The following is a 41,352-nucleotide window of genomic DNA, read 5'->3' on the forward strand; positions in this document are numbered from 1 at the left end:
ACGTCCATTCGCGGTGGATGATTTAGTTGGCACCCCAATATTTGACAAAGAGCCCTTTTTCCGGGTCGAGGCCGCTCTTTTTGGCGTAAGCCATGGCTTCGCAGACGCCCATCATGTTGGACGCAATAGCGATTTGGTTGCTCATTTTGGCGTATTGGCCGCTGCCGGCCGGACCGAAGTAGGTCAGGGTCTTGCCCATGGCCGAAAAGACGGAATTCATAGCGTCAAAGACAGCTTCTTCGCCGCCGACCATGATGGCCAGGGTTCCGTTTTTAGCGCCGACGTCGCCGCCGGAGACGGGAGCATCGAGGGCATCCACGCCCAAAACCTTGGCTTTGTGGTAAATTTCTTTGGCAAGGGACGGGCTCGACGTCGTCATGTCGATGACCGTGCCGCCTTTTTTCCCCTTTAAGATACCGTTATCGCCAAAATAGACTTCTTCCACGTCTTTCGGATAGCCGACGATGGAAATGACGACGTCCGACGCCGCAGCGACGGCAGCCGGCGAGTCAAACCACTGGCAGCCTTCGGCGATGAGGGCGTCAGCCTTGCTTTTCGTACGCGTATAAATGTTAACTGGGAAGCCGGCTTTTTTCAGGTTGCGGATCATGCCCGTTCCCATGACACCCGTTCCGATAAAGCCGATAGTCGTTGTATTCATAGATAACACCTCCAATATGTATGCATGTTCTTATTATAGCATAAATAGTTTTAATATAAATATGGGAGATGGCAATCGATAGCCGATGGGAATCTTGACAAAAAGAGTATCCTTCTGCTATACTAATTCCGTAATAAAATAGCGAAGGGGAGTAACCCTCAGTTGTCCATCAACATCGTGCCGTTATGACCGGCTGGTGGCAGCATTGCTCTTGCAATAGGTGAGACTTTCGCATGATACCAGCCTGACTGATACCATGCGGAAGTCTCTTTTGTTTTATTCAAAGAAAGTAGGAGAGAAATCATATGGAACTGTTATCAATGCAATTTTTCACGGCTTTAGGGACGATTATCCTGCTGGATATCCTCCTCGGCGGCGACAATGCCGTCGTCATCGCCATGGCAGCCAATAAGTTGTCGCCGGCCCTGCGCAAAAAGGCTATCCTCATCGGAACGGCTGGGGCCGTCATCATTCGGCTGATCATGACCTTCATCGCCGTATGGCTGCTGACCATTCCGTATCTGCAGGTCATCGGCGGCCTGATTCTCCTGCCCATTGCGGTAAAGCTCCTCGTTCCGGAAGAACATCACGACAATGTCAAAGCGTCGGATAACCTCATGGGGGCCATCAAGACCATCATCATCGCCGACGCCGCTATGGGTGTCGACAACGTCCTGGCTATTGCCGGTGCCTCTCACGGCAGCTTCCTCTTGGTAGCCATCGGCTTCTTGGTCAGCATTCCCATCATCGTCGGCGGCAGTACCATTATCGGCCGCCTCATGGACCGCTTCCCGGTCATCCTCTACGCCGGTGCCGGCCTCCTCGGTTGGACGGCAGGCTCTATGATCGGTCACGACAAAATCTTAGGCCCCATGATCGAGTCTTCCGTCGGCACGTGGGCTCCCTTGGCCATCCAGATTTTCCTGGCTGTCGGCGTCATCGCCGTCGGTTTGGTTCTGAGCCGCAGTGTGACGGCGAAAGCCCAAGGCTAAGGCGGGTTCTAAGGACTTCGCTCCGCCGGCGAAAGCCCCGTCCGTTTGATTTATGATATGAACTGTGTTAAAATGACATAAAACTATTCAATAATTGCAATCCATTGATAAAGTGAGGTAATCGCGATGAAAACGTGGAAAATCTTTGGCCTGACCTTGGCCTTGACGACCGTAGCTGCCGCTGCTTTTGCGTCGGTTCCGCATTCGGCCCTGCGTATCGGCGGCATCCCTTTCGATGCCGAAAGCTCGGTCATTCGTTCGATGTACGGCATGCCGACCAAAGTAGACGTTCACATGGAAAAAGAACGGGCTACGGAAGACACGGAATATGAATACGGCAACTCCGTGTCCATCGACTTAAAGTACGACCGTGTCCATCAAATCGAAGTCTCGGCCAATAACGGCTGGGCTACGGCGGACGGCGTCCATGTCGGCATGGATGTTGCTGAGGTAGAAACCATTTACGGCGAACCCGATGCCGTTCGGGACGATCATTACATCTATTACGTCACCGGCCGCTCAGACCTCGGTATCGACATCGAAATCGAAAATAACCGCGTCGAAGAAATTACCGTCGGAAAATTAGACAAATAAGAAAGCGATAAGACACCGGTCCAAATCCATGGGCTGGTGTTTTTTGTTTCCGGAAGAGGATTTCCTCCTTTTTCATATCCAAAAAAAGCCGGTCGATAGGGAAGTCGGCCGGCTTTTTGGCGAGGGATGGATTTATAAATCGGTGAATACCGTAAGGTCGTCAGGAATGTAAAGGTTGCCGTCGTAATACTTTTTGCCTTCTTCGGCATAGCGGGCCTTACGGTGGGCTAAGTCGCTGTCTTCCGTATGATAGAGGATGACGTTTTGGACGTCCAGTCGCTGAGCGAGTTCACAGGCGTCCTTTACGGTAGAATGATTCTTTTCATAAGGGTGGAAAATGGCTTCATCGGCGTCGAGGCAGAAGGCTTCGTGAAGGAGCCACTTGCTGCCTTTGACGTAGTCTTCTTCCCAGGGCTGGCACGGTTCGTCGCCGCAGCAGGTCAGGCGGCCGTCAGAAAGTTCCATCGCGAAGCCAAACTGCTTGGCCTTCGTCGAGCGGATGTCGAAGAAGGTGACGTCATGGCTGATGAGGGTGTGCTTGTCGCCGTCTTCGACGGTGATCAGATGGAGCTTGTCGTCGAGGTAGCGGCTGTCCTTCGCAGCGAGGAGAGACGTCGCCATAGAGCGCAGGAGGCCGATGACTTCGTCGTGCCCATAGATCGTGGCCTCGCCGTCATACGTCCCGCGCCGCCAGGACTGGCACATCATGCGCATGAGCCAGATGATGCCCAGGAGATGGTCGATGTGCTTGTGCGTGACGAAGACCGTCCGCATATCCTGCCAGCGAAGATTTGCCCTTTCCAGCTGCTGTAAGAGCCCATTTCCACCGCCGCCGTCGACGAGGAGGTACTGCCCCTTTTCTTCTAAAACGAAACAGGTGTTATAACAATGGGTGACGGTAGCATTGCCCGTGCCTAAGATGGTAAGATTCATAACAAGCTCCCTTCTAATCAAAAAGTACCGTATTAATATAACAAATTTTAGGGACGGTGTAAATGCCTGCGGGACGGCTAACGTTCTTGAAGCAGAAAGCGGCGTCGTCGATCCGGAAAAGGTCGCAGCCATCGAAAAAGAAGTACAAATTACAACCTTATAAGACAGCATAGGGGAACACTCCTGCAAAACAGGGCTTTCGATAAAATCACAAGTTATCGGAAGCCTTATTTATATAGAAACCAAGGCCCCATATCTTCTGATACCCATCCCATCTTGCAGTCAACTCCAAAAATCCGTATACTAAAGACACGCACAATAAAAAACAGCCAAGGGAATAGCCCTCTTTCGGCAGTCCCCTGCTGCATTAGGATCTTATTTAGCGTATATCAGGTGCCAGACGGGCACCGGGAGGTATAACATGAAATATTTCATCGCTTCAGATATTCACGGCTCGGCCTATTACTGCCGCCGTCTCCTCGAAGCTTATCAGCGGGAAGGTGCCGACCGTTTCCTTCTCCTCGGCGACATCCTCTACCACGGGCCGCGAAATGATTTGCCGAAAGACTATAATCCGAAAGAAGTCTTTGCCATGCTGAACGGCATGAAGGACTCCATCCTCTGCGTCCGCGGCAACTGCGACAGCGAAGTCGATCAGATGGTCTTGGAATTTCCCATCATGGCCCCTTACGCCATCTTGACCCAGGGGTCCCTCGTCGTTTATGCGACCCACGGTGACCACTACAATACCCATTCGCTGCCGCCCCTTCAGAAAGGGGACATCCTCCTCCACGGCCACACTCATCTGCCGGTATGGGAACCCTTCGGCCAGGATAATTACTATCTCAATCCGGGCTCGGCGTCCCTTCCGAAAGACGGCAATCCCCACAGTTATCTCATCTGGGAAAATCAAACCTTTACTTGGAAGGATATGGACGGCAAGGATTTTCATGAACTGACCTTATAGGGATGCCGGAAAGGGGCGGAGCCGATCCTGTAAATAGCTTTGGAAGAGGGCAGCTGTCTGCGTTTCTTCCGATACGGGAAAGACGTACTCGCCGAATTGGCGGACGGCCATGATGCCCATGAGGGAATTGGTAATAAAACACTCGTCGAAGGACCCTATTTCATCGGGAACGATGGATCTTTCGATGACATCATAGCGAGAACAGAGGTAGGCGCGGACGATGCCCGGCAAGAGTCCGGCCTCGATGGGCGGCGTATAGAGCTGCCCATTTTTTATGAAGAACAAGTTGCTCACGGCTCCTTCGGAAAGTTCGCCCTTCGTATTGCAGAAAATCGGTTCGTCAATGCCTTGTCGGGCCGCTTTCCGTTTGGCTAAGATGGAATCGCCGTAATTAAAGGTCTTATGGCCGACGAAGGGGGAACTTTCATTGCGCCGTATATCCGACAGGGCCAGGACGAATCCCGGACGAGACATCATGGCTTCGTAGGGATTGGGACGGGATGTGAAGCATAAATTATGATCGGAAGCGAGGATTTTTAGAACGCCTTTATTGCTTCCGTCCTTCGTTAAATACGATTCTAACCGCTCTTTCCAATCGGCAGGCAGGGAAATGCCCAACCAGTCCAGGGTACGCTGCAGCCGGGCTTCATGGGCTTCGAGCCAAAGGGGACGTCCATGGACCAGAGACAGGGTTTCAAAGGCACCGAGGCCGAACTGATAGCCGTCATCAAAGGTAAGGTTCATAATAAAAGGGTTCTCCTTTCAAGGCCGTCAGCAAGGCTTTGGCTTTCTGCCAGATTTCTTCGTACTCAAAGTTCCGATCCGATTCGGCCGTAATGCCGCCGCCGACGCCGATATAATAGGTGTCCTTTTGATGGACGGCCGTGCGGATGACGATGTTGAGGTCGCAGTTTCCGTCGAGGGAGAGATAACCGATGGTGCCCGTATAAAGCTGACGCCGGCTCGCTTCCAGCTCGTCGATGATTTCCATGGCCCGCTTCTTGGGCGCCCCCGTGACGGAACCTCCGGGAAAGAGGGCCGTAAGGGCGTCGACGGCAGTCTGGTCCGGCAGCAAAATGCCGGTCACACTGGCGACTAAGTGGAAGACCGACGCATAGTCTTCGACAGTAAATAAGGCAGGCACGGTGACGCTGCCAGGCTGGCAGATTTTATGGAGGTCATTTCGTTCAAGGTCGACGATCATCAACAGCTCGCTGCGATCTTTTTGCGAATCCTTTAATTCTTGGCGCAGGGCCGTATCTTCAGCCGCCGTCTTTCCCCGGCGTCGTGTCCCTTTGATGGGCCGAGTCTCAATTCTCCGGCCGTCGATGTGAAGCAGTCGTTCCATCGAGGAGCTGACGATCTGGTAATTTCCGTACTGCAAATAGGCTCCGAAGGGCGACGGATTGTCCCGGCGCAGGCGGGAAAAGAGAGTGTACGGCGGGCAGGGGCTGTCGACGGTCAACGTACTGGTGAAGTTGGTGACATAGACGTCGCCGGAAACGAGGTAGCTCATCAATTTTCGCAGGGATAAGGCGTATTCATCGGGCGTACAATCAGGCCGTATGGCGGCGGGATATATCTCGGTCAGGGACGGCTGGGTGAAGGCTGCCATGCGCTGCCCGATGAGGCTTTCCATCTTGTCCCACAAGGCCGGAGCCTCCTCGGTATGGCCGTTGGCGATGAACCAAAGGCTGTGATCTTTTAAGTCTTCGATGATGAAAAAGTCGTAAAAGACCCACTTCATCTCGGCGATATCGGTTTTCGGTGCATGCTGTGACAAAAGGCCCTGTCCCTTCATGCCGTAGTCGTAGGTGACGTAGCCGATGGCTCCCGATGTCAACGGCAGGTCGGTATAATTCTTCCGGCCATGGCGTCGGAGGTAATCCTTGAGATAGGCTTCGGCCGATCCCGGATGGTACTTGCCGTCGACGCGGAGGCGCCCTTTTTCGACGGTCACCGTGTGATAGGGAACGAGGCCGATGATGGCGTAGCGGCCCAGCTTATTTTCCAGAGAAGAATCGAGAAAGGCCGCATCTTTTTCGTCGGCAAAGAGGGAGAAAATCTGACTGGCCGTATAGGGAAGGTCCGAACGGCGGACATAGGGTTCAGGCATCGTATCGACCTCCTTTTTCGGCGCAGCGGCAAAAGGCTTGGATCAAGTCGTCGCCGTACTCCGACAAGAGGGCTTCCGGATGAAACTGGAGGCCGAAGAGGGGCAGCTCTTTGTGCGACACGGCCATGACGGCGCCGTCGTCACTCATAGCGTCGACGCGGTAGTCTCGGGGAAGGGAGTTTTTTTGAACGACCAGCGAGTGGTAGCGGGTCACGGAAAAGGTTTCGGGAAGACCTTTAAAGAGGCCTCTCCCTTTATGATGAATGGCCGTCACCTTGCCGTGCATCGGCCTTTTCCCGCGGGTGACAGAAGCACCGGCTGCATAGACCAGGACCTCCATGCCGAGGCAAATACCAAGGATGGGGACGGTCTCTTTGAAGTCCTGCACAATGGCCAGGGACTGCCAGGCATCGGCCGGCCCCTTAGGTCCGGGGGAAATGATGATGCCGTCAGGCTTCATGGCGGCGATTTCGCCGAGACCGATGGCATCGCAGGAACGAACTTCGACGTCGCGCCCCGTTTTAGCGACGAGGTCGGCCAGGTTATACGTAAAGGAATCATAGTTATCGACGATGAGATACATTAATACCTCCTTATAAAAAAAGGATAGCGGCGGCAGCTCAAAACTGCACAGTCGTTATCCGTAAAGGTCCGTAATCTGTGTTGAAAAAATATTCTTCTTAATTAGTATACCATAATTCACCTTGTTTTGCCTAAGTTTTTTTATATCTTAAAACAGGCTGTACGAAGTCCGCCTTTTCCAGTATACTAAAAATAAAAAGGGAAATGAGGGATATATATGCGAATTTTACAGAATACACTGCGGGCGGCCATTGCCCAGGCCTCACCGGTGATGTTCGACAAAAAGGCGACGCTGGCCAAAGTCGTTTCACAAATCGAAGAAGCCGGGCGAAATAAGGCTTCGCTCATCGTTTTTCCCGAATCACTGGTGCCGTGTTACCCTTACGGCCTGACCTTCGGCTTTACCGTCGGCAGCCGCTCCGAAGCCGAACGGGCCGACTGGCTGCGTTACTATGAAGAGTCCGTCGTCGTCGGCCGCGATTTGGACGACGTCGCAGCCGCCGCCAAGGCCTTTGGCATCTACGTCAGCTTAGGGATTACCGAACGGGATGAAACGACGTATTCGCTCTATTGCAGCAACGTCATCTTCGGGCCCGACGGCACTTTGCAAGCCCTCCATCGGAAGATAAAGCCGACCGGTGCCGAACGCTATATCTGGGCCGATTCTCACGTGCCGTCGACCTATTTTCCTATCGTCCAGACGCCGTGGGGGCCCATGGGATCGCTCATTTGCTGGGAAAATTACATGCCTTTAGCTCGAACGGCGCTCTATCAAAAAGGAGTCAGCCTCTATTTGGCCCCCAACACTAACGACAATCCCGAATGGCAGGACACGATCAAGCACATTGCCATCGAAGGCCGCTGCTACGTCTTTAACGTCGACCAATACTTTACCAAGGCCATGTATCCCGCCGATTTAGTGGAAAAAGAGGCTGTGGACAAACTGAATGATCAGACCTGCCGCGGCGGCAGCTGCATCATCGATCCCTGCGGCCATTACGTCACCGAGCCCGTTTGGGATAAGGAAGCCATCATCTACGCCGACCTGGACATGAATCAAGTCGCCCTGCGCCACATGGAATTCGACGCTGCCGGTCATTACAGCCGCCCGGATATTCTCGAACTCAAGGTTCATGAATAGGGAAGGAGAATGGCTTTTTAGACCATAGGGAAGACGAAAAAAAGAGCGTTAAACGAAGATAAACTCCGTTTAACGCTCTTTTCGATGGGCCCTTTACCGACAACAGGGAGGCGGTCGTGCCGGTAGGGGCTATGGAAATTCAGGCAATTTTATTGCCGTTGGCAACCATTTTGAACTGAAGGCCTAATACTTTGGCGGCCCGCTTGCACATGAGCATGCGCTGCATGAAGATTTCAAAGTAATCCATGAGGGAGCAGATCGATTCATCCAACTCGATTTCCAGGCGGATGACGTCCTTGTGGCGGTCGATGTGGAGTTTGGACGACAAGGCAGCGTAATTGACCCGGTCGTGTTTATCGAAGGTTTCGGGAACCTTATTGCGTACGCGGTTGCGGCGGACGTCGCTCTTGTCCGCCAGGATGACGGCTGCCGAAATGGGGTCAAAGGCGACGCCGCTTCGTTCGTCATGCTGACCGATGGCAGAGATGATGGCCGCAATGTCTTCCGGCGGAGCGCCCCAGTCGCGAAGGAACTGGAAGGCCATGAGAGCCCCTGTATGGGCATGGTCGACGCGGTTGATGCTGTTGCCGATGTCGTGCATATAGCCGGCAATTCGGGCCAACTCGACGGTATGCTCATCGTAGCCCAGCTTCTTTAAGATGCGACCGGCCGTGACGGCAACCTTGGCCGTGTGTTTCTGTGAATGGTCAGAATAGCCCAGGGCATCGAGTACTTTATTGCCCTGTTCCAAATAGATACTCAATTCTTTGGCATGAGTGATATTTTCATAGGTCAGCTTTTTCATCGAATCATTCCTTTGCTCATTCTTGTCTTATCGTTTTAGCATACCAAGGCAATGTATATATTGAGTAAAAATCCGATAAAAACTCAGCCTTATTTTGAAAAAGTTTATTTTTATCGATTTCCTTTGTGAAGTCCCGTCGATGGAGTATAATAGAGGTACGAAAGGGGGATTTTATATGAACGAAGTTATGAAAGCACTCTTAGAACGGCGCAGCATCCGTCAGTATGAGGATAAGGCCGTTCCGTCCGAACTCATTGAACAAATCGTCGAAGCCGGCCTCTATGCGCCGTCCAGCATGGGCAAGCAGAATTCAAAGATCGTGGTCATTACCAATAAGGAACTGATCCACGAATTATCTGTCGTGAACAACGAAATCGGCGGCTGGCCCGAAGGAAACGATCCCTTCTATGGCGCTCCTGTCGTTCTCCTGGTCCTGGGCTACAACGGCATGGGCAAGGAAAAATACGACGGCAGCGTCGTCATGGAAAACCTCATGCTGGCCGCTCACGCCTTAGGACTCGGCAGCTGCTGGATCCACCGGGCCAAAGAAGAAATGGAAACGCCCTTAGGAAAGAAAATCTTCGATAAAATCGGCCTCTCGGCAGACGAATGGGAAGGCATCGGCAACTGCATCATCGGCTATCCTAAAGGAGAAGCCCCGAAAGCGGCTGCCCGGAAAGAAGATCGGGTCTACCATATCGACTGATGCTGCAAGAACTATTTTAGACAAAAAAGGAAAGCGATACATGACTCGCTTTCCTTTTTTGTCTGTTTATAAGTGACATCGAACTTGATAGCCGGCACGTGGCGGCCGGGCATTTCCGTGCAAAACTTGAAGTTATAGGCTATCTTTGTTACACTAGGATACATGAGATAGTTCGATGTATTCGGTTTTCCTCACGGAAGTGAGGTGATCAGCATGAGTGTCTATGAGGCATTGTCGTTAATGATTGCTTTTGCAACGTTAATCGTGCTGGTTATTTCAGCTCATTAATCTGATTTATAACTGAAAAAAACCGCATACCAAGCGGTACACGGCCTTCTTCAGACTCAAAATCAAAGAGGAGAGCCGATGTGCAGCCATCGGACTATCTCTGTTCTCATTTTATCACAGGCAACAGAAAAAGGGAAGGCGGCATTTATCAACAAATTATTATACTTTACTGGTATTTAATGCTTAATCTTAGCTGCTTTTTTATGCCAATCTTCAGGGAACCCGAGTTTTGCAAGAATTTCATTATAATGAATAGTCTTCATACGGGTTTCTAATTTATTACATTCTTTGCGTATGGTACAACACCATATTCATTTTTACTCAAAAAACATTGAAGCGAAAGAAAAACAGAATATACAGTATTTCGCTGCATACTAGGAGTAATATTATACTGAGCATGCAAAGGTTCCCAATACTTGCTGTCCCGTCGACAAGTAAACCCTAAAAGTCTATTATTATGCGCACAGATATTTCTTACATCGTTTATATTTTCAATAAAGCTATACATCACTTCTGGTGAAAATGGAATGATCAGAACGGAAGCTGGGAGGTGCTCTCGGATAAAGTTCAGCATATCTTTTGCAACAGCATTTTGAACGGATAGCGTAGACTTCGAAAACATATATTTCAATTCTCCAAAATCCAGATAATTAGCTAATACCCATATGGGGACGTCGTGATGTTGGTTGACGTAATGCGCGATACTGCTGCCTTTGTGCTTTTTATAATGCTCAATTTTTTTAGCTAGTCGAGAAATCGTCGAAATGGCTTCTACGGCCTTATCTTTATCATAACAGTTAATATTTAAATAGGCATAGGGAATATTGGCATTAGCTTCTGCAAAACGATGCGCAAAAATAGCTGTAAAATGAGTCTCCACGGTAAGTATGGCCCGAAGTAAGGCTTGCTTTACTTCACGCTCAAATACATACAAGTGTGAAATCTCATCAAAGCTGGTTCCACCCGTATACTGATCACCTTTTCGAGGAAAATAGTTTGCATAGCCATTGATAATATTATAGTAATTTTGAGTTAGTAAATATCGTTTTACCTTGTCTCTATTATCTATTTTTAATTTGCGTTCCTCGAGTATCTGGACTTGTTGTTCGATAGATCTAAATTCTTTCAAAAAAAAAGGCCTCCCTCCATATAATGGAGAAAGCCTTTCCTTCGCACTGGTCCCCGTAGAGATTACAGCACTCTCTGTGTATCCCTATTATAAGTTATAACATAGTAAAAGTCAATATTCCAAATGCTCCATATCATGAACAGATGCGATACTTTCACATGCACGGTATTGTTTTTCCATTTCCTGTACATTTTTATCGATTAATCCAGGAACACCCTTCCAACTGCCACAATTATCACATACGGCTGCGGTGATGCTAAAGGTGTATTCCTTCTCCTTAATGATTTTAACAAAAGGTTGTTTCTTCAGCGTATAGGCCGTATCTTTCCGGCAGGTCGTACAAAAATCGACTTTCTTTTTTCTGTCATCGTATGCCATCCTTTTCTGGATCATGAAGGGCCGTAAGGCCATCTCTTTTATGCTCACTTTCCGATAAGTATTAATTATCGGAAAAGTAAGAAAAATTCACGATTCATCGATTTCTTGCCGCCGTCTTTTCCGCCATCATTTTATAAAATGGCATCGAGCTTTTTCATAGCTTCTTTATTGCGTTTATCCGTGATCGTGTCGTAAATGTTGGCCGTCGTGGCAATGGAGGAATGGCCCAAGCGTTTCGACACGTAGTCGAGTGCGATGTTATTTTCCAGCATCATCGTGGCGTGAGTATGACGGAAGGAATGGAAGCTGCCGTTGTGAAACTCTTTTTTGCACCACATGTTAAAGTAGCGCATGTCGTTGCTGGTCATGGATCGGCCGTCCTGACGAGTACAGACGAAGTCATTTTCCCTGTAATCGCTGCCGTAGAGACGGCGATTTCTTGCCTGCTGTTCTTTATGACGGATGAGGGCCTTGTATAAAGTCTCATTAAAGGGAATAGTCCGCAGAGAGGACTTGGTCTTCGGCGTCGCCTTGCAGACCGGCGTTCCCGTCTTGTCATATAAGGTGCTGTCCACAGATATGGTACGGTTTTCCATGTCGATATGGGACCACTGAAGGGCTAAACATTCGCCGACGCGAAGGCCCGTACAGTAAGCAATCATACAGGGCGCGTAATATTTATGCCCCAAAGGGAAAGTCTGAAAGATATGGTCGATTTGGTGGCGCGAGAAGATGAAGGGCTTCTTCCGGGGAATGTCGAACTTCGGCATCTTGACGTTGGCCATGGGATTACTGTCGATATACTGGCGGTTCGATACGGCCCAGCGCATGCCGTCGTTAAAGACCGTGAAAATCGTCTTAACCGTCGACCGTGAATAGCCTTTTTGTTTCAGCAGATTGAGCCAATCCTGGATTTCCGCCGTCGTCAATTCGCTCAGTTCATATCCACCAAAACGGGCGCCAATATGCCATTTGATGACGCCTTTATAGGCATCGTACGTGTTGGGACCGAGGTTGATGGACACGTCCTTTTCCAGCCACTCTAAAAAGAAAGGCATGACTTCCACTGCCGGTTCCGCATCTTGTTCCGGGTCATCGAGGGCGGCCATGGCCTGGCGATAGGCTTTAGCGGCCTGGGCGTACGTCGTGCCTCCGACCCGTTCAACTCGTTTGCGGCCCGCACCGTCTGCTGCCGGATATTCGATTGTATAATACCATTTCTTGCCGCGCTTTCGGAGATACACGCCGCACCGCCTCCTTTATTTGTATTGTACAATAATAATTGGGGAGACGCAACAAATGTTCCCATCTTATTTGCCGATATAAGGAAAGATAATTTTCCGACACATGTAATCTGTCGTCAAAGAAGAGAAAACAGCTTAAAAGGGGAAATAGACCCTGTTTATGGCAAAACAGACTTCAATAAAAACAAATGTTCTTTCATAAGCTTGAGAGCCTCGCTAAACATATGTTCTAAATACAAAAAGTGCGATCTGTAGTACAATACATAATGAATCTATCGTTCCTTGGGGAACAGAAAGGGAGAGATATGCCGCATTTGATTACCACCTATACGGGAAGACACTTTGACATCACCAAGATGGATCCCGATGCCATTTGCATCGAAGACATCGCCCATGCCTTGTCCTTGATTTGCCGCGGCAACGGTCACGTCCGGACCTTTTATTCCGTCGGCCAGCACTGCCTGCAGTGCGCTTACGAAGCCGAGGCCAGCGGACTGTCACGACGCCTGATCTTGGCAGCCCTCCTGCACGACAGCACCGAGTGCTACATGTATGACGTCCCGCGGCCCTTAAAGGATGTTATGAACGGTTACCGGGACACGAAAGAACGGCTGCTGCAGCTTATTTATAAGAAATATCTTCACACGCCTTTAGATGAAGAAGAAACAAGAATCCTCAAAGGCATCGACAACGACTTCCTGTGGTATGACTTGACCTACTTGCTGGACGATAAACCGGAGAGGCAAGCCCCGGCCGTTCACGTCCTGCCGGACTACGCCTTCCGGCCCTTTGCCGACGTCGAGAAAGACTACCTGACCTTGTTCCGCCGCTATGCGCCATACGTCTCGAAAGGAGACTGAAACCTTATGAACATACAAATCTTTGGCACGACGAAGTGCTTCGATACCAAAAAAGCCCTGCGCTATTTTAAAGAACGGAAGATTCCCGTCCAATTCGTCAACCTGAAAGAAAAGGGCCTGAGCAAGGGCGAATATAATAAAGTCAAACAAGCCGTCGGCGGCATCGACGCCATGCTCGACCCCAACTGCAAGGATAAGGATACCTTGGCCCTGATCCAATACGCCGTCGACAGCGAAAAAGACGCTAAGATACTGGAAAATCAGCAAGTCTTAAAAACACCCATCGTCCGAAATGGAGCTAAAGCCACTGTCGGCTACGCGCCGGATGTTTGGAAGACCTGGGACTGATGATCCTGCCGGTTTGATGATAGGAATACAATCCCCAAAATACAGATAAAGCCTCAACAGCGAAGTTACGCTATTGGGGCTTTATTGTCGTCAAAATTTAGTTTTATACTTGGACACCTGTTTGTTTTGTATCGGCCGTTACCGGATCACTCCAAGAAGAATTCCATGACGTCCCGTTGGTATAATGGATTTCGGCTAATTCAACATGAAATTTTCTCCCGTTTTCGAGACCGTGGAGCGTCCAGTGATAACTATCAGATGACAGGCCTCGGGGTTCGATAGTGCGTTGACTCATAAGTACAGTAAACGGATCGCCATATCCGAATTCAGTAACTTCCTGACCAAAGTTATCTCTTGCCGACAAACGGACCTTAAAGCCGTCGATGGTCTTATCACTGTCGTTTTTTATCTGGATATAAGCGACTGGTTCTCCAATCACGTTTTCATCGACTTCAAAGCTGGTAATAGAGGCCGGAGCCGGTAATTTTACCGGTTTTTGTTCTTTCACCGGCGCTTGTTTTTCTTCCTGTTTCGTAGGATCTGACAGCGCTTGTTCTTCTTTGCTGACGTCGGAGCCGTCGTCATGGACAGAGTATAGAAATGCACCCATCATACAGACCAGGACGGCGACAACAAAACGATTCCACATCCGCACCCGTTGTTTCCTATCCTTCGGCCACAGATTCCGTACCCGTGAGGTGAGGTTGTGTACCTGCTGCCGGGGTTCTTCGGTCGGTTCTACGGGGTCTTCAGGTTCTGCGGGTTCAACAGGTTCTTTTGAATCTTCAGCTGAGCGAACGGTCGCCCCGCAATAGGGACAAAACTTAGCATCATCCTGAATCTTTTTACCACATTGAGTACAAAACATCATATCGCTTCCTTTTTTCTAAATGGCCGTGAAAGATTTCATTCCCTTGGCAAATACAGCAACGTATATAAATTCTATCCTTCGATTTGTTATAAATACAGATAAAACAGTATTTGCCTATTTCAAGACGAGGGGAACACTAGTTATAATTTAACATACTATTCATGAAACATCAATAAATCTTGGATAATAATGATACATGTAAAGAAATTTATGAAGAAAACGCAACCAAAGGGAGGCCTATGATATGGATAAGCAGCCCATGAACATCGGCCGTACGGATAGAAAAAAGAGCTACAACAGCAGTGCAGATACTTCCGAAGCACTATTTATATAAGCGACGATTTTATATTCTCAATATAATTATCAATAAACGAGAAAAAGAACTACACGATGGTAATTGACAATTCAATACCTATTTTTCACCATATGAACTGATTCATATGGCAGCAGCTATCCGTTGAGCCATAAAACGCCGTATACAGCCATACAGATTATGACAGCCCGGATTCAGTACATAGATTCATGAGCCTTATATACGGATATCTGAATTAGCCTGACATCTCTGTATGTATAGACCTATATAAGCCCGTACAGACTCATAAGGATGACGCAGGCATCCGGTACAAGTCATAAGGAGACAAAACCATGAGGGAGACTCCGGGAAGGCGTCGAGAAAAAAGAATTGCTGTATGGTATATATGGTATATAATGTATAATTGATATAAAACCAAGTTTCAGAGCCAGCCGGATACCGGGGTAGGAAAAAACGTCCAATTACTTCCGATAACGTTTAATTATCGTAAGTAATTTAAAAATGAAAAATCAGGCCAATTTATCCGTATCTCATACACCGCATACCTAAGCCATTTATACCACAATCAACCTATCTTTTGTACTTCTTCATTACTTCTATAACTTCCTGATAACTTCCCATTTTTCATATCAATGTCGGCAAAATATCGGCAAAAAAACCATGAACTTACACGACTTGTACGCATAAGTTCATGGTTTTTTATTTCAATATTTCAAAACTCCAAATGAATCATGGATGATACAAACATTTATTCTTCTTTTCTGACCTTGGGTTTCATACCCCAAACGACGGCGTTCATTATGATGACAATCAGCAGAACGACTGCCATGGCGACCCAGAATCCCATATTGATTCCCAGTAATTCGCCTCTTCCAAAAAGATCTATCCAGAGGCCTTCCCAATCCAGCATCATGATTCACACCTCCTACAGCAGCTCGCCATAATGGCGGACGTATGCTTTTTTCACGCTCGTTGCCAACATCATGTACAGCAGAATACATGGAATAAGGTAGGCAAAATAAATGGCCGGCAAATCCGTAAAGCCAAGGGCCGGTCCCAGCGGTGAAAATGGAATCGCCGTCAAGACGGAATCGCCGTCAAGACGGCAATACCGGCTATGGTAAGGAACATGACCGGAGCTGATGCATGGCTTTGGATGAATGGCAGCTTTGGCGTCCGAATCATATGAATGACCAGTGTTTGGCTCCACATCGATTCGACGAACCATCCTGCCTGAAACATGCCGATATATTTGATTTGCATGGCCGTAAGCTCGGCTCCGCTGTAATGCGCGGCGAGATTGTTAAACAATACGCCGTGTGAAACAAAGATCGGGCAAAATATAAAATACATGAAGGCATAGGTCGTAAAGTCAAAGATAGAACTTGTCGGCCCAAGCCACATCATAAAGCTGCCAACACTGGAAGCATCCCATTTTCGCGGAATGGCGACGAATTCTTCATCGACGTTATCCCAAGGAATGGCCGTGCAGGACAAATCATAAATCAGGTTCAGCAGTATCAGCTGAAGACTCATCATCGGCAGGAACGGCAACAGCGCCGACGCTGCCAGTACGGAAAACATATTGCCGAAGTTAGACGACGCAGTCATCTTGATATACTTAATCATGTTGGCATAGGTCTTTCGGCCTTCGATGATGCCGTCATCGAGTACCATCAAATCTTTTTCAAGCAAAATAATGTCTGCCGATTCCTTGGCCACGTCGACGGCCGTGTCGACGGATATGCCGATATCGGCGGCTTTCATGGCAGCAGCATCATTGATGCCGTCACCCATGTAGCCGACCGTGTGGCCGTTTTCCCGCAGGACCGAAACGACACGGGATTTCTGATCCGGCGTCAGCTTGGCAAAGACATCGGTCGTTTCTGCCGCTTTGGCCAAATCGGCATCACTCATACGATCGAGATCAGAACCAAGCAGCATATTGCGAACTTCCAGTCCTACCTGTTTGCAGATCGTACGCGTTACTTTATCATTGTCGCCGGTCAGTATTTTGGCAATGACGCCATGGGCTTTCAAGGCACGGATGGCATCGGCCGTCGATTCTTTCGGCGGATCCAGGAAGGCCAGATAGCCAATCAGCACCATATCGCACTCGTCCTTTACGCCAAAGGCGCCAACCGGCGAAGGATTGCTTTTCTGGGCCACGGCAAGAACCCGGAAGCCCTTATCATTCAGATTGCTTACGGTATCTAAAATGCGCTGGCGCAGTGCATCTGTAAGCGGTTGTACGCTGCCGTCATAATCGGCATGGGAGCAGATGGAGAGCATTTCTTCGACAGCCCCTTTGGTTACCATCTGTGTCTTCCCATCCTTATTCCTTACCACCGTCGTCAGGCGGCGGCGTGCAAAGTCAAAGGGGATTTCATCTACTTTGACATAGTTTTCAGAGAGATCAACCAGCTTGGGATCCTGGGCTTCTTCCTCTTCCGTCTTGTGAATGACGGCCAAGTCCATGAGGTTTTTATAGCCGGTCTGAAAATAACTATTTAAATAGGCATGACGTAAAACCCTCGTATCTTCCTCGCCATTTACGTTGAGGTGATACTCCAGTACGACCTTGTCCTGAGTCAGTGTCCCCGTTTTGTCCGTGCAGAGAATATCGATGGCACCGAAATTCTGGATAGAATTCAGATTTTTGACGATGGTCTGCTTCTGACTCATGGATACGGCACCTTTGGCAAGGCACGTCGTCACAATCATGGGCAGCATTTCCGGAGTCAAGCCGACGGCAATGGAAATACCGAATAAGAAGGCATCGAGCCAGTCATCCTTTGTAATCCCGTTAATGAAGAATACCAGGGGAACCATGACGGCCATAAACCGGATCAAGACCCAGGAAACGGCATTGACCCCACGGGTAAAACTGGTTTCTACGGCTTCTCCGGCAAGAGCCGAGGCCATAGAACCGAACAGCGTCTGATCGCCCGTACTGATGACAACAGCCGTCGCACTGCCGGAAATGACATTGCTGCCCATAAAGGCAATATTCGTATACTCCGTGACCGATTCCTTCTGGTCGCTGACATGGGTCGTCTTTTCGACAGGTTCGCTTTCCCCGGTCAGACTGGACTGACTGACAAACAAATCCTTCGCCGTCAACATGCGGATGTCGGCAGGAATCATATCCCCGGCCGATAAATGGACGATGTCGCCGACAACGAGTTCATCCAAAGGGATTTCTGTCGTTCCCGTTTCTTCACGGGTGACCGTACAAGTCGTCGTAATCATGGAAAGCAGTTTTTCCGCAGCATTCCCGCTCCGGGATTCCTGGACAAAACGAAGGGTGCCGGAAATCAGGACCATGACGACGATGACAATGACCGTTACCGGATTGAAATCATCGGGCGTGCTGCCCCACAGCGAAAAATAAGGGAAGACGATATCCGTCATCGTAGACACGATGGCCAGGAAAAAGAGAATGGCGGTGAAAGGATTAATGAACGCTTCTGCCAGACGCTTCGCCAGCGACTTTTGTTTTTCCCGCGTTACTTTATTGGAACCGTATGTATCCCTGTTTTCCGATACGGTGTCTTCATTCAGTCCGCTCAGTGACGTATGCAGACTGTTCAAAAGATCCTCGACAGGCCGGGTCGCTGCCTGTTCAATGCGCTGATTCAGTTTTTCACGAAATGCAGTCTGCTGCGCGGTCAGACGAATGGCTTTTTTATTTTCGTTCTGGTTCATGGCTCTCGCCTCCTCTTCCTCAACTATTTTTGATACCGCCGGCTTTTTTCAATATATAAAAGATCCGCTCCCGCCACCATAAACCAGGCGACCATCGTGAGTGTAAACCAATGTCCGGTAAAACCGCTCCACAGTCCCTTTATCAGAAAAATAACTCCGCTGAGCATGATGATGGCGCCGACATTGCGGCACAGAGGTACGATATCGATTTTCTCTTTCTCCTCGGAAGGCATGTTTTTCCAATTCGACAGATGAATATGGACTTTTCCACAGGCAAAGAGGACTCCTGCCAAGAGGAAAAAGACCCCTAAAAAGATACTTGCGACATGCATGGCTATTCTCCCTTCATTGATAAAATACCTCCAGTTAATGGCAACAACGGTCAATCGGATAATGAATTCAGCTACCTAAAAAGCAATAAAACGGAGACCTCACTTATGATAAATTCAATACAAAAATACCAAAGGAGCTCTCCGCAGGTTCATTTTACCACATCCAAACAGCCATTTAAACACCTTATGTTATTTTTACACAGACAAAATTCAAGCCGAATCGGATCCAAATCCAAGTTCTGCCCGATGCTTGAAATTCTTGCGATTCCTCCCAGTTTACAACGACAGCCTGCAAAAAAAAGCCTCCTAAAGTTAGATGTTAGGTCCAACTCTAAGAGGCATTTCATAACAATGCATTTTCGATTAGGCTGTATTGATTGTCAGCGAATTTGCCGACATCTCATCAACCGCTCCTATCCCAGCTTTTCAACCTTCTACATCGGGAATATTCTCTAAGGAAGAAAACGGCATCCCTTTTTCCTGTTCGGCACGGTGTAATTATTCTGCCATTCCGGGAACGCCGTACAGATGCAGCGTCTCCATCAAAGCGTCATAATCGGCCTTAGCCAAAATAACGACATCATCGGCAGCATCCTTGCCGGCAGCCATAACCGGAATATTCCTTTCATTGACGATCACGTAATCAAGGGCAAAATCCCACAACCAGTTCAAACAAAACACGCCAACAATAATAGCCGCATTTATTAGTAATCCTTAGTCTCTCTCCACATCAACAGCAACACTCCTCATGTTACTTTTACATCTGCTATTTTCTTGGTCGTCCAATAACATCCAACTGTAACGACACCACATTGTCAGACGGTTGTTTAACAGCGCCTTCAAAGCGGCCTAGCATGGTAATTGAATTGCCGACTTGAATAGTTTCCAACCAGTATCGGGCTTCGAGGTCCCCAATGACTTCATAAGCCATATTGTTGTGCTTCCAAAAATATACGCGGATATATTTGTGATCAGAATTAAAAAACGTTCCCATATGTACGACGGTTCCAGTCAGTTGAAGAAATTTTCCTTTATAGCGTCTTTCCGTTGCTCGAGGATTTCTGTTATATTCCTCCATCAGCTTTTCAGCCGTCATAGAGTAAGGATTATTTATTGTGCCGATCGTATATTGGGGAAAACTAGGGAGCGATTGCTGAACCGTGCTAACAGACCGGACTGGATCCGTTGTAGACGTCGGTATCTCAAAAAATTTAATCACCAGGCCCATACCAATGAAAATAAAAAGGAGAATTGAAAAGAGTGCAACTATGTCCTTCAGACTGGGGATGATATCTCCTACCCCAGGTTTTTTATATGCGGGTGTTTCGTTCGGAGCGACGCCGTCGACAGGCAAGGTTGTCAGTACAACCGTGGGGCCCGAATTGCTTTCCTCAAAAGACTTACTCTGTGGTGGCTCAAATAACTTCTGAAAATCATCTTTTGCCTCTGGATGATTTTCATCAAACGAACGGCGCAGCCAATCGAAGGCATCCTGGTTCGATGGCTCAAATCCTTCTCCTTTCACATACATCATCCCTAATTGATGCATGGCATAAGACGGGTCTTGTGAAACTGCCTGATGATAGTACTGAAAGGCTTTTTTATAATCTTTCCGGGGAATTCCGATTCCATCATAATACATATCTGCCAGCCTGCATACTGCCTCAATCTTCCCCGCTTTAGCTGCCTGTTCAAAATATTGATAGGCTTCGGCCCACTGTTCTTTCTCATAAGCTGCCTGGCCCAAAAGCCACGGATCCGCAATGAAGGCATGTTCTTCTTTCTGTTCTTTCTTCCCTTTTGACGTCGAAGGAATGGGTAACTCCGAAATGAAATCCGTAAAGAGGCCCGTTTCTTCTTTCGTATCTTCAGGCAGCGAAGTGAGCGGCGGCCAATCTGGTATATCGATATAAGGAGACAGTTTTTGTCTTAGTTTTTCAGCTCGTTTTTTAGCTCCTGGTTCATTAACGGCCTCTCCTTTTTTATACCATAGCAAAGCTTCTCTCAAATCCTGTTTCGTTCCCAGTCCGTCTTCATATAACCGTCCTACAGCAACAGCTCCATACTGTTTCTCCAAACGAAAAGAATCTTTATACCATTTCATAGCCTGAACATAGTCTTTTTCAACTCCCCTTCCATGCTCGTAATATTGGGCAACTTGGAACATGGAACTCACATTATGACACTGGGCGTTTTTTAAAGTACGGTTAAACAAATCCCGGTCAGCCTCATAAACCGTAGCTCTTTCAATCAAATCATTACCGGGATAATATTTTTCCACATTCTCGGGACTTTTATCCTCCGTATAATCCGGACACTGAGACGTGCTGATACATTCCCCGTTTCCAAATCCACATTTGTTTTGATTGCCACGACCATAATGCAAACACTTACGCTTATCTCTGCGCTCTTCACCATCTTTTAAGCGAACTAAATCCACTGTAGAATCTGTTCCCTGTTTCCACCCAGATGACCGTTTTTTACCCAAGGATTATCCCACCATTTCAAAACGCACAAAAAAGTGTATTATATATTACATATTCGACACAAAAAAGGGAATTCCTGCTCGTCTTATTCATCACGGGGGAAACTCTAATTAGTCTAATTTATCCCATTCGACGAGCCTATTGTCTCACAAACAACCTGGAGATGAAATCCATCGATTTTTTTCCGCTTACCTTGATCTTGACAAGAACATATGTTATCATTTAATATATACCATAGTCGTACTCGTCAAAAGGTCTTGATGCTATGAAGTACAAATTCAAAACAACCAAGGAACGCTCTGCTATCATGAGCAAAATCCGAGGCAAGGATACGAAAATCGAAGTCAAGTTGCGCAAAGCCTTATGGCACCTGGGCATCCGCTACCGGAAGAACTACAAGAAGCTTCCCGGAAGCCCGGATATCGCGCTGACGAAGTATCATATCGCCATCTTCTGCGACAGCGATTTCTGGCACGGCTATCAATGGGATGCCAAAAAATGCAAAATCAAAGCCAATCGTGACTATTGGATAAAGAAAATAGAAGACAATATCCAGCGCGATAGAGACTATGATGAACAGCTGATCGAACTCGGTTGGCTGCCGCTCCATTTCTGGGAGCATCAAATCAACAAAGACCTTGAAGGCTGCATCGATGAAATCTTATCGAACCTGCCTGACTATGTACGCTGAAAGCGGTCATCGATCTGCCCTCGGGCAGTGCTAACGACGAGAGTCTTATGACCGTGGAACAAGTGTGATGGCCGTATAGGCCAAGGAGGACTTATCATGAAGAAAACGATTTGCGAACTTTTCGCCGGAGTCGGCGGCTTCCGTCTCGGCTTCGATGCGTTAAAATCAGGCTGGGAGACAGTATGGTTCTCACAGTGGGAACCGGGCAAGAAGATGCAGTGGGCCCATGACTGCTATGTTGCACACTTCGGCGACAGCCTGGATAAGAACGGTGAATTCCATACCGGCGACGACATCGCCACCGTCGATAAAGATACCATCCCGGACCATACGTTATTGGTCGGCGGTTTCCCTTGCCAGGACTATTCAGTCGCGCATACTCTTGCATCGTCGCAGGGAATCGAAGGCAAGAAAGGCGTCCTCTGGTGGCAAATCCGTGATACCATCATCGTTAAGAAGCCGACCTTCTGTCTCTTCGAGAACGTCGACCGGCTCCTGAAATCCCCAGCAAAACAGCGCGGCCGCGACTTTGGCGTCATCCTTGCCTGCCTTGCACAGCTCGGCTATTCCGTCGAATGGCGCGTCGTCAATGCTGCCGAATACGGGGCTGCCCAGCGTCGGCGCCGGACGTTCATCTTTGCCTATCGTGACGATACAGGATATGTGGAAAATATCCGCACCGCTACTTCCGAATCCATCCTAAAAGAGACCGGTTTCATGGCACAGGCCTTCCCTGTCAGTGAAATCAAGGACATCAAGGAAGCCACTTTGCCGAATGATATCGTAGAAGTCTCTGATACTTTCGCTTTCGCCTTTCAGCCGGCCGGCTACATGACACAGGGACATATCTACACGACTTCCATCACCGTCGCCGATGAAGAACCTATCCTTTTAGGCAGCCTGCTTGAAAAATGCAAGGATGAGGATTATTATTTAACTAGTGACAGATTACAAAAGTGGGATTACCTGAAAGGTGCCAAGAAAATCCCCCGTACGGCTGCCAACGGCCATCAATACGTCTTCTCCGAAGGCCCTGTCGCCTTCCCTGATCCGTGGGACCGTCCGGCACGCACGATGTTGACCAGCGAAAGCACATTGAACCGAAGCTCCCACGTCGTCGCCGATCCGGGGACGGGCCGGCTGCGCATCCTCCTCCCGGAAGAAGCCGAAAAGATCCAAGGCTTCCCCGTCGGCTGGACAGGCGGCATGACATCGAACGGCAAGCCGATGCCCTGCCGTATGCGTTACTTCTGCATGGGAAACGCCCTCGTCGTTCCTATGATTACGCGTATGGGCAAGGTTCTCGATAAAATCATCGCAAATGAAAAATGACAGTAATAAAAGAATCCCCTGGGACACAAGTGAACCGACCCCCTAAAGTTGGACCTAAAATCTAACTTTAGGGGGTCACATCAAAGCCCTAGGGGATCCTTTTATTTATCATAAGTATGTATCGAAGCCTTTACTGAAGAATCCTATATCCGGTTCTTCCATCGTGCCTATCAAAACTCCTCTGTCAAGGAAGGCATTGAAGTTTTCACAGCTTGTTTCCGGCAGCAACAAGCAGGAATGGCAGGCTGCAAGGTTCATCGAATAGATGCCCTGCCCTTTGCTGAGGCTGCATACTGGGTCGTTCGTACAATATCCTACTTTTTCTACGGCTTTCTTGATGATATCCGGCAGTGTTTCCTTATAACCTTGACGCACCAAACCGCCTAAGGTCCCTTCAGAGTCGCCGCTCGCTGTATAGATTAAGATGCCGGTCATGGTTTTCCCACTTCCATCGCCTTTATCGCAATAGATACGTTCCCGTAGGGAAGCAATGCTGTAACCGCACTCAAAGCTCAACTGCCGAATCAAGGCATGCGCTAAGGAATGAAGGAATAAAAATTTGACAGTAATCTGTCTCGGCCTGCCCGTCGCATAGAAAGATTGTGCATAGTTATGATTAATTGTTGCCGCACGTGAATTTAAAGCTGGCTCATTCTGTCGAATCCATCTTTCGATTTGTTCTTCATCGAAACGGATGAAGATACCTTCACCAAGCACCTGATAGCCAGGATACCAATCCGTAGACGTTTCTTTGATGCAGACAAACTGTTCTTTATCAGACGGTCCTGATACAGGATTGATCCGTGAAAAACCAATCAACGCCAGAACTTCTCGCATCTTATGGATAAGTACCACTTGTTTCAGGCTAGGAATCATTTTCTGATATGGTACGATATTCTGCTCTTCCCGTTTAAAGAAGTTCGATTCATTAGCATTCGTCGCCTCACCATCTAAGGCTTCGTATTCTTCTTCACAGAACCGCTGGTCTTCATCAATATCTTCATTAATATTTTCAGTACTATCTATCCAGTTTTCTTCCAATAATCTTTTTACATCACATTCTTTTACTCGTTGGCTCAGTTCTTCAACAATTTCTTCTGATGTATCCTCTATGATTTCCCGTAAACGCTCTTCACCACGATTTTTTTCTTTCGCTTTAGATAAATTATGAAAGCCACGAGTGTAAGCATCAGTTTTCTGAATCATTTCATTCAAATCCGTCGTAAAAGGTGGTATGACCAAGGATGTTTTGACGACTGGGAAGTATACAGAAGAAGCACCGCGCAACGTGACCCTAGGATAACAAATACAAGCTTCTTTCGTGTGTTTCCAAGGATGGTTGCCGGGACATAAGAATTCCGGGTCTTCAGCGTCATCTAATTTTTCGAACAAATCCTTGTCCATGATGCCACTCAATGTCGATGAGGCTCCACAATTTTCGCATTTGACAAGAATATTGTCGAAGCCGTATCGTCCCGTCCCCATGGTAATCAACTTCAGTTTTGGATGATCACAGATTTTCTTTTTGCTTCGTTTATGAGCCCAAGCAATCCAAGGAAAATCATTGATATGCCCGTGTTCGCAAATGGTCACTAAGCGCGATAAGACCAGTCTATACTGTTTGCCGCACGAGGGACAATGGGGGTTCTTCAGCATATAAGGATCCCTGTCTTTCTCAGAATCAGATGCCTTTAACCTATAATCTCTCACCCACGCATCCATCGGCTGCAGGCGTTTACATTTCGGGCAATAGTACCATTGAGGGAAACGGACATAAGCCATTCTATGCCACCCATCATCATCTTCGTTTTCCGTCGGCAAGCCAAAATATTTCACACCTAACCTATCTTCCAGCCTCTTATCATGAATCGGTGTGACGTCAGATTCCCAATATTCTGGTGCCGCACACATGAGGACCTGATCCGAAAAATTAATCATAGCCCCGACGCCGAATTGATGTACTAATTGATTGGCCCTGACGGAATACTTCTTTTTATCAAGGTTTTTTCTTTCAACATTTCTACTGTCATCAATTTTTTTCATTTCAATCCTCTTTCCAAATCAATGCACATCCCCGCACTTCGCTGTCGATATTCCTCATTGAGGTTAACGTTTCTCCCGGGAGCAACTTATCATCCGATTTCTGATGGAATGGTTTCAACAATCGGTAAGAAGATTCCTGCGGTTCTTTTCCTTCATAGAACCAACTGTTGCCATACACTAATTGCTTTGACTCGGATGAAGCTATTTCCGCCTTACGGTTCCAATCCTCAAAGAAATCCTCGATTTCCTGTTTGATTTCTGGGATATCATCATGGATTTGGCTTCCGCGGCTTCTTATCCCACGAACTCGGTCTAAAATGAAGCTGCTCATCCTTTCTATCGCATCACGGTAATCATCAAGCCGAAATTCACCAGCCGATTTTTCTTCTGCCAAAGCAGGAATACTCCGCATCATAGCAATTAATACCGCATGCAGTGCCCTGTCCCTGGCCGGTTTTGAGAACGGCGTCGCTCCTGTAGGTTCGACGAATCGATAGAAAGATTCATGGAACGTCTTGAACTGTTCATAATACGACTGGTCCCGGTTCCGTCCCTGATTATACAGGGTAAAGACCAATCCGGGATAAGCACGTCCGACACGACTGGTCGCCTGTATGTATTCACTATTCAGTTTCGGCTGATTGACCATCAACAAAACATTCAAACGTGCAATGTCGACGCCGACAGAGAGCATGTTGCTGCTAAGGACAATATCGACAGGATATGTTTTTTTATTGTCATCAGAATGATATTTAATTTCTTCGAGTTCTTTGAAGACCTGATTCAGCTTGTTTGTCTTGACCCGGCTGGTCAGCTCCCTTAAAACGTAAGCATAACGCGGTTTGGTCTGCAGTCTCTGCGAGAACTGATAGACACTATTCTTAATATCATCAGCAACTAATGATTCACATTGTCCTAAATCCTTGAGGCTGTTGAAGTAAGCCGTCAATGTCCAATATTCATCTTTGACCTCATCCGGCACTTTAAGGATTTTTATTAGCTGCAACAAATCGGAAATGACAGTGACTTCCGTAGAGACTTGGTTCTTGCCGGAAGCCATCACCCCGATGTAGCAGCGGCCATATTTCCCTTTATCATGATCAATGACATCGTTCCGTGCAAAATAGGAGTCATCTGCATCAATGCCTGGCGGCGGGAACTGTCGGGTATCGCGATTGTAAAGAGCTGCACATTGTGCTTTCGCCCGCCTGATAGTGGCCGTCGAAGCGATGATTTTGGGCTTGACATGGCCGCAGTTATTACACATATAATCGATGGCTGTTTCATACAAGCCTACAATGGATCCCAACGGGCCTGAAATGAGGTGCAGTTCGTCTTGGATGATAAGTTCCGGTCCTCGATGCTGACCATCAGCACCAAAGAATTTATTCACTTCATTCTTCCAAGTCATCATAGCGAATTTATCAACTGTCCCGATAAGCAATGTGGGCGGTCTCTTATAGATTTCTTCGTCGATGACCATCACCGGGATTTCGGACGTATGGAACCGGCATCCGTCCTGTGGGCATTGATAATAAAAATGTTTAGGATTGGTTTGATAAAAGTACCCCCATTCGCCTTTCCCATGTTCTTTGACTAATGAAGTCCCGCACCACGGACATTTCAAGAGCTGGAAATCATTATCTGCAATACCATAGGTATTCATCAAATTCTTTAATTTCTTTTTTGCATCATCCAGTCTGTTGGGCGTATGCTGGCTGCCAATCCATAACCCTATCGTAATCGGCTCATTCCCTAGAACTGGTATCTCTTCTCCTGGTTTCCGTCGGGCGAGCCGAGTCCGCGTAGCACTTGCTTTGACCCCGTATGTTTTCCGGATAGCTTCACAAGCACAGATTAAGGTAGCGGCTCTGCTGAACTGCTGGGCAGTCAGCAAGCGTAAGGTATAGCGCATGATGATGTTCGTACCACCACCCTTATCACCATAGACCAAGCGGCGGTAAAAGATAACAAAAGCAGATAATCCTAAGTACGCTTCTGTCTTGCCACCGCCCGTAGGGAACCAAATCAAATCGACCAAGTCCCTGTCCGACGATTTTTCATCAACGATTCCTTTCAAACTCATGAGAAGGAAGGCCAACTGGAAAGGCCGCCACAAATGTTTGTCTTTGACATCACGATTACGATACTGATTGATATCAGCCAATTCAGACAATCTCTTCCCTAAAGGTGAATCAGCAGACTGGTCACCGCCATAACGCTCTGTCCCGTATTTTTCATCAGCAATGATTTCCAGATGTACTCTCTGCATGAACATAGCACGATTCGCCAACGAGAAGGCTGTATATGTTTTATCATCATCCCGTAATAACGCGATGCCTTCTTTCATACGTGCAGCGGCTTCTCGGCAGTCTGTCAGATTCAATGAAGCAGCATGGCGATATCTTTCTGGCAGTTCTTTTTCCTTGCCATCTAATCCTTTGATCCAATGCGCATAAGACTCCACCAATCGAGACAACAGAGCCAATTTCTTTTCTTTGCTGGTACTATCTAAGTCAGAATGGACTTTCATGGAGAGTATCTGATTCGATTCTTCTTCCGTGAATTCATTCGTCGGCAGATTGAAATCCATGCCCGGCAGCTCTTTCTTCGGCAAGAAGTCATTGATGAGGAACCCTTTCCCCTTTTCGTCAATCTGCCATTGTAGAGAAGTACCCATCCCTGAGCCGAAATCTTTTTGTTTACGGTACAATAGATTCAGCCGTTCTTCTTCATCATCGGCTGAAATGCTCTTTTTTATCTGATTTCTGTCAAAGAAGATAACATCATCGTTTTCCTCGATGCGGACTTTGATATGGGGCTGGAAAATAAATCGATTATATTCTCGTAATTTAAAGTCCTTGAATTCGTTGCTCACCATCAAAGTAATCGACCAAAGCTGTTCATCATCATCCATCAATTTACAAAATGCGGTGAAATGGCAGTCTGTATCATCCAAGGAATCCCCTAAATCAATGAAGCCTTCTTGCATCCCTCGAGGTAACTGGAAATCCAATGCGTGCGGGATGCGTACATAACTTTTGTGGTAGGGATCGCTGCATTGCCGTGCAAGTGTCATCAAGGGAATCTGTAAATCGTAAGAACCGGAATCGGCTTCATAAGAATCCAAAACATGCCGTACCCATTTGCTGTTGAATGGTTCCTTGACTGTGAAGAAACGTTTATCCTCTGACACTCCGATATGTTGCTGCACTTCAACCGGCAACATATCATAATCGAGTTTAGCGTTGCAAGGATAACAATAATCCTTCAGTTCACTGACTCGATACGTGCCGAAAGTCAAATGGATATGCATCGCTTCCGGTTTCCCTTTTACGAAGAACGTAATCCCCATCGAGGAAGGGCGCCATTGGTTCCTCAAATCTACAGTATCATCACCATCATCTTGATTTTCTCCCGACGGCTCAATATTGCTGTCGATTTCATTGTTAGTTTCCCCTTCGTCTCCATCTCCATTTACTTCGTCAGCCTGATTACCATCTTCACTCACTTCATCCTCTAAGTCCAGCATAACCTTCTGTGGATACAAGATGCCACAACTGTACCGTCTCGAAGGGATATCGGTGATGATTTCATGTTCTGCATCAGGGATGCTCCCTTCTGCACCGGGGCCTTCCAGCTGCTTCTGCATATTATTGATGATTATATCTCTTGCCTTAAGGCACTCGTCGGTTATATCACTCTTATTCAAAACTCATCAATTCCTCACTTTCTAAAGGCACATTTACATAATTTCCTGGAATCTTCACAGGCTGTTTCAGGCTTTGTATATCGTACAAATTCAATACTTCAATGAATTCATCTAAATCAGCCTGCAGCATCCTATCCAACGGAGTGCTGGTTTCTACCCCTTTCTGCACAGTTTCATAGATACGTGGTAACCGTTTCGTTATCTTCTTAGTAATACCAATGTGGATATCTCGAATATTTTTTGTTGCCTCATAATAGGCATCCGCTGTAGTATCGTCATCATAAGGTGCGATGATTGTCTTGATTGCTTCATAGACTTTCTTACGTCTCGGACCAATGACATGACTCCCAGGAATAACCCATGAACGAACAACGGCCCCGCCAGAATTCGAAACCCCCATATCGCGAAGCTGTTTGCTTAAATCATTCCATCTAATCCCCTGTTGCTCAACGTATTCTGCCAGGCCGTTTTTCCACCTTTTTACTAATTCCAAGGACCGATAAAACGACCGATAAAAATCATCAGAGTTATTCTTTTCCTCTTCTAAGATAGCCTTGATGACATCATGACGATTGCCAAAATCACGACAGTACAAGAAGCTCATCCCGGGCAATAATTTTGCGACCTCTAGAAGATGCACACTGTTATCTTCCTCGTTCAGATAATGGACTTTTCTCTTAGAGAAAAGATACTGCCGTCCATCATCTAATATACCGATACGAACGACATCCACCTTGCTATCTTGGATGATATCACTATCTCTGCTTACAGAATGGAGCCGCTTGACGATATCTGAAATATCGATGGTGGTAAATGGTTCATCCAAAATGTCAGCTCCTTCATCTGTTCTCGGAATGATTTTCTCTTCCCGGTCCGCCAGACCGGATAATACTTCGAAATCATTCAGTTGACGATGTGCATATGCTGCCATATGTCCATAATCAGCCTTTTCAAACTCATACAAGAAGAATATAGTACGTGCAGCCTGTAAGTGCAGAAAGAGAGGGACATCATGCAGCCAAAAAGTACCGCTGATGATAATAAGGCTGTATCTCTTATCCGTCCTTATTTTCAAAGGCGTCGCAATGTCCAGATTATACCTCACCTTATCACCTGCATCGAACACGTTGCATTGATTGGCATAAGGAACAACCAGTAATTTATTTCCGTAAGGATTATCGGATAAAAGAGACATTAACTTTTCTTTTTTATATTGGTTCCGGCTGATATCTTCATATAACTGTTCTACAAAATTATAGATTTCCCGACAGATTCTCCGAAGAACGGAATCACCAACGTCATCCTGTAATTTCTCCAAATTATCGATAGCATAGGACATCATGAAATCTTTTTCTAGCAAGAAACAGCTGGTCTTTAAACGTCGTATAAGGCCTAATGCACAACACATGAATTTAAACCCATTCGGAGATTCTGTTTTATTATGACGCAAAATATTTATCTTCTGCATCACCGCTCGATATTCAGTCCGTGTGATAGCACTGCCGAAATATTTTTCTCCTATCACACCTGATATCTCAGCTGATATCACAGCAGCAAGCCCAGGACGGCTGACCAAATAAGATGGTGTAGTGCCCCAATAGACATCCGCTTTCCGTATCTTCCCTATATCATTCATCAAAGCGAAACGGAAGAAAAAGTTATATAGCTGTAAAGGGATTTTTTTATTATTGAATATTTGTTGAATGAATCCTTGGTCTCTTTGGATAGTCGTCCAATCGGCTACATACAACATGGTGATAGCATACGCTTCTCCATATTCTTCAGCCCATTTCTTTACAATCGCTAAATCATTGCAAATGCAAATAGAAGGGTACATCTCTCCAAGATTACCCGGATACTTGTAAATACAGTCGATATCCTTGCCCTGATAGGCAACTGTAAACAATTCACTGAATCTTTTACGTCCCATTCCTTTTACTGCTACATATAGTTTATCCAATATGCGGTCTGCCCGCTTTTTACCAATGACGATATATGAAATATCATCAAAAGCGATAGCTTTTGTCCTGCTCTGACTGCCAAAAATTCTTTCATAAAAATCGACTCGATTTTTCAAGGTCTGATAATGTTGGACTCTATTTTTTGCCTTTCCATCATATTCCAATATCAAGTTCCATCTTGAGCTTGGTACGTAATTCCGCAATCCCTTTTGATTCACCAAAGGAAGCATGCCATTCACCAAATGAGGCGGTTCTATTACACTTATACGATTTTCATAAGTAACTTTAAGATTTCCATCACTGGCTTCAAGCAATTGGTTTATATAGGCATCGACAGAAAGTTGACTGCGTATATACACGAGCACTCCGGCAATAAAAAAGACGCAACTTAAAAGTTGATCATTAGGGACGACCGAGGTATAGACTAACCTATTATCAGAGAAAAAGTTATCTAAAATCAACTGTATGTATTCTTCCATATTTTCTTTTTCTATTCTTTCATTCCCTAAATACAGTTCACATTTATCAAGTGCTTCCTGTACTTTTTCCCTGTCATTCATATCCATGAGACACCGTCCAATTCCTATTCTATCCGATTCATAATCATATCAGAGGTTCACCGAGCATGATAGTCCCCTTGTTTCTCTGCTACCCACTGCGCCCGTACATCATCGGGAACCATAAGGTTCGTTTCATCGATTCCCCCAAGCCAGGATTCTATATTCGCTTTATCGATGGAATTATTAATTAAGATACGTGCGATATCTGCCGCTGTCACAATCAATATAGGATGACCGTCTTCGACGACTTCACGATATGCCTGTTTATCGACGAAGCTCGTCGTAATCATGATACCGAACTGCCTGTACCGTATGCGGGAGATGAGCCGGGACATCTCCCTGACCCCGACGCTGTTGTCCATGCCGTAGCATTTCGCTTCCAGTGCACATTCCATACGCAAAGGATAGTTGATGGCGCTGCCGGCTTGTATGGCATAAGTACCGATGGCATCCCGGCCGCCGTCACGCCACGGGCGAGTCAGGTTGAATTTCTGGAAATTATTGTCCATCATCTTGGCGATGTTGACAGCACACAGCTCGAAGCCTTGGCTGAATTTTTTATAATGCTTCCGGATCTTATCGAGGCAGATTCTTCCCATTTCATTGCACTGCATCTGTTCCATCTTCGTCGGGATATCGAAGAGGCGCGGTGCCTGCAGGGCCTTGATGCCGTTGCGCCCCGATTTCTGGAACGCCAACCAGGCAGCAGGTGCGTATTGATTGCTGTGTTCATGGTCATCAATCAAGCTCTGCAGCCATTTCCGAGAAATCGGCTTTTCACCCGTATCGAGAACCGTGAAATAGGCTTCGTAGTTCTGAAACCGTTCGCCTTGCGAAGTGCGCCAGAAGGCAACCAAGTCCCTATCCGGCGAAATTTTCGGGTTGCCTGGCACTGCCAGCCCAAGAAACTGTACATTACGCCTTTCTCCGGTCTTCTTGAAGATGAGGAACGGTGGGATATCGTCCAGTGAGCCCTTGCCGTTCAGACAGTCGAAGATGTCTTCCAGCAATTGGTTCCCCTTCAGTTTCGTATCGGTCAGGAGACGGCCTGGTTTGCGGTTGTCCCCATAATAGCGGAAGATTCCTGTCTCTGTATCCAAGAAATCAGGCCATTCCAATTCTTCCATCGAGGTATAGAGGACGACATAGGCAAACTTATTGCTGCCCTTCCGCTTCACTTTCCGGAAACCGCCGGAACTGCCACATTTAGGCAGGAGATGGTGCAGTACTTCTGCCCTGAGGTCAGAAACCGTCCCACTTTCATAAACAGCATCGACATATAAATCTGATTCTTCTAATCGGTCAAAAGGGATTCTCTTGGTTTTCGAATCTTCCATCGCACATCACATCCTCTATTGGGCTATCTGTTCTCTTCCTTTATCTGTCTGATGATGTATGTATTATTGAGCCAGAAGCATTGTTTGACATAGCGCGTATCGTCAGGCCAGCACTCCTTCGTCTTCTCATCCATCAGCAGATGTGTCCCAACCGGTAATGGTTTGGTATCATTCCGGTCCTGTCCATGAGGCCGGACATGTGATACAGTGTGGTCCTTCTTCTTGGGGAGGTTATTATGGAGATTGCCCTTGGCATCGACATGTATCTCCAGCCTACCGTCCTTGATGATATCGTGCATTTCCTGCCATACAGCCCGGACATCGCCTTCTAGATCTTCTTCAGGAATATTCCAGAACTGGCAGCCTGACAGATGTAATTGCCCTTCTGCATCTTTCTTGTAGATGACGAAGAAGAAGCGCGTTTCCCGAAGGTAATTGCCAAAAGTACAATCGTCCCACGTTTCATGGGCCAACTGTTGGTAATCAATGGCTGGGAAAGACATGCTCTGTTGGATGGAACCGGTCTTCTCGATACGGATGGCCTTGACTACGATACCGGCCTTCTCGAATTCTTCAGCTTGGTTCCCTTTGACGCCCAACATACGGAATGCAAGCATTGATCCCAGATTCTTCGGATTCTTGCTGATACCGAAAATCCAGCAGAGTTCATCAACGCTTTTACCGCGGTACGCAGAAATTTTCTTGACGACATACGCTTCAAAATCGTCGACTTCACCATGGACGATAGGTTCATACGTCGCTAAGCCCGGCACGAAGTACTTATTCAGAATATAGGTCATATAAGAGTTCTTAAAGGAAAAAGCCCGCGGCTTCGCTTCGATATCGCTGTAAGGCTGCCGCCGTCGTTTCGACGAATCGGAGCTCTTCGTAGCAGCACCGAGATATAGCGTATCGCCTTCTGATAATTCATGTGCTTTCCCGGCCCGCACCTTGGCGACGATTTTATTGTAATCGGCTTCCATGATTTTCCGGTCCTCTTCAGGCGGAGTGAAGAGCTTTACGAAATCGATATGGAAGTCAAGGTTTGATTTCTCTTGTTCGTAAAGATACCACACCAAAAGAATCAGCTGAGCCTTCTTCCAAACATGACTCTGCTGGAAGGACGACTCATTGACCAAGTTGAAATAATCAATCATCGTAATGATTAACCGTTCCTTGGCCCGCAGCTCTTTCTTCCTGCCGATTTCCTTATAAGGCGTGACTTTTAGCTCTACACCGGAGTCCGGGAAATCCGGTTCTGAATCGCTGTTGCTCTTATATTTGAAATAGCATTCCTCGACGAGGTTCCCCATACCGCCTTTATATTTCTTCTTCGCATGGGATTCCAGATATTCCTTGTTCGCCGTCTTTTCCTTCAACAAGTCCGAGGAGGATATCTCGTTCTCTTCCCATATTTCCCGGAAAGTTTTGCCGACCATCTTTTCCGCATATCGTTCAATGGATGTCGGATCCGCTTTATTATAAAAATCAGACATAATTCTCTTCTCCTTTATAAATTCCAGAAAGGTCTATGATGTTACAAATTCGACACAAAAAGGAAAAAATCCTGCTTTTAGTTTATCATAACAATCGATGATTCCTTGTAAAATGAAGGCTTGAATTTTGTCATCGATAAGAAGACGAAAAAGATTGTCCTGATTATGTACCAAGCCAACCGTCACGGAAATGGAACGGCCATGTCTTACGTCAAACGCTATAACTTACTTCCTGAAAGAAATTAAATGCAATTGGCCACATCGCACCTGATAGCGATGTGGCCGTTTTTTGTATATCCCCTATCTATTTTCCCCTAACCGGCGGATATACTTTTTCAAAATCCGTAAGGATTTTCAATAATCTTTCATCTAAAAACATCAGGGTATGTTTCCTCAGTTTTTCAGGAATGCCGTAGTAGGCTTCGGCGACGCTGCCGCAGATGGCGGCTATGGTGTCGCTGTCGCCGCCGATGGAGATGGCGTTACGGATAGCATCTTCAAATCCCGTCGATTCAAAAAAGGCCATCAGGGCTTGGGGTACGCTCCCTTGGCAGGTCACATCAAAGTGGTATGTCGGCCGAATGGCGTCCAAGGTGAAATTCATGGGATAGTAATCTCGATCGATGGCGTCTCGGATTTCCTGTAAGCTAGAGCCGGTTCTGGCCATATAGACAGCTCCAGCTGTTGCTTCGGCCCCTTTCAATCCTTCGGGATGGTCATGGGTAACTTCGGTTATTTTCCGGGAGAGTAATTTTACTTCGTCCAAACTGTTTGCCACAAATCCGGCGGCACTGACACGCATGGCAGAGCCATTCCCAAAGCTGTGATACGGTTTGGGATCCATGGTAAATATCCAGCGCTTAAAGTTCCCTCCGTACCCGCAGTGCGGATATTTCCGGCCCAGGCTCTGCATATTGTCCACGGCAAGTTCGCCGAGATCACTGTAATCGGTCTTACTTTCCAGAATCGCCTTGGCCAAGGCCAGACTCATGATGGTGTCATCGGTGGGCCTGCACTTATGGTGAAATAATTCAAATTCTTTGGTCTTGATATTGTGCCCTTCAAAACGTGAGCCGACAATATCTCCTACGATTGCGCCTAACATGGAACCACCTCGCAAAAATACTTATGCCTCTACAAAAATCATTCAAATAAAACACACGGTCAGCGCGATTGAAACTCCGCATCTATTGCGCCAGCCCTTGTCACGACTACTTCCGCCAGTCCATTCATTCAAACAACAGCTATACTTTCAGCACTTGCCTTGCCTCTTAATCGACGATGTTCATTGCCGTGCCGCCCGGCAGAATTTCATGAACCCATCATTTCAATCCCCATCCCGCAAAGACTTAATAGGATTGACGTTCCTTCTCTCTGGATTCGGACCTACAGCCTGGCAATTTTGAGACATGAGAAAATGAGCCTCGCAGACGGAGGCTCATTTTATATTACAAATTATCCTGCCATTCGGCTTCTTTGAATCCTACGAGAACCTTGTTTTTACCGACAAGCAAGGGCCGCTTGACCAACATGCCGTCTGTGGCAAGAAGGGCGTACTGCTCATCTTCACTCATGTCTGCCAATTTATCCTTGAGTCCCAATTCTCGATACTTGAGACCGCTCGTATTGAAGAAGCGTTTGAGAGGCAGACCGCTTTTTTCGTGCCACTCACGAAGCTCTGCTTCCGTCGGGTTATCCCCCTTGATGTCACGAACCGTTACGGCCACATCATTGGCTGCCAGCCATTTTTCGGCTTTCTTGCAAGTAGAACAACGAGAGTAGCATACAAATGTCAATTCACTCATAGAGTATCACCTCACATACTTAATAAGTTCGACAATCCTTCCTAAATTCCTGCTCCTTGTCGGAAAGAAGCCTTCGATAATGAGCGAAGTGCTTCATTACAGTGCCGTCCAATATAATTCGACGCTTACGGCTCCATGGCCCGTCATTGATTCCAACCAGCCCTTTTAATGGCCTGTCGATATCGCGCTTCTTCCTCCAAGAGTTCGCTGTATTCGGTCACTTTATTATAGAAGGTCGCTTTTTTCATTCCCGACCACGCCATGAAGGCTTTGGAAGAAAGCTTCCCGCCTTTCCAATCATCGTATTTTTCATCCCAGCCTTCGGGGAAATCGATGCTGGGCCGTCCGGCATTTCGCGAACGGAATACCAAGGGATGGTCCGTTTTCAGTGTTTTTTCAAGCATCTCAAGGATAGTCCCGACAATGGTTTGATTCAATTCCAATCCGTGTTCATAGGTCATTTTCAGATCACAAGAAACGAGGCAGATGCCCTTCTCCATGATGTTCCGAAGCCGTTTGATACTGTCTTCGGCAACCTGCCCCAAATCATCGATGGCTTCGACAACAAGGATATCATGAGCATGGCCCCTTTCGATGACCTTATCGAGTTCTTCGTGTTTCCGGTCATGTTCCGTTACGACGAAGACTTCATCGTCAGGCCGAACGATATCGGCTGCCGCATCCCGGACAGCCTTGCCGTCTTCAGTGAATTTTTTGTATAAATACAGCCGCCGCATGACCCTCACCTCGATTCATTTCTTAAAAAATTTCCGGTACCACGAGTCCTTAAATCGGATGCCCAGCCTTTTTTCCAATTCGTCTCGATGAAAGACGATCATCCAGCCCGTCTTGGTCCACATGGGGGCTTCTTTCATCACTTCGACAGGCATGACCGCAGCCCAAGATTGAAGGCGGCGCATACTGGCTTTATCGGAGCCCGTTTCAATCGTAACCGTGTTTTGATCGATTTCAAAGGCCTTTTTATTCGAAGCATACATCTCTCTGATTTCCCGGAATGCGTCGGCTGTGATATACGATGCATTTTCAGCAAAATCATCCCGCCAAGTCAGTTTCCTGAAGTAATCCGGTTTTTCAAAACCAAAATCACTTATGATTTCCATTAATGTTTCTGAAGAAAGGGGCATAATATCCGGATACCAATCATCGGGAAGACTTTCCCCTTCGTTCGTCTGCATCCGATCGATGGCATCCCAAACTTTGGGCATCATCCGCCGGACATATTCGCGATACAATCCGTTTCCCAGCCTTGAAATCAGGCTGTTTCCGGCAGAAAGCCAGGCCGTCTGGTCGGCATCAGAGGGAATCGTCCCTTCGGGATCGAGAAAAATCATTCGTTTGCGAAGCTGCATATCCGGATCGGTCACATCGTTGGAAGCGAAAATGAGCAGCGGTACCGTATCATTTTGCAGGACTTCACAGATTTGTTCCGTAGTCTTGATGGCCTTTTTCATGTGTGCCAAGTAAGCATTATCGATTTCATCGATAAAAAGTGGTACTCCTTTTCCTTCTACCTGCAAGGCGACGGCGGTCTTACTGGGGCATTCTTTAGCCGCCAGGACTCGCAGATTTTTCTTTCCTGTCATTAATTTCAAGATGGCTTTGACGAAAAAGGACTTTCCCGTGCTGGAATGGCTGGATGAAATCAAAAGATACAAGGGCAGACTGGTCGTCCCCTTGTTTATCAGCCGGGCTTCACAGCGGAGACGGGCAAAAAAGGGCGAGGCGAACATGGCATTGAGGAGCTTATAATAAATGTCCTTTTGCTTTTCCGGAGCCGTTCCGACGAAGGAATTATACTTTTCAAAGATGGACAAGAGATCCTCGATTTCGCCCTTTACTTCGTCTTCCGGTGGATTCAGATCCATCGTTTCCCCGGAAAGGTTCATGGAAGCCTGATTATAGTCAAAGGTAATGTAAGGGTATTTTTCGACGATTTGTTTGATATCCGTTTTGCGTATGGCCGCTTTCTGGGCATTCACAGCTATCTTTTCGACGATTTTGGGATTGATCTTAATGACGCCGTCTTTCGTCGTCCGGATGCCCGTATCCTTTAACAGCTCCATGTATTTTTCTTTGGCCTGATCTCCCCTCATGACATACTGATAATTGGTGATCACAGCCTGTTCGTCTTCAGCAGGCGTTTGCAGGATGACGGCCTTATTCGTTTCCACCACTTTCTTTAATACCGCATTGGCATCTTTGGGATGATCGGCTGCCTCAGATGCAACTACCTTATAGGGGATGTCCGCCGACATCTTCCAAGCCGTAAGGAATTCTTGAAAGTAAGCATCATAGGCATTGGGTTCATCATAAAAGGCGACGTTCTCCATTTGATCGGCAGACCATGCCCTTCGGGTCATATTGGCCGACGCCGTGATGACCCGGGTCCTGCCGTCGTCGCTGCGAAGGAGGTATAATTTCCGGTGGTCCAAGATGTTGACGGAGCTATGGATGACTAAGTCGCCGTCTAACATTTTTTGGACTAAATCCCCGTATTTTCGGATCTCCTGCGCGGCCATGTCTGCTCCTGCTAGAATTTCCGCTACTTTGGACGCCGTCCTCGCGTCTTTTCGTACCATGAAATCGGCACCGAGAAGGATTTCTCCATATTTGAATTTTTCCATCAACCAGTGGATCATGGCCACGTCATAAGAAAAAGTGATGACCCGGATTTCATCGAACCCATTGAATAAATCATGGACCGACATATTTTCAACACTGACCAAACGATTCTTATAGCAGCGCAGCAACGCCGGCTTTTTCTCGTCACGATGTTCAGTTTCAAACAAGGACAGCTGCGGTTCTTCGAATTCCAGTTCGAATTCTCGATCCTTATCTTCCGCCATAACAGGTACTCCCTTCTGAATTTAACTTGATTTCCCAAAACTTTTTGAGTAAAGTATATCATTTGTCTAAAAAATAATCAATTATTTTTAGACAGTCATAAACCAGGCACACATCCGCACAAAAAATCCCCCTACAGTCGAATCCGAATCGATCTGACTACAGGGGGATCGTTTACCCTAAGGGCACGGTAACATCTACTGAAACATTTTTGTTTCACTATCAGCTATGGCAGATGGTAAGGAGCGAAAATTCATTCATTGTCCAATAAACCGCTCATTTTCTGAAAGACGGCGGAAGTCTTTGGTTGCGTTATAAAACGAAATAATGAAGATACTCTTGGTAATTTAAGATGAAAAAAAACACCGTCACAGTTTTCGGCTGAGGCGGTGTTTCTCTATGATGACCTTCATTCCCGGTCCGTTTCCTCTTCGGGTAAGGCTGGTTCTTCTTCCCGACTAAAGAAGCCCGGGGCGTCTTCTGCGCGGTGGCGGATAGGAATCATGAAAATCCACAGGTTCTCATCTCCTTCGGCGAAGTGTTCCAGCTCGTCCTTAGCGACGTAGATGAGGTCCTCTGTGGACCATTCGGGATGGGGCAGGAGTTTTAAAAGGGCTTCCCGCAGCTCTTCCCGGGTCCAGTAGCTGACGTGATAGCCGTACTGGTCTTCCCTTTTCCGATATTCAGCTTTTTTGGTCAGGAAATCGAAGATGGCTTGGGGGATATTTTTTTTAATAGAGGCGAAGATGGCGTAGTCCCAGGGGAAATATTTCCGGAAGACGTCATTGGTCCAAATCCCTTCCAGGCGCATTTCCTCGGCGTAGTAGTAATAGCGGCTGTTCGGCGCCCATTGACTGAGGGCGTCATTCCAGAGGCTGTTGACCGGCACATAGGACGATTCAGCCTCGAAGGATAAGACCAGTTGTCCATCTCCGAGGCTTTGGTACGATTCTTCTGTAATCTTGCCTCGGATGGCCCCGCGCCAACCGTATTCACAGCCGGGATACAGGAGTTCTATGATGTTGTTAAGATGCTGTTCGTAAAATTCCCGGTCGACGAAGCGCTTCGTGTCTTCATCGGCTTCGTCAAAGGACCGGAGGGAAAAGGCCTTCTGGAAGTGATTTCCGATATTCCGGATTTCCTCTTCCGGCCCTTCGAAACGGTATTGGGTGTAACAAATATTGGCCATGATGTTGTCTCCTTTCAGCGAAGCTTCCCCTTTTGGCGAAGTTCTTCCAAAACGGGAATGAAATAGTGGTGACGTTCGCGCACCAGATAATGGATCCGGCGGATGATAGCCCGCGTTCCAAAGCTGCCATTCCCCAGCGGCAGGCCGATTGTCGATGCCACGACGTCCGCTAAGTCGTCGGGAGACAGTTCGGGCAGCGGCACCAGGGACAGCAGCTCCCGGTACAGTTCCTCCCGCGGCCATTGGGAGTAATAGACGTCGTGGTCCCGGCTAAAAATATTAGAATCGGAGTATTGATAAAGGGTATGGCGGCTGAAGATTCGCGAGAGCTCTTCCGGCGTCTCTTTTGAAAGACTGGCCCGGACGGCATAGTCGCCTGAAAAATAATGATGTTCTACATCATTGGATTCGGCGTCGCCATCCCGGAAATCGCCATAGGCCAGATAATAATAGCAGCTGTTGGGGGCCCACTTATGGAGCATGATATCCCAGAGTTCAAGGTAGTTGCCGCCATCGACGTTCACCGCCATGGACCATTTGCCGTTTGGCAGCTGACGGCAAGCGTCGGGGCTGATGTCGCCGCAGACGGAGCCGTTGTGCCGGATGTCCTCCGGTCCCTCCAAGGCGTCGAGGATATGGACCAGGTCATGGCTGCCATCATCCCGCACAAAGCCAAGGGCTGCGAGTTCCTTATCCCGTTCAAGGGGCGGATGTGATTGAGTTTTTAAAATGTCGTTGAGGCGGGTCCGCAGCGAGAAAATCTCCTCCTCGGGACCTTCGAAATAATAATGGGTAAACATAGGCATACCTCCTGTCGGAAAAGACAAGAATGGCAAAAAGTACGCAAAAAAGGGGCTCTTTGTCAAATATTGGGGTGCCAACTAAATCATCCACCGCGAATGGACGT

General features: G+C 47.3%; 36 protein-coding genes. 10 read left to right on the forward strand and 26 right to left on the reverse strand.

The genetic code is table 11. The features are described from left to right. Nucleotides 1–22 precede the first annotated feature (22 nt). A complete protein-coding gene (locus tag QZQ46_RS07235) occupies nt 23–661 on the reverse strand; it encodes an NAD(P)-dependent oxidoreductase (protein ID WP_296828395.1) in 639 nt (212 codons plus the stop codon). A 305-nt stretch (nt 662–966) separates the two neighbouring features. On the opposite strand from QZQ46_RS07235, the gene QZQ46_RS07240 reads away from it, so the two are divergent. After that, the gene (locus QZQ46_RS07240; RefSeq protein ID WP_296828397.1) at nt 967–1,653 is read left to right on the forward strand and encodes a TerC family protein; all 687 of its coding nucleotides are present in this window, start codon (nt 967–969) and stop codon (nt 1,651–1,653) included. A gap of 126 nt (nt 1,654–1,779) precedes the next feature. Further along, entirely contained in the window at nt 1,780–2,247 is a 468-nt protein-coding gene (locus tag QZQ46_RS07245) for a hypothetical protein (protein ID WP_296828399.1), read from the forward strand. Nucleotides 2,248–2,379: 132 nt separating this feature from the next. Here QZQ46_RS07245 and QZQ46_RS07250 read toward each other — a convergent pair whose 3' ends face one another. Continuing rightward, nucleotides 2,380–3,180: an MBL fold metallo-hydrolase gene (locus QZQ46_RS07250; protein ID WP_296828401.1), complete on the reverse strand. Its 801-nt coding sequence runs from the start codon at nt 3,178–3,180 to the stop codon at nt 2,380–2,382. 421 nt (nt 3,181–3,601) lie between these two features. On the opposite strand from QZQ46_RS07250, the gene yfcE reads away from it, so the two are divergent. Next, a complete protein-coding gene (gene yfcE, locus QZQ46_RS07255) occupies nt 3,602–4,147 on the forward strand; it encodes a phosphodiesterase (protein ID WP_296828403.1) in 546 nt (181 codons plus the stop codon). On the opposite strand, the gene QZQ46_RS07260 is transcribed toward yfcE, so the two are convergent. Genes QZQ46_RS07260 through QZQ46_RS07270 form a run of 3 tightly spaced genes read right to left on the reverse strand, consistent with a single transcriptional unit; the run spans nt 4,142 to nt 6,846 of the window. Then, entirely contained in the window at nt 4,142–4,891 is a 750-nt protein-coding gene (locus QZQ46_RS07260) for an aminotransferase class IV (RefSeq protein ID WP_296828405.1), read from the reverse strand. The two genes, yfcE and QZQ46_RS07260, sit on opposite strands and share 6 nt — an antisense overlap. Continuing rightward, nucleotides 4,875–6,263 carry an aminodeoxychorismate synthase component I gene (gene pabB, locus QZQ46_RS07265; protein WP_296828407.1) on the reverse strand — a complete coding sequence of 463 codons (1,389 nt, stop codon included), beginning with the start codon at nt 6,261–6,263 and terminating at the stop codon, nt 4,875–4,877. The genes QZQ46_RS07260 and pabB overlap by 17 nt, the downstream gene beginning before the upstream one ends. Next, entirely contained in the window at nt 6,256–6,846 is a 591-nt protein-coding gene (locus tag QZQ46_RS07270) for an aminodeoxychorismate/anthranilate synthase component II (protein WP_296828409.1), read from the reverse strand. The genes pabB and QZQ46_RS07270 overlap by 8 nt, the downstream gene beginning before the upstream one ends. Nucleotides 6,847–7,062: 216 nt before the next feature. Between QZQ46_RS07270 and QZQ46_RS07275 the strand changes: the two genes are divergently transcribed. Beyond that, on the forward strand, nt 7,063–7,986 hold the full coding sequence (locus QZQ46_RS07275; RefSeq protein WP_296828411.1) for a carbon-nitrogen hydrolase family protein: 924 nt from the start codon (nt 7,063–7,065) through the stop codon (nt 7,984–7,986). A 139-nt stretch (nt 7,987–8,125) separates the two neighbouring features. Here QZQ46_RS07275 and QZQ46_RS07280 read toward each other — a convergent pair whose 3' ends face one another. Further along, a complete protein-coding gene (locus tag QZQ46_RS07280) occupies nt 8,126–8,791 on the reverse strand; it encodes an HD domain-containing protein (protein ID WP_296828413.1) in 666 nt (221 codons plus the stop codon). 175 nt (nt 8,792–8,966) lie between these two features. Here QZQ46_RS07280 and QZQ46_RS07285 point away from each other — a divergent pair, with 175 nt between their 5' ends. Both QZQ46_RS07285 and QZQ46_RS10585 read left to right on the forward strand, forming a co-directional pair. Further along, nucleotides 8,967–9,497 (forward strand): nitroreductase, encoded by a 531-nt coding sequence (locus QZQ46_RS07285; protein ID WP_296828415.1) that lies wholly within the window; start codon nt 8,967–8,969, stop codon nt 9,495–9,497. A gap of 213 nt (nt 9,498–9,710) precedes the next feature. Continuing rightward, nucleotides 9,711–9,785, forward strand: a complete 75-nt coding sequence (locus tag QZQ46_RS10585; protein WP_353736579.1) for a putative holin-like toxin — start codon at nt 9,711–9,713, stop codon at nt 9,783–9,785. A 271-nt stretch (nt 9,786–10,056) separates the two neighbouring features. Here QZQ46_RS10585 and QZQ46_RS07290 read toward each other — a convergent pair whose 3' ends face one another. From QZQ46_RS07290 to QZQ46_RS07300, 3 genes are all read right to left on the reverse strand, one after another. After that, nucleotides 10,057–10,914, reverse strand: coding sequence for an Abi family protein (locus tag QZQ46_RS07290; protein WP_296828417.1), 858 nt, complete (start codon nt 10,912–10,914; stop codon nt 10,057–10,059). Between the two features lie 111 nt (nt 10,915–11,025). Further along, a complete protein-coding gene (locus QZQ46_RS07295; protein ID WP_296828418.1) occupies nt 11,026–11,292 on the reverse strand; it encodes a hypothetical protein in 267 nt (88 codons plus the stop codon). A 131-nt stretch (nt 11,293–11,423) separates the two neighbouring features. Further along, nucleotides 11,424–12,536, reverse strand: coding sequence for a site-specific integrase (locus QZQ46_RS07300; protein WP_296828420.1), 1,113 nt, complete (start codon nt 12,534–12,536; stop codon nt 11,424–11,426). 305 nt (nt 12,537–12,841) lie between these two features. Here QZQ46_RS07300 and QZQ46_RS07305 point away from each other — a divergent pair, with 305 nt between their 5' ends. Together QZQ46_RS07305 and QZQ46_RS07310 are read left to right on the forward strand one after the other, a co-directional pair. Next, nucleotides 12,842–13,396, forward strand: a complete 555-nt coding sequence (locus tag QZQ46_RS07305; protein WP_296828422.1) for a hypothetical protein — start codon at nt 12,842–12,844, stop codon at nt 13,394–13,396. A 6-nt stretch (nt 13,397–13,402) separates the two neighbouring features. Beyond that, entirely contained in the window at nt 13,403–13,744 is a 342-nt protein-coding gene (locus QZQ46_RS07310; RefSeq protein ID WP_296828424.1) for an arsenate reductase family protein, read from the forward strand. A gap of 103 nt (nt 13,745–13,847) precedes the next feature. On the opposite strand, the gene QZQ46_RS07315 is transcribed toward QZQ46_RS07310, so the two are convergent. The 6 genes from QZQ46_RS07315 to QZQ46_RS07340 all read right to left on the reverse strand — a co-directional run bounded on the left by QZQ46_RS07315 (nt 13,848) and on the right by QZQ46_RS07340 (nt 21,456). Next, nucleotides 13,848–14,615: a zinc-ribbon domain-containing protein gene (locus QZQ46_RS07315; RefSeq protein WP_296828426.1), complete on the reverse strand. Its 768-nt coding sequence runs from the start codon at nt 14,613–14,615 to the stop codon at nt 13,848–13,850. Between the two features lie 1,061 nt (nt 14,616–15,676). Next, nucleotides 15,677–15,841, reverse strand: a complete 165-nt coding sequence (locus QZQ46_RS07320; protein WP_296828428.1) for a hypothetical protein — start codon at nt 15,839–15,841, stop codon at nt 15,677–15,679. Nucleotides 15,842–16,008: 167 nt separating this feature from the next. Further along, nucleotides 16,009–18,636: a magnesium-translocating P-type ATPase gene (mgtA, locus tag QZQ46_RS07325; protein WP_366135165.1), complete on the reverse strand. Its 2,628-nt coding sequence runs from the start codon at nt 18,634–18,636 to the stop codon at nt 16,009–16,011. 23 nt (nt 18,637–18,659) lie between these two features. Continuing rightward, nucleotides 18,660–18,968: a DUF3784 domain-containing protein gene (locus tag QZQ46_RS07330; RefSeq protein WP_296828457.1), complete on the reverse strand. Its 309-nt coding sequence runs from the start codon at nt 18,966–18,968 to the stop codon at nt 18,660–18,662. A 498-nt stretch (nt 18,969–19,466) separates the two neighbouring features. Then, nucleotides 19,467–19,640, reverse strand: a complete 174-nt coding sequence (locus QZQ46_RS07335; RefSeq protein WP_296828430.1) for a hypothetical protein — start codon at nt 19,638–19,640, stop codon at nt 19,467–19,469. A gap of 94 nt (nt 19,641–19,734) precedes the next feature. Then, nucleotides 19,735–21,456, reverse strand: coding sequence for an OB-fold protein (locus QZQ46_RS07340; RefSeq protein WP_296828432.1), 1,722 nt, complete (start codon nt 21,454–21,456; stop codon nt 19,735–19,737). Between the two features lie 263 nt (nt 21,457–21,719). On the opposite strand from QZQ46_RS07340, the gene QZQ46_RS07345 reads away from it, so the two are divergent. Then, nucleotides 21,720–22,145: a very short patch repair endonuclease gene (locus QZQ46_RS07345; protein WP_296828434.1), complete on the forward strand. Its 426-nt coding sequence runs from the start codon at nt 21,720–21,722 to the stop codon at nt 22,143–22,145. A 96-nt stretch (nt 22,146–22,241) separates the two neighbouring features. Beyond that, nucleotides 22,242–23,477: a DNA (cytosine-5-)-methyltransferase gene (dcm, locus tag QZQ46_RS07350; RefSeq protein WP_296828436.1), complete on the forward strand. Its 1,236-nt coding sequence runs from the start codon at nt 22,242–22,244 to the stop codon at nt 23,475–23,477. A 108-nt stretch (nt 23,478–23,585) separates the two neighbouring features. Here dcm and drmB read toward each other — a convergent pair whose 3' ends face one another. The 11 genes from drmB to QZQ46_RS07405 form a co-directional block, all read right to left on the reverse strand. Further along, nucleotides 23,586–25,520 (reverse strand): DrmB family protein, encoded by a 1,935-nt coding sequence (drmB, locus tag QZQ46_RS07355; RefSeq protein WP_296828438.1) that lies wholly within the window; start codon nt 25,518–25,520, stop codon nt 23,586–23,588. A gap of 1 nt (nt 25,521) precedes the next feature. Continuing rightward, on the reverse strand, nt 25,522–29,232 hold the full coding sequence (locus QZQ46_RS07360; RefSeq protein ID WP_296828440.1) for a helicase-related protein: 3,711 nt from the start codon (nt 29,230–29,232) through the stop codon (nt 25,522–25,524). Then, the gene (locus QZQ46_RS07365) at nt 29,225–31,759 is read right to left on the reverse strand and encodes a DrmE family protein (RefSeq protein ID WP_296828442.1); all 2,535 of its coding nucleotides are present in this window, start codon (nt 31,757–31,759) and stop codon (nt 29,225–29,227) included. Before QZQ46_RS07365 ends, QZQ46_RS07360 begins: the two co-directional genes overlap by 8 nt. Before the next feature lie 50 nt (nt 31,760–31,809). Next, nucleotides 31,810–33,090, reverse strand: coding sequence for a restriction endonuclease (locus QZQ46_RS07370; protein WP_296828444.1), 1,281 nt, complete (start codon nt 33,088–33,090; stop codon nt 31,810–31,812). Between the two features lie 23 nt (nt 33,091–33,113). Then, complete coding sequence (locus QZQ46_RS07375) at nt 33,114–34,586, reverse strand: Sau3AI family type II restriction endonuclease (protein ID WP_296828446.1); 1,473 nt, start codon at nt 34,584–34,586, stop codon at nt 33,114–33,116. A 304-nt stretch (nt 34,587–34,890) separates the two neighbouring features. Then, nucleotides 34,891–35,691 (reverse strand): ADP-ribosylglycohydrolase family protein, encoded by an 801-nt coding sequence (locus tag QZQ46_RS07380; RefSeq protein ID WP_296828448.1) that lies wholly within the window; start codon nt 35,689–35,691, stop codon nt 34,891–34,893. Nucleotides 35,692–36,034: 343 nt separating this feature from the next. After that, nucleotides 36,035–36,382 carry an arsenate reductase family protein gene (locus tag QZQ46_RS07385; protein WP_296828459.1) on the reverse strand — a complete coding sequence of 116 codons (348 nt, stop codon included), beginning with the start codon at nt 36,380–36,382 and terminating at the stop codon, nt 36,035–36,037. A 152-nt stretch (nt 36,383–36,534) separates the two neighbouring features. Next, nucleotides 36,535–37,128: a hypothetical protein gene (locus QZQ46_RS07390; protein ID WP_296828450.1), complete on the reverse strand. Its 594-nt coding sequence runs from the start codon at nt 37,126–37,128 to the stop codon at nt 36,535–36,537. Between the two features lie 15 nt (nt 37,129–37,143). After that, the gene (locus tag QZQ46_RS07395; RefSeq protein ID WP_296828452.1) at nt 37,144–39,258 is read right to left on the reverse strand and encodes a phospholipase D-like domain-containing protein; all 2,115 of its coding nucleotides are present in this window, start codon (nt 39,256–39,258) and stop codon (nt 37,144–37,146) included. Between the two features lie 407 nt (nt 39,259–39,665). Further along, nucleotides 39,666–40,445, reverse strand: a complete 780-nt coding sequence (locus QZQ46_RS07400) for a hypothetical protein (RefSeq protein ID WP_296828453.1) — start codon at nt 40,443–40,445, stop codon at nt 39,666–39,668. 14 nt (nt 40,446–40,459) lie between these two features. Next, nucleotides 40,460–41,245, reverse strand: coding sequence for a hypothetical protein (locus QZQ46_RS07405; RefSeq protein WP_296828455.1), 786 nt, complete (start codon nt 41,243–41,245; stop codon nt 40,460–40,462). Nucleotides 41,246–41,352 lie beyond the last annotated feature (107 nt).

Source organism: uncultured Megasphaera sp., from assembly GCF_900539295.1.
Classification (GTDB): Bacteria; Bacillota; Negativicutes; order Veillonellales; family Megasphaeraceae; genus Megasphaera.

Bases quoted from the DNA above. Each gene is read 5' to 3' on its own strand.
- QZQ46_RS07235 (WP_296828395.1), bottom strand. From the start codon at position 661: ATGAATACAACGACTATCGGCTTTATCGGAACGGGTGTCATGGGAACG.
- QZQ46_RS07240 (WP_296828397.1), top strand. From the start codon at position 967: ATGGAACTGTTATCAATGCAATTTTTCACGGCTTTAGGGACGATTATC.
- QZQ46_RS07245 (WP_296828399.1), top strand. From the start codon at position 1,780: ATGAAAACGTGGAAAATCTTTGGCCTGACCTTGGCCTTGACGACCGTA.
- QZQ46_RS07250 (WP_296828401.1), bottom strand. From the start codon at position 3,180: ATGAATCTTACCATCTTAGGCACGGGCAATGCTACCGTCACCCATTGT.
- yfcE (WP_296828403.1), top strand. From the start codon at position 3,602: ATGAAATATTTCATCGCTTCAGATATTCACGGCTCGGCCTATTACTGC.
- QZQ46_RS07260 (WP_296828405.1), bottom strand. From the start codon at position 4,891: ATGAACCTTACCTTTGATGACGGCTATCAGTTCGGCCTCGGTGCCTTT.
- pabB (WP_296828407.1), bottom strand. From the start codon at position 6,263: ATGCCTGAACCCTATGTCCGCCGTTCGGACCTTCCCTATACGGCCAGT.
- QZQ46_RS07270 (WP_296828409.1), bottom strand. From the start codon at position 6,846: ATGTATCTCATCGTCGATAACTATGATTCCTTTACGTATAACCTGGCC.
- QZQ46_RS07275 (WP_296828411.1), top strand. From the start codon at position 7,063: ATGCGAATTTTACAGAATACACTGCGGGCGGCCATTGCCCAGGCCTCA.
- QZQ46_RS07280 (WP_296828413.1), bottom strand. From the start codon at position 8,791: ATGAAAAAGCTGACCTATGAAAATATCACTCATGCCAAAGAATTGAGT.
- QZQ46_RS07285 (WP_296828415.1), top strand. From the start codon at position 8,967: ATGAACGAAGTTATGAAAGCACTCTTAGAACGGCGCAGCATCCGTCAG.
- QZQ46_RS07295 (WP_296828418.1), bottom strand. From the start codon at position 11,292: ATGGCATACGATGACAGAAAAAAGAAAGTCGATTTTTGTACGACCTGC.
- QZQ46_RS07305 (WP_296828422.1), top strand. From the start codon at position 12,842: ATGCCGCATTTGATTACCACCTATACGGGAAGACACTTTGACATCACC.
- QZQ46_RS07310 (WP_296828424.1), top strand. From the start codon at position 13,403: ATGAACATACAAATCTTTGGCACGACGAAGTGCTTCGATACCAAAAAA.
- QZQ46_RS07315 (WP_296828426.1), bottom strand. From the start codon at position 14,615: ATGATGTTTTGTACTCAATGTGGTAAAAAGATTCAGGATGATGCTAAG.
- QZQ46_RS07320 (WP_296828428.1), bottom strand. From the start codon at position 15,841: ATGATGCTGGATTGGGAAGGCCTCTGGATAGATCTTTTTGGAAGAGGC.
- mgtA (WP_366135165.1), bottom strand. From the start codon at position 18,636: ATGAACCAGAACGAAAATAAAAAAGCCATTCGTCTGACCGCGCAGCAG.
- QZQ46_RS07330 (WP_296828457.1), bottom strand. From the start codon at position 18,968: ATGCATGTCGCAAGTATCTTTTTAGGGGTCTTTTTCCTCTTGGCAGGA.
- QZQ46_RS07345 (WP_296828434.1), top strand. From the start codon at position 21,720: ATGAAGTACAAATTCAAAACAACCAAGGAACGCTCTGCTATCATGAGC.
- dcm (WP_296828436.1), top strand. From the start codon at position 22,242: ATGAAGAAAACGATTTGCGAACTTTTCGCCGGAGTCGGCGGCTTCCGT.
- drmB (WP_296828438.1), bottom strand. From the start codon at position 25,520: ATGAAAAAAATTGATGACAGTAGAAATGTTGAAAGAAAAAACCTTGAT.
- QZQ46_RS07365 (WP_296828442.1), bottom strand. From the start codon at position 31,759: ATGGATATGAATGACAGGGAAAAAGTACAGGAAGCACTTGATAAATGT.
- QZQ46_RS07370 (WP_296828444.1), bottom strand. From the start codon at position 33,090: ATGGAAGATTCGAAAACCAAGAGAATCCCTTTTGACCGATTAGAAGAA.
- QZQ46_RS07375 (WP_296828446.1), bottom strand. From the start codon at position 34,586: ATGTCTGATTTTTATAATAAAGCGGATCCGACATCCATTGAACGATAT.
- QZQ46_RS07380 (WP_296828448.1), bottom strand. From the start codon at position 35,691: ATGTTAGGCGCAATCGTAGGAGATATTGTCGGCTCACGTTTTGAAGGG.
- QZQ46_RS07390 (WP_296828450.1), bottom strand. From the start codon at position 37,128: ATGCGGCGGCTGTATTTATACAAAAAATTCACTGAAGACGGCAAGGCT.
- QZQ46_RS07395 (WP_296828452.1), bottom strand. From the start codon at position 39,258: ATGGCGGAAGATAAGGATCGAGAATTCGAACTGGAATTCGAAGAACCG.
- QZQ46_RS07400 (WP_296828453.1), bottom strand. From the start codon at position 40,445: ATGGCCAATATTTGTTACACCCAATACCGTTTCGAAGGGCCGGAAGAG.
- QZQ46_RS07405 (WP_296828455.1), bottom strand. From the start codon at position 41,245: ATGTTTACCCATTATTATTTCGAAGGTCCCGAGGAGGAGATTTTCTCG.